Below are 55,467 nucleotides of genomic sequence, written 5' to 3' on the forward strand. Positions count from 1 at the left end.
TAGCTCGTCAGGCTCATAACCTGAAGGCCGCAGGTTCAAATCCTGCCCCCGCAACCATCTTTACTTGCGACCCCGTAGCACCCGCTGCGGGGTTTTTGCTTTGCGTGGAAATCGTAAGGATTCCAGCGAGATCGCCCTGAACGTCGATCTCCACCTTGCCGTCGACTGGGGTCAGCACGATCTGATCCACGAGCGAGCGCAGCGTGTCGGCGGCCTCGATCCGCTTCCCCTCATCTTCGTCCTGCAGAGCGTCGTAAAGCTGTTGGACCCGCTTGCGGTATTGCAGTGCCATGCTCGGGTGCAGCAGCGGTGGCGGCTCGTCGGCTTCGGCCAGGAACTGTTCCAGTTCGGTCTTTCGGGCCTCGAGCTTCTTGCTGCGTTCTTTCACCATGTCGACCGAAAGGGCGTCGCTCAGGTACAGGTCGAGGATCTTTTCCAGTTCTCGGTTGACCTTGGCCAGTTCCGCCTCGGCCGACGCGATACCCGCACGGCCTTCCATGCGCAGGCGGTTCATCTCCTGCGTGAAGACCTCGCAGAAATGGGCGAAGAGCTCCGGATCGACGAGCTTGGTGCGCAGCGCATTGAGTACACGCGATTCAAGCTCGTCGCGGCGGATGTTGACCCGGTTGTTGCAGGTCCCCTTGTTGCGCGCTGTCGCACATCCGATCAGCGTCGCCGAAATCGCGGAATAGCCGCCACCACAGCAGGAACATTTGGTCAGTCCCGAGAAGAGGTATTTGGGACGGCGGCGGGTATTGATCCGGGAGAGATCGGCCTCGCCGTTTTCCTTCCGTGCGATCTTGTTCTTTTCCTGTCGCGCCTTCACCGCGCTCCAGAGGTCGTCGTCGAGAATGCGCAGCTCCGGCGCCTCCTGGATGACCCATTCCTCTTCCGGGTTGGGGCGGGCCTGCCGCTTGCCGGTGCTCGGATCTTTGACGAAGCGCTGTCGGTTCCAGACGATCTTGCCGACATACATCTCATTGTTGAGGATGCCGTTGCCCCGTTTCGGGTTGCCGTTGATCGTGCTGAAGCCCCAGTCGCCGCCTGACGGAGCGGGAATGCCTTCCTTGTTCAGGGCGAAGGCGATGGTCTTGGCCGATTTGCCGGCGGCATAGTCGCGGAAGATGCGGCGCACGACTTCGGCCTGGAATTCGTTGATGGTGCGATCGCCGCGGATCGGCTCGCCGTTCGCATCGAACTTCTTGACCACATCGTAGCCATAGGCATTGCCGCCACCCGATTTGCCTGCCTCGACGCGGCCGCGCTGCCCGCGGCGGGTCTTGTCGGCCAGATCCTTCAGGAACAGCGCATTCATCGTGCCCTTGAGGCCGACATGCAGATGCGTCACCTCGCCTTCCGACAGGGTGAACATCTTCACGTCGGCATAGGACATGCGCTTGAAGATGCCCGCGATGTCTTCCTGGTCGCGGGAGAGGCGGTCCATCGCCTCGGCGAGGATCAGGTCAAAGCGGCCGCCCATTGCGTCGGCCATGAGCGCCTGAATGCCCGGCCGGATCAGCGAGGCGCCGGAGATCGCGTGGTCCGAATACTCCTCGACGATGTGCCAGCCCTGCTTCTCGGCATGGAGACGGCACATACGGAACTGGTCGGCGATGGAAGCGTCGCGTTGATTGTCGGAAGAATAGCGAGCGTAGATCGCGACTTTCAAAACTTGGCTCCCATCCATATCAGGAGGAGCGCTTCCTCCTTTGCCGTGACATCATCACTTCCTCTGCATAGCACTCCTGCGCCGCCTGCCTCGCCAGGATGCCGACCAGTCGCAGAAGGCGTGGGTCGGGATTGCCGCGTGGCGTAAACGTCAGCTCCGGCACGTCCAGCAGCAAGGATTCGAGCAGCGCTTCGCGCTCTCCTCCTGTCATCTTTGCCGGGTTTCCTGGGGCTCGCAAGGTCATAACTTGCAGCATTCGCCCCGAGGGAAGCATAAGCAACGGAAATTGAAGGCGAATATTCGGCGGCAATTGGCGCGGGTGAGCGTGCTATCGCGTAGCTCAGCGTGTCCTGGCGAGCCATGGCGTAGCAAAATAACCTATCGGAATCCCTCGCTGGCCCGGTCATCATTGGCCTCGTCGCCTCTCCTCATGAGGTCATTGACTGTAGGCGCAACCTTATCGTATTGTAATTCGCGATACAAGGCGCTATATGCCGACCAAGGAGATTCGCCATGGCCACGACCGCCGAACGCAAGGAATACCCGATCTCGATGCGCTTGCCCGAGGCGGATGTCGCAATGATCGATCGCGCCGCCAGCTTGCGCGGCCGCTCGCGCACCGATTTCGTGCGCGACGCCGCTGTGCGCGCGGCCGAGGAGGTCGTCATGGAGCAGGGCCTGATCCGGATGAGCCCGGAGGGCTTCGCCGAGTTCATGGATGTGCTGGCGCGTCCGGCCGCTCCCGTTCCGGAGATGGTAGACGTTCTGAAGCGGCCCGCGCCATGGGAGCCCGGCTACGTGGCGAAGCGGTAAGCTCTTGCACCTTTCGGGTCCTGAACCGCTCTCTGCCGAACACGATGTGTCCGAGTTCACCTGTGGCAAGCCCACGCTTGACCACTGGCTGAAATCACGCGCCCTCTCCAATCAGCAGAAGGGCTTCACCGCCGTCCTCGTCGTGCATGAGGCTGGGCGCGTGGTCGGCTTCTACGGCCTCGCGCCTACCGGTGTGGTGCCTTCGGTTCTGCCGCGTTCGATCAGGACGGGGCAGCCGCCCAACCCGGTCCCCTGTATGCTGCTCGGCCAACTCGCAACCGACACCGGATGGGCAGGGCTGGGCATCGGGACCGGTCTTGTGAAGCATGCTCTCCAGCGCTGCGTTCAGGCCGCATCGCTGATCGGCGGGCGGGCCTTGCTGGTCAACGCCGTCGACGGGGAGGCGGCCAAGTTCTGGAGGCGGCGTGGCTTCGAGCCTTCCAGGGATGATCCCCTGGTTCTGCTCCGCTCGATCAGCGACATCGCTGCCTCGCTCGGCGAGGGCGGTGGGTGAAAGCTTGGCTGGCCTCCAACCGTAGCGATCCGCCCCTTCAGTCAGATTGAAGTAGATCAGATCCGCCCATGCAAATTCGTCCTCCCCCATTGCCCACATTCCACTGGCAGATGTTCGTGCTTTCCTTCGCGCTATTCTGGGCGGTCGGCGGCATGCCCGAACCTGCCAAGGCTCAGCCTCGGCCGCAGATTGCGAAGTGCGTTCCCGGCCAGGCCCGTACCGCCGACGAATATTGCCTCGTTGATGGCGACACGATCTGGATCGACGGGGAAAAGCTGCGCATGGAAGGCTACGACACCCCGGAACCGCAAACCCACATCTGTGGTGGCGACGCCGAAATCGCGCTGGCACACCGAGCCAGTGATCGGGTGATCGAGCTGCTGAACTCGCACGACTGGACCGTCGAATATGGAGAGCCGGACAACACCGGCACGCGGACGCTCGTGACGATCAGAATCGGTGGTCGCGACATCGGTGACATCCTGATTGCCGAAAGGCTGGCCAGACCCTGGCCCGATGGCGAAGAATGGTGGTGCAACCCGTAGACGTTAGTTCCACGCCGTCGACCGCCTGGCGAGATCAAACTAACTCACTGTGCGCCCCTTCTCTGTCGTTTCGACGATGATCCGCTGATCCTGGAAGCAGCTTTTCAGCGCCCAGTGTGACCAAGGCTTTGCCGTGCGAGGTAGGCGCGACTTGATGGAGTAGCTGTTCATCGCACTTGCATTCCCGCCGCTCGGATTCGACAACTGGTGTACTCGGGGGAAAATGCCATGCAGCTTGAGCGTGCTCGCATCAGAAATTTCCGTTCACTTCGCGATGTCGAAGTCGTTTTTGGCGCACACACCGCATTGATCGGCGGCAATGGCGCAGGAAAGTCTTCAATCTTGAAGGCTATCGAGAAGTTCTACTCGACTACGAAAAACTGCGACGCTGACGATTTCTTTGGACGCGATCAAGGGCAGCCGATCGAGATTGAACTAACCTTTCACCAGCTTAGCGAGCAAGAAGCCGCAGCGTTCGAGGATCGGGTGCGGGATGGTAGGTTGGTCGTCACCCGCATTTTTGACGGAGGTCCATCAAGTGGACGCTATCATGGTGTCGTTCCACAGATTCCCGACTTCGTCGCTGTTCGGGCTCATTCCGCAGCCACACCCAAGCGCGCTGCTTATAATGCCCTGCGCGAGAATAACCCACTCTACGCCGACCTTCCCACTGCTGGCAGTGCGGCAGCGGTCGACCAGGCGATGCTAACCTGGGAGGCTGAGCATCCCGATCAGTTGGTGCTGCTGCCCGACGATGGTCAGTTTTTCGGATTCCAGAACAACAGCCGAGGCAAGCTCCAGCAGCACACGAGCTTCGTGTTCATTCCGGCGGTTCGCGACGCATCAGCGGACGCGGCGGACGGCAAGACGAGCGTCATCGGCAAACTACTCGAACTGCTAGTGCGCAGTCAGATCCTTCAGCGGCCGGACGTTCAAGCGTTCAAGGCGCAGTTGACCGAGGCCTACCAGGCCTTGGTATCCGCCGAAAATATGCCTGAACTCGGTGCGCTCGCTGGGACCCTCACCGCCGACCTGCGGGGTTTGTATCAAGATGCTGAAGTTTCGTTGGCCTGGCGCGAGGTCGGCGAGATGCCAGTCCCGTTGCCAATGGCGGATGTGTTTCTCAAGGACGAAGGCTTCGGTGGACCGGTGGACAGGCAAGGTCACGGCCTCCAGCGTGCCTTCATCTTTACACTTCTCCAGCATCTTGCGCGAACTGCCGTGCCGGAGGGCGACGAGGCACCCCCTGATAGTGACGTTGACGGCAGTGATGACGCGCCCGCTGCGGCTGCGGCTGCGGTCATGGCGCAGGCACCGACGCTTATCCTCGCAATTGAAGAACCCGAACTGTATCAGCATCCGACCAAACAGCGGCACTTCGCGGAAGTGCTGCGGGGCTTGAGTAGCGGTACGCTCCCTGGCGCGCAGGGCCACACACAGGTTATCTTCGGTTCGCACTCGCCAATGTTCATTTCGATGGGGAAGGCCGACGAGATCAGGCTTACCCGGCGCTCGCATTGTGACGACAGTGAATTCAAGCAATGCAGCCTGCAAGCGCTGGATCTCGGCACCGTTGCGCAGAAGCTCGAACGCGGCTGGAATAAGCCCGCTGGCACTTTCAGTGCACAGACTTTGATGCCGCGGTTGCACATTCTCGGTGCTGAATTGGCCGAAGGCTTTTTCGCCACCGGTGTGATTCTGGTTGAGGGCCGAAGCGATAAAGCGGCGCTCACCGCGACGGCGCGGATGCTCGGCGTGAATTTCGAGGCGGCCGGCATCGCCATCCTGTCAACCGAAGGCAAAGCCAATCTCGATCGTCCCTATGTGATTTTTCGCGAGCTGGGTATTCCAACCTTCATGCTATGGGATTGCGACCAGCAGTTACCCGAGGCTAAACGAACGCCGGCAACCGATCTTGCTTTGAGCAAGCTCGCTAAGCCGAACGATCAGATCGACGCCGCGCCCACTAGCGACCTCATCAGCGATTGTTACGCGCATTTCGAAAAGACATTGGAGCACAAGCTCAAGGAGGATCTCACGCCTGAAGTACACACGGCGTGCCTTGCTGCTGCCTGCGAACCCTTTGGTGTGCATCCGAGCAACGATGCGCAGAAGATACCGGAAATCGTCTATCAGACACTTCTCCGTGCTAAAGAACAGGGCCACGAGAGCGAGATGCTGAAGAGCCTCGTCCGTGCCATGTGGCGTTTCTTCCGCGATGAGGAAATCCCGGACCCGACGGAGGCGCAAGCTCCGGTAGCAGTGGGTGCGTGATCCATGTGTGGCACTGTAACGAGGAACTGATTCGTGGCGACGCTCAAGATCATCCATACGGCTGACTGGCAGCTCGGAAAGCCGTTCGGGCGCTTTCCGCAGGAGGTGCGTAGTGCGTTGGCTGAGGCTCGCCTCGATGCCATCGATCGCCTCGGTGCTGCGGCAATATCCAGCGGTGCCACGCACATCGTCGTCGCCGGTGATGTGTTCGACAACGTCGAACCCGGCGACCGCATCGTCACGCAGATGCTGTCACGTATGCAGCGGGCGTCGGTCACCTGGTGGCTGATGCCGGGCAACCACGATCATGCGCGAGCCGGTGGACTCTGGAGCAGGCTGCGCGGGCGTGCGCCTGCCTCAGTCCAGATCGTGGACACTCCCGAGCCTATTGAGATGGAGCAGGGTGCTTGGCTTCTGCCGGCGCCCCTGGAGCACCGGAAGACGGTGTCCGATCCTTCCGCGGCGATGGTCGATATGACGACGCCGCCGGGGGCACTCCGCATCGGTCTCGCACATGGCTCCATCACAGAGTTTGGCGCCACCGGAGAGAGCTCCAATCTGATCCCGCCGGATCGCGCCAAGTCCGCGGGCCTTGACTACCTCGCGCTCGGGGACTGGCATGGCTTTTTGACGGTTGGCGACCGGACCGCTTACAGCGGGACCCCTGAAATTGACCGGTTCGGGCGCGATGAGCCGGGCGGCTGCATCGGCGTGAGCCTGCGATCCAACGAAACGCCCGAGCTGCAGCGGATCGAGACCGGTCGATATCGCTGGATGTCGCGCCGCTGGAGTATGGAGAACATGGAAGACTTGGACCGTGAACTCGCCGCGCTCCGCAGCGAGGCGCGTTTGTCGGACGTGCTCCTTTCGCTCCATCTCGTCGGTGTGGTGAGTCTCGCCGACCGCGTCACGATGACGTCGGCCGTCCAGGACTGTCTGGCGCACGAACTGCGGCATTTGGAACTCGACGCGGATGGCCTGACCGCGCGTCCGACGGCAGAGGACGTCGCCCAAATCGATGTCCAAGGTGCGCTCGCCGGGGCGACTGCTACCCTACAGGCCAGGGCTACCGGATCGGGTTCCGATGCCCAGATCGCCGCCGCGGCGCTGGAGCGTCTCTATGTCGAGGCGATGCGATTCGATGCGGAGGTTGCGCGATGATCCTCAAATCCCTGGAGGTCGAGAACTTCCGCAAGTTCCGCGAACCGCTACGCATCGACGGCTTCACCGACGGTTTGAACATCGTAGTCGAGCCGAACGAGACGGGCAAATCTACCCTATTGGAGGCCCTGCGTGCGGCCTTCTTCATCCGCTACTCCGCCAAGACCGAACTCGTCCGTTCCTATGTCCCGACTGGTGATGACGTGGCGCCCCGTGTCACTGTCGGCTTCGGCCTCAACGGGCAGACTTGGAGGCTCGAGAAGCAGTTCATGAAGTCTCCCTCCGTGCGACTTACCGGCGCGAGCGGGCGACGAGAGAGCGATGCGGCCGAAGAAGCGCTGCAGGAGCTGCTCGGATTCGAGCGGGGCAACAACCGGGGCAGCGATCCCGAAACGCGCGGGCCCCTTGGCATGCTCTGGGTCGAGCAGGCGACGGCACTCTCCGTGGAGAGTCCAAACCGCATCGTGCGCGATACCGTTCGGGGAGTGCTCGAGGCGGAAGTCGGCGCGGTGACGGGTGGTCGACGCTTTGACGCGATCCGGGCCAGCATCGAAGCGGCATATTCAGCGCTGCGCACATCGGCGACGGGCAAGTCGCGCGGCGACTTAGCGGTGGCAGAGGCTCGCGTGTCCACGGCGACGGCTGCCCGCCAGGCGGCCGAGACCAACTTCCATGAATACGAGAACACTCTCACCGAGTTGGACGCGGCGAGGTCACGGCTTAGGATTATCGAGCGTGATCTCGTCGACCCAGAGGCGGCGGAGCAGCGAAAAAAGCTCGAGGCGGACCAGAAGGTCGCGGAGACCGCCTCTCTGCGGTCGACTGCGGCGGAGGCGCAATTCGGACGCGCCGACGAGGTCGCGAAGACGGCTTCGTCGAGGATCGAGCGATTGGACGCAGCCGAGGCTCGCGTCGGATCCGCCGGCACATACCTCGAAGAGAAGGCTCGTCTGCGGGACGAAGCCAAGGCTGAGGCTGCTCGTGCCGGTGAGGAGGAAAAATCACTCCGCGCCGCGCTCGACGAGGCTCGCGCGGAAAGGGAGAAACACGAGGAGGCACTGTCCTCCGCACGCGCGCGATTGCGCGGGTTCGCTAATGCCGCGGGCGCTCGTCGCGCGATCGATGCGCGAAAAGCTCTAGCCGAGCTAGAGGAGCGTGAGCGTGCGCTGGTTGATGACTCCGCCGGGGCCGTCGATAGTGACGACCTTGAGGAGATTACCGAACTCGAGCTTGCCGCCATCCAGGCACGCGCCCGGTTCGAAGCAGGCGCTGTGAAGGTAGAAGTCGAACTCGGGGCGGGCGCATCTTTGAGGATTGACGGGTTGACGACCGACGTCACCAGCGTTGACGTCCTCAAGACCACCAAGTTCGAGTTGGGTGATGCGGGCAGCCTAGTCGTGCGCCCGCCGCAGGGTTCGGGTCAGTCCATTGAGGCCGATCTTGCAGCGGCGACGGAAGAACTCGCTTCCGCCTTGCGGTCGCTCGGCATCAAGTCGCATGCGGAGGGCGTGGCCCGGAACGAACGGGCCTCCGCTGCCAAGCGCGAGTTGAAGGCGCTCCGGACACAGATCGCCTCGGCATGTCCTGGAGATCCGACAATCGGGTTGGCGCCCGGGGCAGATGCCCTGCGCGCCTTCGTGGCCGAGCTGGGCGACATCGCCGACGTTGTCGCCCCAACCGACAATGTCGACACGCTGGAGAAGGCGGTGGTCGACGCCAAGCTCGCCGAGGCTGCCGCATCCGGAAAGCGCGAAGACGGGAGGACGGCTCTGTCGAAGGCGGAGAGTACGCTCGCAACGGCCGAAGCCGATTATTCCGCAGCCATCCGCGAATCCGAGGCTGCGGCTGAAGATCTCCGGAACCTCCTAGAGATCGGGGATCGGGAAACGCTCGAAGCGGCGCGCGGTGAGGCTCAGCGGGAGCGTGCCGCGAAGTTCGAAGCTCTCGAGAAGGCGCGCGAAAGCGCCACGTCTTTCGACGCCGACGCTATCCGACGCCGCATTGTGAACCTCGATCGTGCCGCCAGCCGGGCCGGCGAGGAACGACTTGAACTGACCGCCCGGATCGCGTCGCTCGAATCCACGATCGTTAGGGAAGGGACAAACGGGCCTGCCGGTCGCCTTGCCGAAACGCGGGAGGAAGAGGAGGCCGCGATCGCCGCTTGCGATCGTTTGCGGCATGAGGCCGACATGCTTGAGGTGCTCCGCGAGGCGCTGTCGGATGCCGCGAATGAAGCGTCGAGGACATTCCTCGCACCCGTCACGGCTCGGGCTAGTCGATACATCCAGCAGCTTCTTCCCGGATGTGATCTGTCATTCAACGAGGAGCTCGGGCTGACCGGCCTCACGAGGGCGGGGATCGATGAATCCTGTGGTGATCTCAGTCGAGGCACGCAGGAGCAGTTGGCGATATTGACTCGGCTCGCTTTTGCGGACCTCCTGCTCGAGGATGGAGCGCCGATCTCTCTGATCCTCGACGACCCTCTCGTCTATTCCGATGATGCCCGCTTGGAGACGATGACCGACATCCTGCAGGACGCTTCGAAGCGGATGCAGGTGATACTTCTCACGTGCCGGTCGAAGGCTTTTCGTCACGTCGAAGCCAATAGGATCACGCTGAGATGAGCAAACGGATGGATGCGGCGAACCGCTACAGGCTCGCCTTCACTGAAGCGGAGGAGGCGCTGGTCGCACGGATCGATTTGCGTTGATCGCATGCCAACCATGCCGAGGCCCGTGCTGCCTACCTCGCGAACCAAGCCGATCTTGGATATGTTGAGATCGCTGAGAGAGCGGGACGCCGTGCCTGCTCAACGGATCAGCTATTGGACCCAGATTATCAGCCTGGACGCTTGAAGGGCTCATATGAGCAGCCGTTCGAGCGCAATGATTGCCGGAGCGAGGAAATCTATACTGGCCTTCCCGCGAGGCGCTCGTCGAGAACCGGCTCGTCCCAGGTGCGCGTCACCCCGAGCCACTTGTCGATCACCGCCTGAAACTGGGGCTCTGCGAAACAGGTCTGGAACGTGTAGAGGCGATTGACCACTTGCCGCATCAGGTCGCGCATCTCCTCATCGTCGAACCGCGACACGCTTCCCCAGGGGATGTGGTTGCCGTCGGCGTCGATGACGAAGACATCGGAATAGTCACCGGTCTTCGTGACCGGGACCGGCCCCGCATGCAGGTCCTCCAGCATGCTGTTGCGGACGCAGATCATCGCCATCGCCTTGGCGAGCGTCGCCGCTAACTGTTCTTCTTCCTTCCGGCCCATTTTCGTCCTCCGGATCATTGTCAGAGGCCCGGCAACATGCCATCGGCGGCTGCGCTCGCTGGCGTCTCCGCGATCACCAGCCGCTCGTCGGGCAGCGGCCGTTGCAGGTCCTTCGCTTCCTTCCAGTCGGCGGTTAGCCAGGTCTCGACTTCGTCACGGCCCGTCAGGATGACGGGCATGGCCTTCGGATGGATCGGTTTCACCACGCCATTGGCCTCGGTCGTCAGGAAGGCGAACAGCTGATGATCGCCCGGACGCGGGGTCCGGTTCGATCCGCGGGTTCCGCGCCATGGCGTCCAGATTCCCGCGAAGAAGAACAGGGGCTGGGTCTCATCGAGGGCGAACCAGTGCAGCGGTTTGCGCTTCGTGACCGGATCGGGCTTTTGCCCATATTCGGAAAAGGCGGTGGCCGGGACCACGCTGCGATGCTCAACTCCGAGCCATTTGCGCCAATGGGGGCTGGCCGTGTTGCGGATATTGGTGACGCCGGTGTCCGGTGCATCGCGGGACTTCAGATATTCGATGGGCGTCGGCATGCCCCAGGTCAGCGAAGCCAGTTCCCGTCCGCCATCGGTGTTGCGCACCACCGGAGCCGGCCGGTCGGGATAGACGTCGATCGAAGGTTCGAGATTGCCGATGCTGTCATGGGTGGCGGCCACGAAATCCCTGATCGCCTGCTGATTGGTCGTAATGCGATACAGGTTGCACATCGCCCCACTACTCTCCTTGCGAATACTTTACGCCACCATAGGGCATCGCGCGCCGTCGATCACTTCCGGGATGGCCGAGATTGACTCTCGACCCACAAGAGAACAAATAAAGAACATAGCAACAGAATCGACCAGTGCAAAGCCCCGGAGACGCCATCCTCATATGCCCAGCCGTGCCGACAGCCCAGCCATTGCCGAACTTCGGGCGCGCATCGCGCGGCTCGAAGGCGATGGCGTGCGTCCGCACGAGGTGCTGCCCTTCGGGATCGCGCCGCTGGATCGCAAGCTGCCCGGTGGCGGACTGGCGCTCGGATGCCTCCATGAAGTCGCCGGAGGCGGCAACGGGGCGGTGGATGGCGCGGCTGCCGCCTGTTTCACCGCCGGGATCGCCGCCCGCACCGCCGGCCAGGTGCTCTGGTGCGTGGCGCTCCAGGATCTCTTCGCACCGGGGCTGGAGCAGGCCGGATTGCCGCCCGGCCGGGTGATCTTCGTCGAAGCCGGGGACGACAAGGCGACTCTCGCCTGTATGGAGGAAGGGCTGCGGCATGGCGGGCTGGGGGCGGTCGTCGGTGACGTCGCGCGCCTGCCGATGCCCGCCTCGCGGCGGCTGCATCTGGCCGCGAAAGGTTCGGCGACGATCTGCATCGCGTTGCGCCGCTGGCGGCGGCAGGCGGAGGCGAGCGATTTCGGGCAGCCGACGGCGGCGATGACCCGCTGGCGGATCTCGGCGCTGCCGTCCGCGCCCCTTCCGGTTCCCGGTGTTGGACGGCCGCGCTGGCTCGTTGAGTTGATCCGGGCGCGGGCGGGCGAATGTCTCGATATCGAACTGGAGGCGTGCGATGGCTCGGGTCATCTCTGTCTTCCTGCCGAACTGGCCGACAGACCGGTTGCGGCGGAAGGCGGGCGACGCAGCGCCGCCCGGTGAGGCGCCGCTGGTCATCGCCGGAAAGGAGAAGAACCGCCGGGTGGTGACGGCGGCCGATCCGGCCGCGCAGGCGCTCGGCCTGCGCGCCGGAATGCCTGTCACCAAGGCCCAGGCGATGGTGCCCGGCCTCCACATCGAGCCCGCCGACCCGCGGGCCGACCTGGACAGCCTCGAACGCCTCGCGCTCTGGGTGCTGCAACGCTTCTCACCTATCGTCGCCGCCGACGCGCCGGACGGGATCGTCATCGACGCGACCGGCGCCGACCATCTGCATGGCGGTGAGGCGGCCATGCTGGAGGTGCTGACCGGTCGGCTTGTCATGTCCGGCGTCACCGCCCGCGCCGCCATTGCCGATAGCTGGGGCGCGGCCCATGCGCTGGCGCGCTACGCGGCCGATCCGCTGTTTGTCGCCCCTCCCGGCGAAACCGTCCCGGTCCTCGCGCCGCTGCCGCTGCAAGCACTGCGCCTGCCGCCCGCGATCGCGGTGGGGTTGAATGACCTGGGCTTTGTCCGCATCGGCGACCTGATCGGGCAGCCCCGTGCGCCCCTGACCCGGCGCTTCGGCCCGGAGCTCTGCCGGCGTCTCGATCAGGCCCTGGGTGCGGTCGCCGAACCCATCGAGCCGATCCGACTGGAGGAGCTGGTCTCCGTCCGCCGCGTCTTCGCCGAACCCATAGGCGCCGCCGAGACCATCGCGCGCTATATTCGCAAGCTGGTCATGGCGCTCTGCGAGGCGCTCGAAGGGCGGGGTCTTGGCGCGCGCCGTCTCGACCTGCTCTGCTACCGCGTCGACAACCGGGTCGAGACGGTGCGCATCGGTCTGGCCATGCCGGTGCGGAATCCCGCGCGCCTGACCCGGCTTCTCTGCGACAAGATCGAGACGATCGCGCCAGGCTTCGGCGTCGAGATCATGTCGCTGACCGCCACCCTGGCCGAACCGCTGGCCCTGAAACAGGCGGCCAGCAGCCTGATCGAAGAGGGGGCGCCGGATCTCTCCGGCCTGATCGACACGCTGGCGAACCGGGTCGGCGCGCGGGCGGTCTATCGCTTCGCCCCGGTGGCGAGCGATGTGCCCGAACGCTCGGTCCGCCGCCTGCCGGCGCTTGCCGAGGATACGGGCGCAGGCTGGCCGGACCATTGGCCGCGCCCCTCGCGGCTGCTCTCCCAGCCGGAGCCGATCGAGACCATGGCGCTGCTGCCGGACCATCCTCCGAACTGGTTCTCCTGGAAGGGCGTGCGCCGCCGTGTTCGCCGGGCCGACGGCCCCGAGCGCATCTTCGGGGAATGGTGGAAACGCGATGCCGAGCTCATCGCTGTGCGGGACTATTTCCGGGTCGAGGACGATGCCGGCGAACGCTTCTGGATCTTCCGCTCCGGCGATGGCGAGGATGCGGCCACCGGCTCGCATCGCTGGTTCCTGCACGGGATATTCGGATGAGCGCGCCCGCTTACGCCGAATTGCAGGTGACGTCGCATTTCTCCTTCCTGCGCGGCGCGTCCTCGGCCGAGGAGCTGTTCGCCGCGGCGGCCGCGATGGGGATCGAGGCGCTCGCCGTGACCGATCGCAACACGCTGGCCGGCATCGTGCGCGCCCATGAGGCGGCGAAGGAGGCGGGGGTGCGGCTGATCGTCGGCTGCCGCCTCGATCTTGCCTGCGGCATGTCGGTGCTGGTCTATCCGACCGACCGGGCGGCCTATTCACGGCTTTGCCGATTGCTGTCGCTGGGCAAGGGGAGGGCGGGCAAGGCGCGCTGTCATCTCGAATGGGACGATCTGGTCGCCTATGGCGAGGGGTTGATCGTGGTCCTGGCGCCGGACCTCGCCGACGAGACCTGCGGTCTGCGGCTGCGGCGCCTGCGCGCTGCCTTTGGCGATCGCGCCTATCTCGGCCTGACGCTGCGCCGGCGGCCCAATGACCAGATGCGCCTCTGGGAGCTGTCGACGCTCGCTGCGGGCCTAGGTGTGCCCACCGTCGTGACCAATGACGTGCTCTTCCATGAGCCCGGACGCCGCATCCTGCAGGATGTCGTCACCGCGATCCGGCACAATCTCACCGTCGATGCGCTCGGCACCCGGCGCGATCGCCATGCCGACCGCTATCTGAAGCCGCCTGCCGAAATGCACCGGCTCTTCGCGCGCTGGCCCGAGGCTTTGGCCCGGACGCGTGAGATCGCGGATCGCTGCCGCTTCTCGCTCGACGAGCTGCGCTATCAATATCCCGAAGAGCGCGACGATCCGGCGCTGACCCCGCAGGAGACCCTGGAACGGCTGACCTGGGAGGGCGCGGCGAGCCGCTATCCCGAGGGTGTCCCCGACGAGGTGACAGCGGCGCTGAAGCATGAGCTGGCCCTGATCGGCAAGCTCGACTACGCGCCCTACTTCCTGACGGTGAACAGCATTGTCCGCTTCGCCCGGTCGCGCGGCATCCTCTGCCAGGGGCGCGGATCGGCCGCGAACTCGGCCGTCTGCTATGTGCTCGGTATCACCGCGATCGATCCCGGCCGCAACGATCTCCTCTTCGAGCGTTTCGTCTCCGAGGAGCGCCGGGAGCCGCCGGACATCGACGTGGATTTCGAGCATGAGCGGCGCGAGGAGGTGATCCAGTGGGTCTATGAGCATTACGGCCGCGAGCGCGCCGCGCTAACCGCCACCGTCATCCGCTACCGCTCCAAGGGCGCGCTGCGGGACGTCGGCAAGGCCCTGGGGCTTCCCGAAGACCTGATCCAGACGCTGTCCGGCCAGCTCTGGGGCTGGTCCGAGGCCGGTGTGACCGAGCAGCAGCTCCGCGATCTCAATCTCAACCCGCAAGATCGCCGATTGCGCCTGACGCTCGAACTGGCCGCCCAGCTTCGCGGCGCGCCGCGGCATCTGTCGCAGCATCCGGGCGGTTTCGTGCTGACCCACGACCGGCTCGACGATCTCGTCCCCATCGAGCCCGCGGCGATGGAGGGGCGCCAGATCATCGAATGGGACAAGGACGATATCGACGCGCTGCGCTTCATGAAGGTCGATGTCCTGGCGCTCGGCATGCTGAGCTGCATGCGCCGGGGGCTGGACCTGCTGGCCGAGCACAAGGATATCCGCCTCGATCTGGCGTCGATCCCGGCCGAGGATCCGCGCACCTATGCGATGATCCGCAAGGCCGACACACTCGGCACCTTCCAGATCGAGAGCCGGGCGCAGATGTCCATGCTGCCGCGCCTGAAGCCCCGGACCTATTACGACCTGGTGGTGCAGGTCGCGATCGTGCGGCCGGGGCCGATCCAGGGCGATATGGTTCATCCCTATCTGCGCCGGCGCGAGGGTCTGGAAGAGGTCGACTATCCCCGGCCCGAGCTGGAGAAGGTGCTGGGCAAGACGCTCGGCGTGCCGCTGTTCCAGGAACAGGCGATGCGCGTTGCCATCGAATGCGCGGGCTTCACCGCTGGCGAGGCCGATCTCCTGCGCAAGAGCATGGCGACCTTCAAGCATACCGGCGGGGTCTCGAAGTTCCGCGACCGGCTGATCTCGGGGATGATCGAGCGTGGCTACGAGCAGGACTTCGCGGAGCGGACCTTCCAGCAGCTCGAAGGCTTCGGCTCCTATGGTTTTCCGGAAAGCCATGCGGCGAGCTTTGCGCTGATCGCCTATGCCTCGGCCTGGCTCAAATGCTGGCACCCGGATGTCTTCTGCGCTGCGCTCCTCAACGCCCAGCCCATGGGCTTTTATGCGCCGGCCCAGATTGTGCGCGACGCGCGCGAGCATGAAGTGGAGGTCCGCCCGGTCTGCATCAATGCCTCCCGCTGGGACTGCACGCTGGAGCCGACCGGAGACGAAAGCCGATTCGCCGTCCGCCTCGGGCTGCGGATGGTCAAGGGTCTCGCCAATGCCCATGCCGCCGCCATCGTCGCGGCCCAGGGCGATGAGATGTTCACCTCGGTCGACGATCTCTGGCGGCGGGCGGGTGTACCCGTGGCGGCGCTCGATCAGATCGCGGCGGCCGACGGATTCCGCCCGGCGTTCGGTCTGGCCCGGCGCGAGGCGCAATGGGCCATCAAGGGGCTGCGCGACGAGGAACTGCCGCTCTTCGCCGCCGCCTCGGAGCGCGAGGGACGGACCGTTCCGGAACTCGACGAGCCGGCGATCGCGCTCAGAGCGATGCCTGCTGGCCGCGAGGTGGTCGAGGATTATGGGCATATCGGCCTGTCGCTGCGTCGCCATCCGGTCTCCTTCCTGCGCGAGGACCTGGCGAGGCGCCGGATCGTCACCTGCGCCGAGGCGATGGCGGCCCGTGATCAGCGCTGGCTGGAGGCTGCCGGGATCGTGCTGGTGCGCCAACGCCCCGGTTCGGCCAATGGCGTCATGTTCATCACGCTCGAGGACGAGACCGGCATCGCCAATCTCGTCGTCTGGCAGAAGATTTTCGAGCGCTATCGCCGGGTCATTCTCTCATCGAGCATGATCGCCGTGCGGGGCCGCGTTCAGCGCGAGGGCGAGGTCGTGCATCTCGTCGCCCATCGGATCGTCGATCTGTCGCGGGATCTGGCGACTGTCGTGCAGCGCGAGGTGGCGACGGACGGGCAGCAGGGGCCGGGGGCCGGCGGTATCAGGGTGAAGGCGCGGGATTTTCGGTAAAGCCGGTGGCTTTGACAGAAGGCGGTATCGGTTCGAACCAACGAATCGGCCTGCCTCTCGGGGGTCACAAATCTTCTGGCCGGATCGACCATTCTGCGATTTCTCTATCGATCAATCGCCATTGCTCTAAAAGGTCGGCAAGGTCGGCGCTGTCTACGACCGCATGATCGAGGCCCTCGAATTGGTCACCGAGATATGTGGCGAGGCCCGCACCGCCTTCGTTGGCGAACCACACTCCGACCAGATCCGCGATTTCCTTCAACTGCCTGAGAGTCTTTTCGGCATCGCGAATGTCGAAATTACCAAGCTCCCTGTCCTGCCGACTTTGCTTGTTCCCGGCATGAGCAACATGCGAGTTAACGTGCTCGGCAATTCGATCAAGGCTGGCGAGCCGAGTTTCGATCTTCTCCAATACCGTGGCTGAGATCAGATCGCTCGGGTTACGCCCTGATGGAGACACGCCGCTCAAAACATCGAAATGCCGATGCGCGGCCTGACTTTTCATGAGCTCTGGATCACCCCACACCGGACGCCCATTCGCGGCGACGAGGTGGTCATGTTGTTCTTGATGCAGGCGATCGAGATCGTATTGCGCGTCAAGCACTTTCTCGACGTAGATTCTCCTGGTCAACCAGTTTTGGCTCGCTTTCACGTCGTTGACGACAGATCGGATCGAGTAAACTCCCTTGGGGCCATTGATCGGGGCCTTATCGAGAAGTCGGCGAGTGCCGAGAAGCAGGCTTGACCAGTATCCCTCGGAAACGAGATTGAACATCATCTGGTTAAGCGGGGGTCTCGAGCCTCTCTTCTCATTTGCAAGACGGACGATCCGAACCGTCGTGCGAAAGGCGGCGTAGTTCCAGAGCAGATCCTGAATGGTTCTGTGGATGCCCGTTGTCTCGTCGCGAAAAGCATCCCGCCACGTGGCGATGTGCTGGTCATGCTGCGTCATTAGTTTTCCAAGCCTGAGCGCCAAACTCACCTCATCATACCGGCAGACGCCAACACCGGCGACGGCTATTCGCTTCTGATTCTTCATTCGCGCGGGCTCTTTTTATTGTTCCCGCGAATAAACGCGCATCTTGCCGTGGGCCTGACGGGGGAAGGCCTTCCCCCTGGCCGGCACTATCGTTGCCGGCGCACCCCCTTCAGCGGGGAGACCCCGCAACGCCCCCTGAGAGGGAGAGTGCGGACGGGTTTTCCGTGACGGGTTGAGTGCTGGAGGAGTGGCCTCCGGCGCCCGTCGCGGAGATCATCCCGATGGCCAGACAGGACCGCGCTCGCCCAGGCGGCGCCCGCAGCAATCTCTATGACGACATCACCGACAAGATCATCGCCGAGCTGGAGGAAGGACGGCTTCCCTGGGTCCAGCCTTGGGGGACTGCGGCGAAAGCGCCGCTTGCCATGCCGCGAAACGCCGCGACCTCGCGGCAGTATTCCGGGATCAATGTGCTGATCCTCTGGGGTGCCGTGGTCCAGAACGGCTATCCGACCCAGCATTGGCTCACCTATCGCCAGGCGGCAGCCCTCGGCGGCAATGTCCGTAAGGGCGAGCACGGCACGACGGTCGTCTATGCCGACCGCTTCACCCCGGAAGACGAGAAGCGCCGAGCCCGCGAGACCGGTGAAGAACCGGGACGCGTCCCGTTCCTGAAGCGTTTCACCGTGTTCAACGCGGCGCAATGCGAAGGCTTGCCCGAGGACATCGCTGTCGAGGCACCACCACCACCGCCAGGCATGATCGAGCCGAGGGTCGAGGCGCTGATCTGTGCCACTGGTATCGATTTCCGCATCGGCGGGGATCGCGCCTTCTATGTTCCGGCGCTCGACTATGTCCAGGTGCCGCCACCGGCCGCCTATTTCGAACCGATCAACTGGCACAGGACGGCGCTCCACGAGATGGGTCACGCCACAGGCCATGCCTCGCGCCTGGGGCGGGATTTTTCGGGCAGTTTCGGCACGAAGAAATACGCCTTCGAGGAGCTGGTGGCTGAGATGAACGCGGCCTTCTGCTGCGCCTCGCTCGGCATCGTGCCGACCGTGCGCCATGCCGACTACATCGGCTCCTGGCTGGAGGTGCTGCGCGAGGATAACCGCGCCATTGTCCGCGCGGCCTCACAGGCCAGTAAGGCGGCCGACTGGCTGCTGGCGCATCTGCCGGCCGAAGATGCCGGGGAACCGGATCCGGCTGCAATCGACGGGAGGGTCGCGGCATGATCCTCCTGACCGGAACACAGCGTGACCGGCTTCTGGCCAATGGATGCCAGCGCGGCGGGGATCACATCCCCGTCGTGAAATTCTTCAACCCCTTCGGCGCGGGCGTCTGGCTCGCCACCGAGCTGGATCAGGGCGGCGACATCATGTTCGGCCTGGCCGATATCGGCTACCCCGAACTCGGCTCGTGGAGCCTAGAAGAGCTGCGTGGGGTCCGGTTGCCCTTCGGCATGGGGATCGAGCGGGATCTGCTCTTCACCGGGGATTTCCCGATCTCGGTCTGGGCGGAGGCTGCGTGGGAAACCGGCAGCATCCAGGCGGCGGAACGAGCCCTCTACCGCGCCGGTGCGGCATTCACCCGCACATCCACAGATACGGAAAGCCGGGAATCCTGATTTCCGGTTGCCGGCTTTGTGGCCTGGCGTCGCACTCTTCAGAGGAAGAGGGCGGCGCTTCGCTTCGTGACGGGTTGGAGGTCGAGAGAGTGGCTCCCGGCCGCCCGTCGCGGAGAAATCACCATGGCCAAAGCTGCCAGGAAGAAGCCCGTCGCCCCGATGATCGTCTTTTCACGGGCGCGCGACATTCCGTTCAACCGGATCAGGCTGTCGGACAGCAATGTTCGCGAGGCTGACGTCGAGGCGGGTCTGGACGAACTTACCCATGACATCGACCGGCGCGAGGATCTCGTGCAGGGCCTCAACGTTCGCGCCATCCTCGACGCGGACGGCGTTGAGACCGGCGATTTCGAGACCCCGGCCGGCGGCCGCCGCTACAGGTCCATCGCGCGCCTCGTCGAAGCCGGTCGCTTCCCGGCCGATGGCCTCGTCCCCTGCATCGTCAAGAAGGCCGATGCCAAGACCTCGGCAGTCGACGACTCGCTGGCCGAGAACCTGCTGCGCCTCGCCCTGCATCCGCTCGACCAGTTCAAGGCGTTCAAGCGGATGTTCGACATGGGCATGTCGAAGGAGGAGATCGCCGACGCCTGGCGGACCACGCCGCGCTACATCATGCAGCGCCTTCGTCTCGCGACGGTCGCGCCGGCGCTGCACGACGCCTATGCGCGGAATGAGATGACGCTGGCGATGCTGGAAGCCTTCACCGTCAATCCCGACCACGAGCGCCAGCAGCAGGTCTGGGAGCGGATCAGCACGTCGTGGCAGAAAGAGCCCTGGCACATCCGCAGCCTGCTGACCGAGACCACGGTTCCGGCTGCCGACAAGCGCGCCCGCTTCATCGGCATCGACGCCTATGAGGCGGCGGGCGGCCCGGTGCTGCGCGATCTCTTCTCCGACGAGAACGGCGGTTGGTTGCAGGACGTCACGCTGCTCGACCGCCTGGTTGACGATAAGCTGCGCACTGTCGCCGACGAGATCGCCGGACAGGGCTGGAAGTGGATCGACGCGGCAGTCGAACTTCCCTACGGCTACGCCAACGGCCTGCGCAGGCTGGTCGGTGTGACCCAGGAGCTGACCGACGAGGAGCGCACCGCCCGCGAGGCGCTGCGCGACGAGTATGACGAACTCGAAGCGCAGTATGCAGAAGCCGACGACCTGCCCGATGAGATCGACCAGCGGCTCGGGGAGATCGAAGCCGAGTTGGAAGGCTTCGAGAACCGGCCCGTCACCTTCGCGCCGGAAGACATCGCCCGTGCCGGTGTTTTCGTCAGCATCGACCGCGATGGCGAGTTGATCGTCAGTCCCGGTTATGTCCGCCCCGAGGACGAACAACCCGAGAGCGTCGATGGTGAGGATGCGGGCGAAGGTGCCGACCCGTCCGATCCCGATGCGGTGCAGCGCGCGGTTATCACCGTCGGCGGCGAGCCGGTCCCGGACGGCGATGAAGAGGAGGACGATGCCGTCAAGCCGCTGCCCGAGCGGCTGGTGACCGACCTGACCGCCTGGCGGACGCTGGCGTTGCGCAATGCGCTTGCCGAGAATCCGCGCGTCGCCATGACGGCGCTGCTGCACAAGCTGGTTCTCGATACTTTCGAGCGCACCGCCACCTCGGGAACCAGCCTCTATGCCGCCGTGCGTCACATCTATCTTCCCACGGATGCGACCGGGCTCGCTGACAGCGCCGCCGCGAAGATGATCGACGAGCGCGCGGACGCCTGGCGGGGCGACATCCCCGCTGGCGATGACGACCGGCTCTGGGACTGGATCGACGGTCTCGACGATGCCAGCCGCCTGGCGCTGCTCGCCCATTGCGTCAGTTTCGGGGTCAACGCGCTTTACGAGCGGCCCAACCCCTATTCGGGGAATGGCATCTCGCAGCACGGTCTCGACCGCCGCATGGCCGAGGCCGAACGGCTGGCACAGGCCACCGGCCTCGATCTCGTCGAAGCGGGCTGGAGGCCCACGGTCGAGAACTACCTGGGTCGCGTGACCAAGACCCGCATCATCGAGGCGGTGCGCGAGGGCGCCGGCGATCGCGCGGCCGATCTCATCGCGCATCTCAAGAAGGGCGATATGGCGAAGGAGGCCGAACGGCTCCTGGCCGATACCGGCTGGCTGCCGGAGCCGCTGCGCCCCGCCATCGAGGCGCAGGCCGTGGATGGCGCGACCGATCAGGACGAGGACAGCGTGGCGCTGCCCGACTTCCTCGCCGGTGGCCATGAGGACACGGCCGAGGCCGCCGACGATCCAGAGGCCCTCGTCGCCGCCGAGTGACGCGCAGCAGCGGGGCGGCCTCCGCCGCCCCGCATTCCATCCCTTCCATCTGAAGGCCCGGCATCTCGCCGGGCCGCTTTCGTTTCAGGAGCAAGATCATGTCCGCTTCCCTCATTTTCGACATTGCGCCTCTCGGCTCGCTCGTGGCCTATAGCGACGGCCAGCCGAAACCGCCCGCACGTTTCACCAAGAAGCTCGCCGCGTGGAAATCCCGCAACGGGGCCGGTCGCCTCGTGCGCAAGGAACCGGGCCGCGAGCGCCCGACCTACACGACGCCGCCGTCCTTCACCCTGCATGAGGGTGATTTCGGCGAAGGCGGCATCATCCTCATCACCATCATGCGCAGCTACGGCATCGACAGCGATCTGAGCTTCCGGGTTGTCGAACGCCCGAAGATCGGTCAGGTCCGTGTTGTGCAGGATGTCGGAGAGAACGTCGAATTGCTGCACCTCGCGGAGAACCACGAGGCGGCCGAACTCTGGCTAGCCAGGAACGGCTACAGCCGCGCGCGCCTCGAGGAGATCACCGCCGACGAGGCAGGCGCCGATGCCGTCGAGGGTCGAGCTGCCGCGTGACCATCGCCGATCCCGTTCATCCGGCCCGCTTGTCCCGTGACGGCGGGCCTTCTTCGTTTCAGGAGAACACAATGGCCATTCCCGATCCCGTTCGAACGAACTTCGACACTCTGCTTCGTGCTGCCGATGACGGCAATCTCGCCCTTATGGAATGCCTCGACGCCGCGACCCGTGAGACACGCTATGTCCTGTGCGCGGTCGGCCGCGACGGGGGTGATTACGTCTTCACGCCGTTCGGCCATCTCGCAAGCGGCAACCCCTATGACGCCTATCTGCCGCCGGATCCCGACGATCCTGCCGGCTTTGTCGAGAAGGCCGAAGATGGGGGCGCATCATGATGACGGTCGATGAAATCTTCGCCGATGACCGCCGCAATCCGCCATCGGAGCGCTCGCTTCCCTGGGAGGAAACCCGCAACGGCGTCACCGTCATCGTGGAACCGAAACCGCATTGGGCCGAGGACATGTGCGCCTTCCGGCTCGATGCCCGCGAATACTGCCGCTATGCCGACTGGACGGCCCATGGCGCCCGGACGCGCTTTTTCGGTCATATCGACACCTCCGGCGACGATGTGATGATGAAGGCCCGCGCCATGATCGCCCGCGAAATCGCCGATGGGTTCTGGGACTGACCGGCCCTGAAAGCCGAACCTTGCACACGGGGCTATCGGGTATCGCTGCACAAGCAGCGATGGATCGAGTTCGAGCTTCACCATTGCGCCAACTCCTTGGTGTTGTGGGGGCAACGGGTTCCGTCCCCGGCCTGAAACACACCCTGAATATCCGCCGGCAACGAGGCTGGCGCAGCAAAGCATCTGCGACGGGTTTCCGGCACCGGCTCGACGCAAAGCACCATCCCCCGCTTCCATTCGCTAACCTTGGTCCGACCGTCTCTTTGCATTCAACCCCGGTGGGGTCGGCTTACGCGCGCGTGCCGCCCTCGGGGATTCGGAAAGAATCCGAACGCCCGAGGGTGATTGCAGATCCGGTCAGACACTTCGGGCGCCTGTCGCGCGGGGGATGGTCCCCCGCCTCCAAAGACAGGAGCCGGAACCCATGTCCTACGCAGATGCCACCGCTTTCGCCGCCAGCCTCGCCACCACGCTGATGGTCGTGATCGTCGTGTTCCAGGCCGGGGACGGCACCCACGGCGTTTATCTGAACAGTCAAGCTGTCTCACTGGCATTTCGCTGAGCTCGCCGGCTCCCGGAACAGCGTCTCGATCAGCGGACATTCCCGCCGATTGCCTTCTGTGCATTGGGCCACCACGTCCTTCAGCACTCGCTCCATGCGTTTCAGGTCGGCGATCTTTTCACGCACGTCGTCGAGATGCGCGGCGGCAACGGCGCTTGCCTCGGCGCAGGGCTGGTCGCGCTCGTCGACGAGGCGCAGCAGTTCACGGACTTCATCGAGGGAGAAGCCGAGCTCGCGCGCCCGCAAGACGAAGCGAAGCCGTCGCTCGTGGGTGCTGTCGTAGCTGCGATAGCCGCTCGCCGTGCGCGGCGGCTCCGGCAGGAGGCCGACCTTCTCGTAATAGCGGACCGTCTCCAGATTGCACCCTGTGCGCTGTGCGAGTTCGGCGCGCTTGAGGCCTTTCACGCCAGCGTGATCGCGCATCCAAAAATACCCCTTGACCCTGTAGTTGCTACAGACCGCACATTAGCGCCTGGATAGGTTTTCGACAAGAAGAGCGAGGTCGAACATGAATGCATCCCGACACGGACCAGCAGACGTTGCACCGACTGCGGCAAACCTGACGACGCCAGAGCGAAGCGAGGCCGGGCGACAGCGCCTGGTCGCCGTCGGCGGCATACTCGGCGCCATCGCCGCCTCGTCCTGTTGCATCATTCCGCTCGTCCTGTTCAGCCTCGGCATCGGCGGCGCCTGGATCGGCAATCTGACGGCGCTTGCGCCCTACAAGCCACTGTTTGTCGCCGCAACGGCGGGCATGCTCGGCTACGGCTTCTACCTTGTCTACTGGAAGCCGCGACAGGCCTGTGCCGATGGGGCTGCCTGCACGCGCGCCGTCCCCAGCCGCCTCGTTCAGATCGCGCTCTGGTTCGCGACCGTACTCGTCGCCGCTGCTTTCGCCTTCGACTACGTCGCGCCGCTGCTGCTTTCCGCCTGACACCAAGAGGAGACTACCCCATGAGGAAGAGTTTGAGCGCTTTCACTTTGATCGCGTCGGTGATGACTGCGCCTGCCGCCTTCGCCGCCGAACGCACTGTGACGTTTGCCGTCGACAACATGACCTGCGCCTCGTGCCCCTACATCGTGAAGACCACGATGGCGGCAATCCCCGGTGTCGCGAAGGTGACCGTCTCCTTCGAGGCGAAGTCCGCGACCGTGACCTTCGACGACGCTAAGACGAGCACCGATGCCATCGCAGCCGCCAGCATGAATGCTGGTTATCCGGCCCACCCGACGCAGCAAGGCAGCTAGATGACTGATCGCGCCGTAATCCGCGCAGGTGCCGTTGGCGCCGTCCTCGCCGCGATCTGCTGCGCGGCGCCGCTCCTCGCCGTCGGCCTGTCTCTGGCGGGTCTTGGCACGTGGCTGACAGGTGTGGGTGCAGTGGTGCTTCCCCTGATCGTCGCGGGCTTCGGCTTCGGCGCGTGGGGGCCCCATCATCGCCGGGCAAGAGCCACGGCCTATGAGACGAAGATTCGCAAGGAAGGCGTGAAGCCATGAACGATTGCTGTGCAACCTCCTCCCGGGACAACCCGGCCGTTTCTCAGCCCGCGACACTGGCGAGCTTTGCCGTTCGACCGGGCGTAACGTTTCCGGATTGGTCGGCGGTCACGTCGCCTGTGGTCAAGAACGCTCTGCAGGCGATGGTCGGGTCCGACCACGTGCTCAATCGCTGGAGCGGTTACGATCCCGCCACCGACAGGGTGCGTGTTGCGTTGCTCCGACTCTACGCCGACCACGGGGGTGCCCCGACCATAAGCGCGCTTGCGGAGCGTACAAAACTCAGTGAGATGGTCATCCGGCCACTGCTCGACGAGCTCCGCCGGCGCGACCTCGTCGTTCTCGATGGCGAGCTGATCGTCGGCGCCTATCCGTTCAGCGATCATAACACCGGCCATCGGGTCACTCTGGACGGACGCACGCTGAATGCAATGTGCGCGGTCGACGCGCTGGGCATCGGTGCCATGACCGATCGCGACACCGCGATCGCCTCGCCCTGCGGCCATTGCGGCGCACTGATCCGGATCACCACGCAGGACCGAGGGCGGGCACTCGCCGACGTCGAGCCACAGTCGGCCGTCATGTGGCAGAGCGTCCGTTATGAAGGCGGCTGCGCCGCGAGCTCGCTCTGCGCGACGACCGCTTTTTTCTGCTCGGACGAGCATCTTTCCGCCTGGCGCGACGAACGTTCCACCGACGAGCCAGGTTTCCGGCTGTCGATCGAGGAAGGACTGGAAGCCGGCCGTGCTCTGTTCGGGCCGAGCCTCGCTGGTCTCGATGTGGCGTCGAAGAGCCTGGTGGTCGCCAACCGACCCTTGCGCACAAACGGTCGCAATGGAGGCGCTTACGATCTCGTCGTCATCGGCGCCGGCTCGGCCGGCTTCTCGGCCTCGATCACGGCCGCCGATCAGGGCGCACAGGTGGCGCTCATCGGCAGTGGCACCATCGGCGGCACCTGCGTCAATGTCGGCTGCGTGCCGTCGAAGACCCTGATCCGCGCGGCCGAGACGCTTCATAACGCTCGCGTGGCGGCACGTTTTGCCGGCATTACTGCTGAAGCCGAACTGACAGACTGGCGCGGAACCGTTCGTCAGAAGGACACGCTCGTGTCTGGGCTGCGCCAGGCCAAATACGCGGACCTGCTCCCCGCGTACAATGGTATCGCCTATCGCGACGGGCCGGCTCGCCTCCTCGACGGCGGTGTCGAAGTTGACGGCGCGCGTATTGCCGCTGGCAAGATCATTATCGCAACCGGCGCGCGGCCGGCAGTTCCTGCTATTCCTGGCCTCGAGACCGTACCGTATCTCACCAGTACGACGGCGCTCGACCTCGAGGAACTGCCGCGATCGCTGCTGGTGATCGGCGGCGGTTATATCGGCGCGGAGCTCGCCCAGATGTTCGCCCGTGCCGGCGTCAAGGTGACCCTCGTCTGCCGGTCCCGACTGCTCCCCGAGGCCGAGCCCGAGATCGGCGCGGCGCTCACGGGGTATTTCGAGGATGAAGGCATCACCGTTATCTCCGGCATCGCTTACCGCGCGATCCGCAAAACCGAGGGCCGAGCGTCACTGACCGTCACGCGTGACGGTCACGATGTCCAGATCGACGCCGATCAGGTGCTGATCACCACGGGCCGCACGCCCAACATCGAAGGCCTTGGGCTGGCCGAGCACGGGATCACCGTCTCGGCGAAGGGCGGCATCGTGGTCGACGACCGCATGCGCACGACCAAGGCTGGCGTCTATGCCGCCGGCGACGTCACCGGCCGCGACCAGTTCGTCTACATGGCCGCCTATGGCGCCAAGCTCGCCGCCAAGAACGCCCTCAATGGCGACAGCCTGCGCTACGATAACAGCGCCATGCCCGCTATCGTCTTCACCGATCCGCAGGTCGCAAGCGTAGGTCTCACCGAGGCGGCGGCGCGTGCGGCCGGGCATGAGATCCGCGTTTCGACGATCGGTCTCGATCAGGTGCCGCGCGCACTCGCCGCCCGCGACACTCGTGGGCTTATCAAGCTCGTGGCCGATGCTGCTGGCGGTCGTTTGCTCGGCGCCCACATCCTCGCGCCGGAAGGTGCCGACAGCATTCAGACCGCGGCTCTCGCGATCCGCCAGGGTCTCACCGTCGATGACCTCGCGGACACGATCTTTCCTTACCTCACCACGGTCGAGGGGCTGAAGCTCGCAGCACTTTCGTTCGGCAAGGACATCGCCAAACTCTCCTGCTGCGCCGGGTGAGCACAATCGGCGTCAAGGGCGTTTCCTGCCGATGATCGGTATGACGTCGGCGGTGCGGTTATCGCGCCGCCGTTCCATAAGCTGGCACAGCGCGCGGACTTGACGATGCTGGGCGAGCACGGTTTCGACGGCGCGCCGCTCCTGTTCGGCCCGGGCCGTCCCCGCCGGCCGATCCGTCGCGTTGCGCCGGGCTCTCGACTCGGCAACTGCATGGCGGAAGGCTTCCAGCACCTCGGAAGCGCGGTTCGCGGTCGCGCGACTGACACCTGCCTCGATGGCCAGATTCACAACCGTCAGCCTGCCATCAGCCACGCGGGGGCACCCATAAAGGAGGCGCGCCATCGCCTCACGAAGCGCCTGTTCCGTGGCTGCACTGACCGGCTTCATGATGTGCGTTCCTTCAACGGCGCGATGAGCCTGCGTTTTCTGTCGTTGTCCAGGCGCAGCGCTTCGCGTTGCAGCGGGGAGAGACGCTTGTCGGCGAGAAGATCCTCCGCCTGTGCAATGGAGGCTTCCCATGGCGGGAGATGTCGCTCGACGAGGCAGGCGTTGGGACATCGGTCGGGCGCGCATCGCGACAGGACCGGCACCGAGGCTGAAGGTTTCTCAGACTCCCGCAGGCAGAGCGCCGTCAATGGGTCGAAGAAGCAGTCGTTCAGATATCCGACATGCAGCGTGCGCGCCAGATGCGCCAGCATCGCCTTCAGGCGCTTGCGATCGGCCAGTTGCCCCGGAAGCGGGCCGAGTTCGCGGCCGACCCGCTCCAGTTCCACGCCGACGCGTTTACCGGCGGGTCCGCCTGGACCGTGACCGCGTCGATGGTTTTCGAAGTAGTCGATGATGTCGTCGAGTTGTCCGAGCGCCAGTTCCTGTTCGACCTCCTGCCTGAAGCCGGATGCGGACGAGCCGGCATAGCCGTTGAACATGGCCACGGAGGCGTGCTTGTACTGGATTTTGCCGGCGACAACCCCGAAGGGCCGGTTCGCGATGTACCAGGCCAGCGTTCGCCTGAACTGACGGGTGTTGAAGCGCCAGACGTCTTCTCCCACTCGGGGGATCACAGGACTATCGTCCGCGCCATATCGCTCATCGAGATGTTCTCGGAATTGGTTGATCTTCTTGGCGATGAGTATCGGCGTCTCGGCATTGTTCGTCTCGCGGTCGTCAAGGGCAAGCCATAGCCGCTCTGTCCCCGCATTCCGGCGGAATCGTTCCGAAAGACGCTCGGCAACCCGGATCGCCTGGACGGCGGCCTCGATGGTGATCCATTCGACCTGTTCGCCGCGAGCGCCGCGATCCTTCCAGGTCACGCCCTCGATCGCCAGCCTTTCTGTTCGCCCGTCCCGGTCGAGATTCCGTTTCAGGCAGCCGGATCGCAGCGACTGCACCTCACCGTCGCGCATGCCCGTCAGATAGCAACACACGATATAGGCGGCCGTCTGCAGGTGCCGTTCTTCCCGCGCCAGGCTGATGGCATCGAAGCGCTCCCGCCACGGTCGCCCCGTGTCGGGATCCGGGGAGATCGGCGTGTCCATCCCGCCCACCTCGAACCCAAGCTCGTCGACAGCATCATGAACCATCGACAACAGGGCCGGATCTTTGTGGACGGTGGTGAGATGCAGCCCGCATTGCATCGTCAGGAGCTTCAGATTGATGACCTCGCCATCAAACCTGCCGCCCCGCGACAATCTGCCGGTCAGCCCCCCGATCGAAAGAGGTCTTTCCCAGACAGGAATGCCTCTTCCTTCCTCGCGACGCTTGTCGATCCAGGAGGCCAGCATTACCGCGGGCCGCGTGTGGCGGGCGCGCGAGCGTGCTGCGAACCGGCTGTTCAGTGCATCGGCTTCAGCCCGGGCAGTGAAGATGTCGTCGCAGAGGTGCTCGACATATTTCAAGGCCCATCGCAGCATTGCGCCGATGACCGGCTCCGGGATGCGCGCGGTCCGGTTTTCCGAACAGCGCGTTCCCTGGCCGGTTGCCCGATAGACCGGTCGGCCGCGCCACGGGGTGAAGGTGATGCCACCGCACGTCAGATAGGGCGCCAGGCGATGAAGCTGGACGATGGGCCTGAGGCACACACCCACGCGCCCCGGCGTGATCGGCCGCGCCCGGTGATGGGTCGCGTATGCATCGATCAAATCCTGATCGACGTTTGCCAGATCGAGCTTGCCGATCCGCGAGCGCACGAAGTCCAGGAACCGGCGCAGCGTCGCAAGCGCAGTATGGCCGGAGACTGGCCGCAACCGCGGCTCACCGTCGGCGCGCCGTTCATTCATCCAGGCATAGATGTATTCCTTCGCAAGCAACCGCTCTGCCGCGCAGGGGATCACGCCGAAGTCGACCGTTCGAAAGGCCTTTCTGGCCATGTTGAACATCGCCGGCGCCATATCCCAGACATCATCGCCGAACCGCGAGAGCGCCGCTCGGTCGGTACCATCCCTGAGAGGCATCGAAGCCAAAACGATGTCGTCATCGACCCTGAGGCGTGAGACGGCACGCTCATCGTTCAAAGGAGAGGTAGTGGTCATGAGCCGTAAGCCTCCGGCGGAAGATAGAGCAACCGCGCCGAGGATTCTGCCGCCTCAACCCGTGCGCCTCCGACGACGGAGGACGGGAACATCGGCAGAATTTGCTCCGTGATCCTGCGGTATGGCCGATCGAATTTCTCGTTCCAGTCGCCAGAAGGCAACGCCTCCCGCAGCTCGTCCATGAACGCCTGGAACGCGATCAGCGCCGGTAGTTTCCGTGCGGTAATGACCGCGTTGGAGCATTCCAGGCACCCCCAGAACGGCGTCGGACAGGCTTCGCCTTCCCGACCGAAAGGGCTGACGCGGAAGTTGCTGCACGCCGCCAGCCAAAGATCCTGCTCTCCGTCCAGGAGCGGGCCGATCTTTTCCGACGGCACCGGCAGCCCGGTCGCGTCGGCTGAGGTTCGCAGCCGGGCTTCATCCGCGGGCACAACGATCCAAGGTCGCAGAGCCGGCGCCATCGCGTCGGTCAGTGCCTCGACTATCGTCTGCTCATGCAGATGCCGAAGGGCGGGGATGTCGGCATAATGGTTGGCCGCCACCGCTACCGTGTGGCCGACGGCAAAGTTCTCCAACTGCCCTCCGGTCCGCTTATACCAGTCAGCCTTCTGGGTCTTGCGCAGCCTGGAGAGATTGAGCGCCAGCGATTTTCCGGCGTCATCGACGATTCCGTACTTCTCGACAAACGCGGCCACGCAGGTCCCCAGCTTTTTCGGCGACGACAGGCGCCCCGGCTTCCAGGTGATCCAGAGCTTGCTCGATCCAGTGTGCTGCCGAGCCTTTTCCGTCAGCTTGATCGCCAGCCGCAGGACGGCTCCGGGCGTCTCCCGTCCGCCATCGCGGACACGCAAGCGCTTCCACTGGGCATGATGCGCGCGCCGCTTTCGATACTCGATCTCGACATAACCCCGGTTGGGATTGCGCAAGCAGTCAGCCTCAAGCCCACGCAGCGCTTCGATCTCCATGCCGGTCGTCAAGGACAGCCAGACGAGGAAGCCGACGACATCGTACCGGGTCAGATGGAAGCCGGCATGCAGTTCCTCGACCGGAGGCGGCTCGAGCCCGCATCTATGAGCGTGGTAGCGCAGATTGTCGAACAGCGCGCCTTCCCCGGCGACTACTCCCGCCGTCACAATCTGTTCGACCACTAGGTCATAGCGACGGCGCAATTCTGGATCACGGCCTACATCCAGAAGTGGGGGAGGCAGAGCCTCGCCCGTCGCTATCCGGTCGCGAGCCTCGATGATCTGGCGCATCGCTGCCTGCAGCAACGTCGAGGCAATCCTCCCACTGTAGGCATCGCGCGGCTTTGAGACGCCGTGCTCGCCGTGACCGATGTATTTCAGGCGCAACAGTGTTTCGGGCGGAAGCCTTTCAGGATTGAGCTCGGCGGCGACGCGCAGCACCCCGATCAGAGCACCGAGCACATTGCGCTGATTGGGTCGCTCGCCGCCGTTCTGCTCCAGCCAGTCCTCATAGGCATTGATTACCGCCGGAGTTAAGTCGTCGAGACGACGAGGTTTTACCGACGCCCCTTCCAGGAACAGCCAGAACCGCCGCAGACGGCGGATAAAGGTGCCTGCGGTTTTCCAGAGTGGTGCCGGCCCCATCCGGTGGAGATACTCCTGCAGGAATGGCGCAACCTCATGGGTCAGCGCCGTCAGCGGCCAGGAAGACAGATTGACGTCGATCCTCCCGGCATCTTCCGTCCGAAGGACGAAGACGAGCGGATTTTGCGGATTTTCCTCTTGAGTGTCGAACAATTCGATTCCAACTGGGAAGGTGGCACGACGACCGCGTTTCATCACAGGGGTCCACCAGCATTAACGCGCAGTTCCCAGGCCTCGACCGCAGCGTCGATCATTTCCTGGCTTTCTTCCATGCAATCCAGGTAGATGTGAGTGCTTTCGATGCGGCTATGGCCCAGCAAACGCTGCAACTTCAGAAGAGGATCGCCAATCAAGCGGCGGTACGCCGCGCCGATATGGGATCGGCGTTCGTCGAGTACCCATCCGATCTGTTCACGCACGAGCAGCGACAGCATATGAACCGCAAAGGTGTGGCGCATCATGTGCGGAGTGACGTCGAGGTCGATCCCGAACCGCCTGCACCGTACGCTTGCCCTCCGGAAGACCACCTCCCAAGCGGCCGGGGGCATGGGCCGCGCCCCTTCCGCCAGCCAAAGACACAATGGTTCGGATGTTTCCGCCCATACCAAGCGGCTGCGTTCGCGCGGCGCCAGCACGTCGACACTGGCTCGAACTGTGTCCTTTTCCAGAAGGAGCCTTCCCCGATCGTGGCTGACGACACGGATCGGATGTTCGATTGACCTATTGCGCGGTTGCGAAAGGCGCATGAGGACATTGGTCCGTTCCAACGCCGCGTATTCATGCAGACGCTTCAGCACGCGCTCGGGCAAGCGGATCTCGCGCCCCTTGCTACCCTTGGCAATGGCCGGCGCCAGTCGGAAAGATCGGCTCCTCAATGCACCGACCGGCTCCGTCCTCGGGAACTCGATCCAGAGCAGACTTGCCGCTTCCTGGAGCCGCAGGCCCGTCGTGACGAGCAATTCGGCGAACAACGCATTGCGCTCGCTGTTGCGGCCCTGCCAGGTGGGATCCTCGCTCCCGTCTGGAAGACGACCACGCAAGCCGATCTCGCGAAACAGGAGATACCGATCCAGGGAAAGGAACCGGATATCGCGTGTCCGTGCGCCGCGCTCGGTGGCAACATTGGCAGCGACCGCTATGGCCCCGCCGCCGTTCGTCCGTCGCCATGATTGCCGATAGGTGAAAGGCGATTTGGCGATCATTCCCTCTTCAAGAGCCCATCGGTAAAGCTTGTCGAGCGCTGCTACCGACCGGTTCCAGCTCGCGGCCGAGATGCGCGCCGGAGGAAGCGCCAGACGTCGCGCCGCATGGAAGGCTGCGACATCGTGCCGATCAGCCGCCCAGAGGGCTCTGTTGTCTCGGCGCTCGGCAAGAAAGCGCATCCAGATCAGGATATCCCAACCATAGGCGCGCAAGCTGTTGGGCGAACGAACCCCCAACGTGGGGCAAGCTCGAAAGAACCGGTTCAGGTCGTGATCGTAGCTGTCGTCATCGCCAAGAATGAACGGCATGCCGTCCACGAGGTTCAGCTTCTCGGCGGCTGCGACTTCATCCACCGACAGCCTGTGGACGACGCCATCAACCGTAACAGACTGCCGCAGCGTCGAAAGATCCGTGAAGAAGAGCTGGGGCATCCTGTTCTCCTCGGCCGCGATTTTCCCGCCGGGACGGGCTCGAGCCCGTCCCGGCGGGAAAATCGCATCGCCTCACCTCAAGCGAAGGGGAATGTCGTCAACGTTGATCGTGTGCTGCGAACGTCACAGCGGTAAGACAGAACACAGAGTCAGGATAACGGCGCCATGCCCGCCGACGAGTTCGACGGCGACGAAGAGATGGTGAAGCTCGAACTCGATCCCTTCGGCTGAGGCGCGAAAGCGCCTCCGCCCGACGGCCCGGCCCGCGTCAGGCGCAGCCGGGCCTTGTGCCATGCGCAGGCTGCGCATCGCCAGCGGCGGTGCCGAGGCCTCGCCTCGGCTCTGGAAAGGGAGAGTTGGGCCGGGATCGGGGCGAGCCTGGCGGAAGGAGAGGAGAGCGCCGCCGGGCCATATCATCCCGCTCTCCTGGAGGATCATCCAATGACCGATACCGACAAACCAGCCACGCCGGAATTCGACATGGCCGCCAGCGTCGCGCGCTTCTTCGCCGAGCGCGATGAGCGCAACCGTCGCGCTGAAGCGGTCCGTCCCGACAACAAGACGGCGCTGTTCGATGCGCTGGCCGCCGCAGGCATCACTCTCGTGACCGTCACCTTCGACGGTTCTGGCGACAGCGGCCAGATCGAGGACATCACCGCGCAATCGGACGACCGGACCGTGGACCTGCCGCAGGGCGAGATCACCATTGCCACGGTGGCATGGGGAACCGACAAGGTGACCGCAATCTCAATGGGCGTTGAGGCGGCCATCGAACAGCTCGCCTATGACTTCCTCTCGGAAACCCATGGCGGCTGGGAGAACAATGATGGCGCCTATGGCGAGTTCAGCTTCGATGTGGCGGCGCGCACCATCACGCTCGACTACAACGAGCGCTACACCGCCACCGAATTCTACAGTCACGAGTTCTGAGGGGGTGGAAATGGCACATCCCTATCATCATGCGCTCTCGTCGGTGAAGAAATGGGGCGGCACGGTCGAGGATTACTTGCCCATCCATAGCTGGTTCGATGCCAGCAAGGAGATCCTGGCCGATTTTCGTCATCGCGCGCTTCGCCACCATGCCGAGGGCATCTTCATGGCCGAGACCATTTTCGGGGCGACGATCACCCTGTCCACCGGCAGGGTGATCCCGGCCCGATGGGTCGGGGAGCAGCATGTCCGCGAGGATCTGGGCCGTATCCCGTCCTTCGCCGATTGGGCGCGGGCAATCCACCCGGCGCCTTGGATGGGGCGGACGCAGCGGATCGAGGCGGAGGTCGATCCGCATTGCGTCAATGGCCGACTTCAGGAAGAAGTCTGAGCAGTCGCGTCAGCCTCCCCCTTATGAAAGCCTCTTGCCATGCTCAGCCATATCGTCATCTCCGTCCTGCTCTGCACGGCTTCCTGCGAACCGGCGGAAATCCGCGTCTGGGACGGTGACTCGATCCGGCTGGGTATGGGACAGCAGTCCGAAGCTGTTCGGATATTCAACATCGACGCTCCCGAAATGGAGGGCCGCTGCATCCATGAAACCGACCTTGCCCGGCAAGCGAAGATCAGGCTGGCGGAAATCCTGCAAGGTCGGCGGGTCGAAATCCTGCGTCAGGGGACCGACCGCTATGGCCGGACCCTGGCGGCGATACGCGTCGAAGGCCGCGATGTCGGCGATATTCTCGTCGATGAAGGGCTGGCGAGAACCTGGGCCGGGCGGCGTGAGCCCTGGTGCTGATCGCCGGATCGTCCCGCCGAGGTGCGGGACGATCCACCGTCGGGACGGGAGAGTAAGAGTGCGGGCCGGTTGGCCGTGACGGATTGTGAGGCGGGAGAGGGGCTTCCGCCGTCCGTCGCGGAGCATTCCCCATGAGCCTTTCCCACCACACCACTTTCGCCTCGATCGGCGAAATTGTCGCGCGACAGATCCTGCCCCGGCTGCGTCATGCCCAGAAGCTGCCGCTGCGCATCTCCTGCATCGGTATCGCCAGCGATGACGAAAGCGATGACGTCGGCGGCTTCGAGCGCACGCTCGTCATCGGCCAGTGCCAATCCCCCGAAGAGGCGTTGATCATCGCCAGCCAGCGCGTTGCGCGCGGTGATTTCCGCGTTGGACAGGGCGATGCGCTGCGCTTTCGCCCCCGCGTCATGGTCATTCAGGACAACGAACTGGGCCTTGTCCTTGCCGGTGAGGTCCGGGCCGGGATCGTGCTCTGGCAGCATCCGGTCGCCTCCGACGCCGAGGCTCGCCGCACCGTCACGGAGGCCAGCCGTCTGCGGGGCATGGCCTTCACGGCATCCGGGCGCGGCGATGCGGTATCGGCTCGTGATCTCCGCCACCGCGCCAGCCTGCTCGAGGCGCGGCTGGTCGATCCCTTCTGGCGCGAGACGACTGCCGATCTGCTGCGGCTGCCACAAGCTGCCTGACCTGTCGCCCCTTTCCATCCACTAGGCCCGGCCCCGCGCCGGGCCTTCTCGTTTCAGGAGCCTGACATGGCCGACTACTTCACCCATTTCTCCTGCCTGCTCGACGTGGGCAGCCCCGAGAACGCCGCCCGCGCGCTTGATCTCTACAACGCGCTGGCGCGCGAAAACGCCGCCGAAGATCCGCCCTCGGACGGCTTCATGCTTTCGATCCAGCCCGAACATGGCGGCACCCAGCTCTGGATGCGCGATGACGGCACCGGCGATCCCGAGCATGTCATCCAGTTCGTCAAACGCTGTGCCGCCGCGTTCGGCCTGACCGGGCTATGGGGGATGCAATACGCCAATACCTGCTCACGTCCGAGAATCGACGGGTTCGGGGGCGGCGCGCATGTCCTCGACCTCGCCACCGGCGAGACGGTGGACTGGATCTACACCGACGGTTGGCTTTCCACCGTTCTGGACGGGGGCGACCCCAATGCCTGACGTCATCGAAACCACGGTCTATCGGCTCGACGAGCTTTCCGAAGCCGCGAAAGACAATGCCCGCGCCTGGTATCGCGAGGGCGGCTTCGACTACGATTGGTACGATGCCGTCTATGAGGATTTCCGGCGGATCGCGGACATCCTCGGCATCCGCATCAAGAGCCGCACCGTCCGCCTCATGGGCGGCGGCGTGCGACAAGAGCCTTGCATCTGGTTTACGGGCTTCTGGTCGCAGGGCGATGGCGCCGCGTTCGAAGGCCACTATTCCTATCGCAAAGGCACGGCGGCGGAAATCCGTACCTATGCGCCGAAGGATGTGGAGCTGCACCGCATCGCGGATGCCCTGCACCAGGCGCAACGCCGCAACTTCTACCAGTTGACCGCCGAGGCGACCCATCGGGGGCGATACTATCACGAATACTGCATGGCGATCTCGGTCACCCGCGACAGCCCGACCTGGCAGGACATGACCGCCGATGCCGAGGAGACCGTCATGGAGGCATTGCGCGATCTCGCCCGTTGGCTTTATCGCCAGCTTGAGCGCGAATACGACTACCTGACTTCGGATGAGGCGGTCGATGAGGCCATCGTTGCCAACGAATACAGCTTCACAGTTGATGGAAAGCGCTTCGGCTGAAACCCTTCTGCGCTGCCTCACAGAACCGACAGCAGGTCCGTCCGTGAGAAGTCGTCGCCGACGAAGAGCAACGGGCAGCCGCGTTCGCTGGCGACCTCATAGGCGAAGCAATCCCCGTAGTTGAGTCCGGCGGGATGAACGCCCTTGCCCCAGCGGGCATAGGCTTCGGCGATCCTGCGTGCCGAGGCTTCAGTGACGGAGACCACCTCGAACCCAAGGCCCTCGACCAGGGCGGCGATCTCTTCACCGACATTGCGCCGCCCGGCGACGATCAGCGCCTCGGCCACTGTTCCGGCCGAGATCAGCAGGCCGTCTGCCGCCTCGATCGCCACCATGCAGGTCTCGGCCTGCGGCTCGTCCAGCACGATGGCCATCAGCGCCGAGGTATCGACGGCGATCATGCCGGCATCCCGTCATCCCCGTAGAGGAAATCCTGGCTGCGCGCGGCAGCCGCGCCGGGCAATGCCTTGCCCCGCGCCGTGGCCCGGACCCGCTCCATCAGCGCGCGCCGGCCTTTCGGGGTCGCCACCACGGCAACCGGCACGAGGCGGGCGACCTCGTGGCCCCGCCGCGTCAGGATCACCTCGTCGCCGGCTTCGGCCCGCTTCACCAGTTCGGTGAGCTGCCCCTTCGCCTCGGTGACAGAAACCCTCATCGCATATCACTCCAGATGTTCTCCGCTATTCTGCACAAGATGGTCCAGATAATGGTCCACTTCAAGCCCCCAGAGCGAAAGGAGGGCCGGGAACAGGTGCCCCCGGACGGGTTGAGAGAGGGTCGTCCGGCAGGTGCCCCTTTCCCTCTCGGAGACCGATCATGGCTTTGCCCGAACTTGCTTCCCAATCCGCAATCCGCGTCCCCGACGAGCGCCGCATGGACTTCCTGCCGCGCCTTTTTGGCCGGCGCCTGCTCATCATCGGCGAGCATACCGTCTTTCGCTTCATGGAGATACTCAGCCCCGGCGATTACGGCGGCGGGCTCTGGGATTTCTACGAACGCGCCGGCCAGCCGCTCTATCTCGCGCCGACCTCAAAGCCCCGTTGCCGCCTGTTCTGCGAAGGCAACGGCTTCGAGGGCGAGGTCTCAAGCGATGCCGCCGGGATCATCGCCACGCTCTTCGCCTTCTCGCATCTTTCCTTCCGCTACGATGACGACGAACTCGCCGAGGGCTATGGTCGCCTCTACGAGCATGCCGCCGATCACGCGGAGGCGGCGGCGATTTTCCAGGCCATCGACTGAAACCCACAAGCGCCCAGCCTGACGGTCGGGCGCTTGTTTCATGCCTGCTTTCGCCACGGCTTCAGAGCGAGAGATGGGCCGGAAGGGGTTTGAGCCGGTGCGGTCGAGAGAGAGCGCTGCCCGGCTTGATCCTGACTTGCTCTCCCGAGGAATCCCCGATGAACATGATTTCCGCATCCGCGGCGGCATCCGCCACCGCGCCGCTTCCGTTCGACCATGACGCTGAGACCGCGGCCTGCGTTTTCACCGCTGCCGGTCTGCTGCTGCCGCATCTGGAACGCGGTCAGCGTGTCGACGCCGCCACGCTGCGCGGCGCCATGGAGGCCGCCTTCGGCACGTCCGATGCCGCCGGCGCTTGGGACTGGAAGACCGCCTATGATGCCTGCGAGGCGGCGACCGTCCTCTTCCTGCGCAAATACGGCAATGCACTTTTCCGCAAAGCCGGGTCTCCGTCGGCAATCCTGCCGCAGCTTACGAAAATTGCCGGGCTCCTGCCGACCCACACCCAGCGTTCCGAGGAAGCGCAGACCTTCCAGCAGTTCTCCACCCCGATCCCTCTCGGCTTCGCTGCGGTGACGGCGGCGGCGATCACGCACGCCGACCGCGTGCTGGAGCCCTCGGCCGGCACCGGGCTCCTCGCCATCCTGGCCGAGATCGCCGGCGGTGCGCTGCTCGTCAACGAACTGGCCGAGGTCCGCGCCGGCCTGCTTTCCTCCCTCTTTCCGGCCCTGTCCATCACCCGCTTCGACGCCGCCCAGATCGACGATCATCTCGATCCCGGCCTGATCCCGACAGTGGTGCTGATGAACCCGCCGTTCTCGGTCATGGCCCATGTCGAGGGCCGCGTGGCTGATGCCGCCTTCCGCCATGTCGCCTCGACGCTGGCGCGCCTTGCGCCCGGCGGGCGGCTCGTCACCATCACCGGCGCGAGCTTCGCCCCCGACAATCCGGCCTGGACGGCTAACTGGAAACGGCTGCAGGAGCGCGGCCGCGTGGTCTTCTCGGCCGTCATCGATGGATCGGTCTATGCCAAGCACGGCACCACCATCGACACGCGGCTGACCGTCATCGACAAGCTGCCCGCCGAAGACCCGGCGGTGTTCCCGGCAGCGCCCGGTGTGGCGTCGGATGTTGCCACCCTGATGGGCTGGCTGGCGGAGCAACTTCCGGCCAGGCTTCCCGTCGATCCCGGCCTGGCCGTGCCGGTGGCACGACCGACCGCGCCGCGCACCGTGCGCGGCTATGTCAACCGCGCCGCGCGATCCGCGCCCGACGCGCCCCTTGCGGAACCGGAGGCCGTGCCGGTCGCCTACGAGATCGTGGATTGGGAACCGGCCGAGGGCGGCCGCCTCTCCGACGCGATCTACGAGGAATACGGTCTTCAGACCATCCGCATCGCCGGGGCGCAGGCGCATCCGACCCAGCTCGTGCAGTCGGCCTCGATGGCGAGCATCGCGCCGCCGAAGCCGAGCTATCGTCCGGTGCTGCCCAAAGACATTCTCGGCAGGCTGTCCGAGGCGCAGTTGGAGACGGTGATCTATGCCGGCGAGGCCCATATGGGATTCCTCGCCGGGGCTTGGACGGTGGACGACACGCTCGACAATCTTGCTGCCACGCCGGAGGACGCCAAGGGCGCCGTCCGCTTCCGCCAAGGGTTCATGGTCGGCGATGGCACCGGCGTCGGCAAGGGCCGGGAATCCGCAGCGATCATCCTCGACAACTGGATGCAGGGGCGGCGCAAGGCGGTCTGGATCTCGAAGTCCGACAAGCTGCTGGAGGATGCGCAGCGCGACTGGTCGGCGCTTGGCATGGAGCGGCTGCTGGTCACGCCGCTGTCGCGATTCCCGCAAGGCGCAAAGATCACCCTGAACGAAGGCATCCTATTTCTAACCTATGCCACGCTGCGCTCCGACGACCGCGGAGAAAGGATTTCCAGGGTCAGGCAGATCGTCGAATGGTTGGGTTCCGACTTCGATGGAGTGGTGATTTTCGACGAGGCGCACGCAATGGCCAATGCCGCAGGAGGCAAGGGAGAACGCGGCGATGTCGCCGCCAGCCAGCAGGGCCGTGCCGGGCTGCGCCTCCAGCACGCCCTGCCGCAGGCCCGCGTGGTCTATGTCTCGGCCACCGGCGCCACCACCGTCCACAATCTCGCCTATGCGCAGCGGCTCGGTCTCTGGGGCGGCGAGGATTTCCCATTCTCGACCAGGGCGGAGTTCGTCGAGGCGATCGAGGCCGGCGGCGTCGCGGCGATGGAGGTGCTGGCGCGCGACCTGCGGGCGCTTGGCCTCTACACCGCCCGCTCGCTGTCCTTCAAAGGCGTGGAATACGAGTTGCTCGACCACGAACTGACCCCTGAACAGGTCCGCATCTACGACAGCTATGCCGATGCCTTCGCCATCATCCATAACAATCTCGATGCGGCGATGCAGGCCGCCAACATCACCGGCGGCGAGGGCGGGTCCGGCACGCTGAACCGGCAGGCCAAGTCCGCCGCCCGCTCGGCCTTTGAGAGCGCCAAGCAGAGGTTCTTCGGGCACCTGTTGACGTCGATGAAAACCCCGACGCTGATCCGGTCCATCACGGCCGATCTGGAAGCGGGACATTCTTCCGTCATCCAGATCGTCTCGACCGGCGAGGCGCTGATGGAACGGCGGCTGGCAGAGATCCCCACCGAGGAATGGGGCGATCTGAAAATGGACCTGTCGCCGCGCGAGTATGTCCTAGACTACCTCGCTCATTCCTTCCCGGTGCAGCTTTATGAGCCGTTCACGGATTCGGAGGGCAACCTGTCGTCGCGCCCGGTCTATCGTGATGGCCAGCCGGTCGAGAGCCGCGAGGCCGCGGCCCGGCGCGACGAGATGATCGCCAACCTCGCCAGCTTGCCGCCGGTTCCCGGCGCGCTCGACCAGATCATCCAGCATTTCGGCACCGACACGGTGGCGGAGGTCACGGGCCGCTCGCGTCGTATCGTCCGCAAGCGCGGCGGCGGCGTTACCATCGACCGGCTCGTCGTGGAAAGTCGCGCCGGTTCGGCCAACCTGGCCGAGACGCAAGCCTTCATGGACGATCAGAAGCGGGTGCTGGTGTTCTCCGATGCCGGCGGCACCGGGCGCAGCTATCACGCCGAACTGTCAGCGAAGAACACCCGGCTGCGCGTCCATTACCTGCTCGAAGCCGGCTGGAAGGCGGACGCCGCCATCCAGGGCCTTGGCCGGACGCATCGCACCAATCAGGCGCAGCCGCCGCTGTTCCGGCCGATCTCGACCAATGTGAAAGCCGAGAAGCGCTTCCTCAGCACGATTGCCCGCCGCCTCGACACTTTGGGCGCGATCACGCGCGGCCAGCGCCAGACCGGCGGCCAGGGCCTGTTCCGGCCCGAGGACAATCTGGAAAGTCCCTACGCCCGCGACGCGCTGCGCCAGCTCTATCTCCTGCTGGTGCGCGGCAAGGTCGAGGGATGTTCGCTCGAACGCTTCGAATCCGCCACCGGGTTGAAACTGATGGACGCGAACGGCATCAAGGACGAGCTGCCCGCCATCACGACTTTCTTGAACCGGCTGCTGGCGCTGACCGTCGAGCTTCAGGGCGTTCTCTTCAGCGCTTTCGAGCAGCTTCTGACCGCGCGGATCGAGGGCGCCATCGCGTCCGGCATCTATGACGCTGGGCTGGAGACGCTGCGCGCCGAGAGCTTCACCGTCACCGACCGTCAGGTGATCTACACCCATCCCCGCACCGGGGCCGAGACCAGCCTGCTGACGATCACCGAACGCAAGCGCAACCGGCCCGTCATGCTCGATGCCGCCCTAGCGGAACTCGACGATCCGCGCGCGAAGCTCCTGATCAACGGGCGCTCAGGCCGCGCGGCGGTGCAAATCCCCACCACCAGCGTCATGCTGGACGATGGCGAGATCGAGCGCCGCGTCAGGCTGATCCGGCCGATGGAAGCACACAATATCCCCATCAGGATGATGGGCGAGACCCATTGGGTCGAGGCCGACCGGGACGCATTCGCTGCGGCCTGGAATGCGGAACTTGCGGAGGTGCCGGAGTTCGCAGACAGCACCCTGCATATGGTGACGGGCTTGCTGCTGCCGATCTGGAAACGGCTGCCGAACGAGTCCACCCGCGTCTATCGCCTCCAGTCTGACGCGGGCGAGCGCATCATCGGCCGCAAGGTCTCCCCGGCCTGGGCCGCGAACGCGACCACGACCGGCATCGCGAAGGTCACGCCGAAGGATGCTTTCGCGGCGCTGATGGAAGGCCGGACGATCCTCGATCTCTCCGAGGGCCTCCAGCTTCGCCGGGTCCGCGTCATGGGGGTGAACCGCATCGAGCTTTCCGGCTTCACCGACACCATGCGCCAGCGTCTCACGGCATACGGCCTCTTCCACGAGATCATCTCCTGGAAGCTGCGCATGTTCGTGCCAGTCGATGCCAGCGGACCCGCCGTGCTGGCCAAGCTCTTCGACCGCTGGCCGGTCGAGCGCATCGGTGAACGGGAGGCAGCCTGATGCCGCGTCACGACGCCTTCGAACTGGCGACCCGTCTCGGCCGAGAGGCCGAGGCGGTCTGCCGCCACTATCTCTCGTCCGGCCACCGCGCCGGGCGATATTGGCTGGTCGGCGATGTGCAGAATACTCCTGGCCGCTCGATGTTCGTGCGCCTGACCGGCCCGGGTTCCGGCAAGGGCGCGGCGGGGAAATGGACCGACATGGCCACCGGGGAGCATGGCGATCTGCTCGACGTCATCCGCGAGGCGCTTGGCCTTGTCGACTTCAAGGACGTGGCCGAGGAAGCGCGCCGTTTCCTTGCCCTCCCGCATCCTGAACCGGAGAAGACGAGGACGCCGACCGGCAGCACATCCAGCAGCGTGCCCGGTTCGCCTGAAGCGTCGCGCCGCCTCTTCGCCATGGCGCAGCCGATCCACGGCACCCTTGCGGCGATCTACCTCAACGGGCGGGCGATCACCTCCCTCTCGGACACCACCGCGCTGCGCTACCATCCGAGGTGCTACTATAGACCCGACGAGTCTTCACCCACCGAGATCCGGCCGGCACTCGTTGCCGCCGTCACCGATCTTGCGGGCCAGCAGACCGGCGCGCATCGCACCTGGCTCGCCCCGGACGGTTCCGGCAAGGCGGCTGTCGAAACACCGCGGCGGGCGATGGGCGTCCTTCTCGGGCACGCTGTCCGCTTCGGAACCGCCGCTGAGGTTCTCGCCGCCGGCGAGGGCATCGAGACCGTGCTGTCGCCCCGTCAGGTTCTGCCCCGCATGCCGATGCTGGCGGCGCTTTCGGCCGCTCACCTCGCTGCCATCCTGTTCCCGCCGTCGCTGCGCCGGCTCTATGTCGTCAGGGATCGCGACCCGGCCGGGGACGGTGCAAGAGACGGCCTGGCCGCCAGAGCAGAGAGCCTCGGGATCGAGGCGATGTCGCTCACGCCGCTCAACGGCGATTTCAACGATGATCTGCGACGCCACGGCGCCGATGCCCTCCGGGCGCGTCTGAAGGATCAGCTTCATCCTGAAGACGTCCGCCGGTTCATGGAGAGGTGAGGTCGTGATCGGTCCCGGAGGCGCGGCCCAGCGTCATCCTCTGCCGGTTTCAGTCTTTCGCCATCGGCAGGTGCATCCATCGTCGGAGAGTCCCGCGCCCACGGCCTTCGGAGAGGGCGATCGGCGCACAAACGGGCCGGGCAGGCAATGGCCGGGTTTGGACTATTTTCCGCCGGCGGGGACGAACCCCGCCTTTGCATCGCGAAAGTCAAAATAGCCCACCCCCGGCCATCAAGGCCCTCGCGGAGCGGGCGAGGGCTGCCAACCCGTCCCGCCCGTGCGCTTCGACGCCTGCGAAGGCCGCGATGGGCGCGGTCTCCAGACGAAGGACGCTCCCGATGACGAACGAAACCTATTCCGCAGGCGACGAGCCGGTCCACACCTCCTCCCAGACCGATCACACCCTCACCGAACTCCAGCTCTACGGCTGGCGCCCGTTCCAGGACGAACCCGATCCGAGGCCGCTGCCCGAGGGCAACACCGTCGCCGCCGCCGTCACCGACATCTTCGACGCCCTCGTCGCGACGCTCGGCGACAGCCGCTTAGAGCCCGACCTCGAAGAGCTGCTCTGGGGGACCGTCAATCTCTTCCACCGCGCCACCGGCCGGGTGGAGCGCGATCTCGACGACAACGAGCAGGCGCAGCGCCGGCTTCAGCGGGAACAGGACGGCAGCGAGGTCAAGTCGGTCGAACTCGAACGCCTCACGGCCGAGGGGCAGACCCTGATCGAACGGCGCGCCAGCATGGAACTCTTCCGCGACCTCGCGGCCGAGGCTTTCGAGCACCACACCGGCAGTGCCTGGCGGCCGCGCAGCGGCTCGATGGTCAACCATCGCAACCTGACCGCCGCGATGATCGACAGCCGCGACTTCCTTGCCGCGAAGCGCCGGGCCGAGACCGAGGTGATGCTGCCCGCCGGCCCGAAGGTTGCCGTGACTGGCGGCGCGGACTTCAACGATCACCGCCTGATCTGGGCGAAGCTCGATCAGGTCCATGCCAAGCACCCCGAGATGGTGCTGCTGCACGGCGGGTCGCCGAAGGGAGCCGAACTGATCGCTTCCCGTTGGGCAGATCACCGCAAGGTGCCCCAGGTCGCCTTCCGGCCCGACTGGACCAAGCACGCCAAGGCGGCGCCGTTCAAGCGAAACGATGCCATGCTGGACGTGCTGCCGGTCGGCGTCCTCGTCTTCCCCGGCACCGGGATTCAGGAGAATCTCGCCGACAAGGCCCGCAAGCTCGGCATCCCGGTCATGAAGTTCGACGGCGGCGCGTAAGCGCCGCCGCCTGGCGGCTTTCGGCCGCCGATACTTGACAAGATGCAAGGCCGCGCCTTTGATGGAACATCCTTGCAGAACCGGCGAAGCAGCATAGTCGCAGGCGGAGCGCATCTCCCGGCAGCCTGTCGTGATCCCCAACCGTTCTCTGGAGGTTTCCATGACGCTGATCCTGCTCGCCATCTCGCTCACCATCGCGGCCTGCGTGATCGCCTGGAATCTCGCGATCTATGCCTTGCCCGTCATGGCAGCCATCACGGCCGCGCAATATGCCTGGGGCGCGGGCGCCGGGGTCGTGATGTCCGGCCTCATGGCCATCGGCGCCGCCGTGCTCTCGATCGCGCTTGTGATCGTGACTCTTGGCTTCGCGAAGAACCCGGCCCTGCGGCTCATTGCGCTCGCTCTCTTCGCCGTGCCCGCCGTCATCGCCGGCTATGCCCTTGTCTATGGCATCACCAAGAACGCCATCGACTCGGGGCTGGTTCTCAACCTGTTCGGCGGCATGGGCGGTCTCGTCCTCGGCATCTCGGCCATCGTCAATCTGAACGCCCTCGGCGAGTCGGTGTTCTCGCGCTGAAACGGCAGACGCGATCAGCCACTTCTGAGGAAGGCCGGCAGCTTGCGCCGCCGAGCCCCGGTCGTTTCGCCCAAGACGGAAAAGCAGTTCGTCGCAGCATGTCACCATCGCACCCGGTCTGCTTCTCGCGGCGCTTGAAATGGTCTGCGGTGCGAACCGTGGTCCCGTGCGGTCGATGCCCCGCTGCATCGGTCCACGTCGTTTCGTGGGGCCTTCGCGAACACCTTCCTTGTCCCTTCACGATGCTGAGGGACCGAGCCTTTGGCCGATGAAGCAGGGCGGCGCCATACCGGACCTGAGAACCCGATAGCCTGTCCGATCACATCGCGGATGACATGGCCTTCCGGCGGCGGACACGACGGTGACCGGCAAAGACGGTTGAAGGAGTGCCATGCCGGTGGTCTCGGTTCGCATGGGGGCCTGCCTGGTCGCTGTCGCCAGCAAGGACGATGGTTCTGCTGTGCGTCCCCGATCTGCTTTCGAAAGCACCATCCCTCCGCCTGACTGATCCCCTAAGTCCGTTCGGCTTCCACCAGCAACCCCCGCGGCTCCCAGCCGTGTTGCCGCGCAAACGCGGCTGCCCGCCCCACCTGGGGCCTTGGGGGCAAGCTGCAGCAAGGGCGGCAGTTGCAGGAGTCTTCCGACGGCCTTGGCCGGGTCTCGTCGGAGGGACGGTCCCTCCGAGGAGCAACGGAGACCTACAATGCAGAACATCGTCATCCTCGCCGGCAACATCGGCCAGGCCCCCGAAACCCGCACCACCCAGGGCGGCACCGGCATCACCCACTTCACCCTGGCCACCTCGCGCCCCCGCTATTCGGAAGGCCGCGTCCTGCGCGACGAGAACGGCTATCGGGTCCAGGACACCGAATGGCACCGCATCACCTGCTTCAACGGCCTCGGCAAGACGGTCCAGCAGCATTGCGACAAGGGCATGAAGGTTCTGGTTCGCGGCCGCATCCACTACACGAAATGGACCGATGCCGCCGGGGTCGATCGCTACGGCTGCGAGATCATCGCCGAGACGGTCGATTTCCTGAGCCGGGCGAAGCAGACCCAGAACGACGACGGCAAGTTCATCGACGACGATGACATTCCGTTCTGATCGGGAACCCGAGGCCCGGCGGCGCAAGCCGCCGGGTTTCCCTCCTGCTTCACCGGATCGCGCCCGCCGCTTCTGGCAAGGTCCGGCGACCGAATCAGACGGGCATGGACGGGAGCGTCGTCTCTCTATCCTTGATAATTGCACCTGAATTTCGGCTGGTGCTCACAGCGAGAACGACTATTATAGTCGTAGTTCTGGAGTGCGTGCGTATCCCGGTGGGAGGTGATCATGTATGATCACCGCTCGCCAATCTCGGGCTGCGCGCGCGTTACTGGGATGGACACAGGAGACGCTCGCCGACAAGGCCCAGGTCGCATTGACCGCACTCAAACGCCTCGAATCCCAAAGCGGGCTCGAGGTGTTCGAGTCCACCCGCGACCAGGTGCGCCGCGCTCTCGAAGCGGCCGGGATCGTTTTCTTGTCGACGGATAAGGGCGAGGGCGTGTTGCTGCAACACGATACGGTCAACACCGACAAACGGTGAAACAGCGGCCAGCGTGATGTCAGGTTCTCGTCAAAAGGAATGGCTATCTTCCGCCGAAGATGGTTAACAAATACGTTACCCGAACGTGAGCGAATGATGGGCCGCGCGACACAGACATATCTCGACACACCACCGTCCAGCCAGACGCTGACGTCTTATGATCGCGAGCATATGAAACTCTACATGCGCCTTCTCGATGCCGAGCGTGATGGCGCCGATTGGCGCGAAGCTGTGCAGGTTCTCTTTGGCCTCGATCCAGAGTGCGATCCCGACCGCTGCCGCTCCATCCATGATACTCATCTCGCTCGCGCGCATTGGATGACCGAACACGGCTACCGCGAACTGGTCCGCGAAAGCCAGCGCAATTCCTGACGCGTGATGCGTGCCGCGCATCACCTGTTGACCATCGCCTGACTTCCTCAATTCAACGCGTGCGGGAATCCTGACCCTTCTCAATTCGTTTGAGTAGACCCGGGAGGCCGCGATGACCCCTGACGCATCGACTTGGCGTTCGTCGGCGCAATACGACCATCTGGATGAACTGACGGCATCCGATCTGGCCTGGGAATGGCTGCGCCGCAATGACGATTATGACGCAGATTTTGAAGCCTCAATTGCCGACCATGGAGACCCCCAACCGCTGACCGAACGGATCCGGCAGCGCTGGGGGTTGCGATTTCCCTGTCGATCCGCTGGTCCCGCCACCCGATGCGCCGGTCTTCTGGCTCCCAGCGGAGGACACAAGTGTGGTGGTGCTGACCGAAGCCCCTTCGGAACTTGACGACAGCACTGACGGCGCTCCGCCGAACTGGCGCCTCGACTTCTCGGTCGAGAACGCTGGCGCGGAGTTCCATGTCCCGCTTGGCAATGGGCGGAAGCTCCAGATCTTCGACGGCGCCATTATGGGGGACGCGATCGCGGTCGCCGTCGTCCCTCTCAGCCTCGCCGGTTTCGACCGGATCGAGGCCATTCAACGCTTCCTTTCGGCCCTGCATGGTCGCGCGATCCCGCCGGATACGCGCCTGACACGCCAGCAACGCGCGCGCCTCCGACGGATGCTGCGGGCCTTCGATGGCCATCGGGCCGGCGCGACGCAGCAGGAGATCGCGCGGGTTCTTCTGAACACCGGCCGGCTTGAGCGGGACGAATGGCAGGCGTCCTCGGCCCGTCATGCCATCAAGGCACTCCTGCGCGACGCCCGTTCCATGGTCGCCGGCGGTTATCGGAAACTCCTGCGTCATCGCCGCCCACGATAACGCGATCCTTTGCCCTGATGGTGGGCGATTTCGATACCCCCCAACTTCGCCCTGCAACTCGCCGCTCTTCCTGCGCCACCGTGGTCATTGCCCGCCGCTGATCCGCAGCGGCCGCTTGCAACCCCACGGAGGCCCGATCATGCCACATGAACCCGTCGTCCTGCCGCCGCGTTTTCTACGGACCAAGGAGGCCGCGACCTTTCTCAGCCTCTCGGCCCGGACCCTCGAAAAGCACCGCACCTACGGAACCGGGCCAGCCTATCGCAAGCTTGGCGGCCGTGTGGTCTATGCCATCGACGATCTTGAGGCCTGGACCGAGCGCGGCGCGGTGACCTCCACCTCCGATCCGCGCGGCTCCGTGCTGCCCGCCAAGCGTCATGCGTTTCCGTCCGGCCCGCAGGCCGGTCGTTACGCCCGCTGATCGCAGCCGGTTCCCTTCATGACGGTGCGACGCCGATCCCTTTCTGAGCGCGGGCAGCTCGACCTGTTCCGGGCGCTCCCCGGCGATTTCGCGCCACGAGACGCGCAGGATCTCATGGCCTATCCCTTCTTCTCCCTCGCCAAGTCGAAGCGCATCGCGCCCATCGACTTCGCCGCCGGCAATGTCTCCATCCGGGTCGAGGCTGTTCCCGATCACGGCATGGCCACGATCTGGGACGCCGATATTCTGATCTGGGCGGCGAGCCAGATCGTCGAAGCCCGCGACAGCGGCCTTCGCACCTCCCGGCTGATGGCCGCCACGCCCTACGAGATTCTCACCTATGTCGGGCGCGGCACCGGCTTGCGCGACTATCAGCGCCTGAAGGCGGCGCTCGACCGGCTGCAATCGACCACGATTTCCACCTCGATCCGCCAGCCGGTCGAAGGGCGCCGGCATCGCTTCTCCTGGATCAACGAATGGCAGGAACGCACCGACCATAGCGGCAGACCCGATGGCATCGAGATGATCGTGCCGGACTGGTTCTACCAGGCCGTCCTCGACGATGCGCTCGTGCTGACCATCGACCGGACCTATTTCGATCTCACCGGCGGCCTCGACCGCTGGCTCTACCGCCTGGTGCGCAAGCACGGCGGCCGCCAGCGCGATGGCTGGCGGTTCGATTTCCGTCACCTTCACCAGAAATCCGGCAGCCTGTCGCCGTTCAAGCGCTTCGCCTTCGAGTTGCGCGACATCATCCGGCGCCAGCCGCTGCCGGGCTATTCGCTGTTTCTCGAGGCCGAGGTCGGCGGGCGAATGCTGCTGGCCTTCGAGCCGCTCGCGCCCTGTGGAAAACCTGTGGATGGCCTCGTGCTATCGGGAACCCGGACTATCGTGCTATCGGGAACCGGAGGCTCGTGCTATCAGGAACCGAAACCGGGCTTAACACCCGGAACCCATTCAGGAAATCGCGCCCTTAACTTAGAGTCTAACAAAGAGTCTAACTTTGAAGAGCGCGCGCGCGATGTGGAAAACCTCATCCGCGACACCGCCAGAAGCCTTGGTAGAGCCGCTAAGAAGAGGGCATCCGACGCCCCGGCATCGCCTCGACCGGCATCTGATCGAGGCGCAACCGAGGCTCCTGAATCTGCAGAAAGACCCCGCCTGCCTCTCGATCTGCCGGGGGGGTGCAAATGATCATCGCGCTCCTCAACCAGAAGGGCGGTGTCGGCAAGACGACGCTGGCGCTGCATCTTGCCGGTGAACTGGCTCAGGGTGGCAAGCGCGTCACCCTGATCGACGCCGATCCGCAAGGCTCCGCCCTCGACTGGTCGCAACAACGCGCGCGTGAGGGCCTGCCACGCGCCTTCGGCACCGTTGGCCTGGCCCGCGACACGCTGCATCGCGAAGCGCCCGAACTCGCCCGCGATGTCGATCGCATCGTCATCGACGGGCCACCGCGCGTCGCCGGCCTCATGCGCTCCGCGCTGCTCGCCGCCGATCTCGTGCTGATCCCGGTGCAGCCATCGCCGTTCGACGGCTGGGCTTCGGCGGAGATGCTCGCCCTCCTGGCGGAGGCGCGCATCTACCGGCCCCAGCTCGTTGCCCGCTTCGTGCTCAACCGCTGCGGTGCCCGCACCGTCATCGCCCGCGAGACCGCCGAGACGCTGGCGGACCACGATCCTCCCGTGCTCACCAGCGCCATCGGCCAGCGCGTCGTCTTCGCCGACGCCGCGCAGACCGGGCGGCTCGTCCGCGAGATCGGGCGCCGATCACCCGCCGCGCGCGAGATTGCCGCCCTGGCCGCCGAGATCGGCCTGCTGGGGATCGGGAGGGTATCGGCATGACGATCCTTACCGGCGACTGCCGCGAAGAAATGCCCTGGCACGCACCCTACGACATGATCATCGCCGATCCGCCCTATGGCGACACTTCGCTCGCCTGGGATCGGCGCGTCGAGGGCTGGGTCGTGCTGGCGCGCGCCGCCCTCAGGCCGACCGGCTCGCTCTGGGTCTTCGGCTCGCTGCGCAGCTTCATGGCGACCGCCGACCGCTTCACTGACGCCGGCTTGCGGATCGCGCAGGAGATCGTCTGGGAAAAGCAGAACGGCACCGGCTTTCATGCCGACCGCTTCAAGCGGGTGCATGAACTGGCCGTCCAGTTCTATCCCGCCGAGACCGCTTGGCGTGACATCTACAACGACGTCCAGACCACGCCCGACGCGACGGCCCGCACGGTGCGGCGCAAGCAGCGCCCGCCCCATACCGGCCAGATCGACGCCGGCCATTATGTCAGCCATGACGGCGGGCCGCGCCTCATGCGCTCGGTCATCTACCTGCGCAACTGCCACGGCCGCGCCATCCATCCGACCGAAAAGCCGTCGGCGCTCCTGGAGATCCTGATCCGCACGAGCTGCCCCGAAGGCGGCCTGGTCGGCGACTGGTTCGCCGGTTCCGGCGCGGCCGGGGAAGCCTGCCGGCTTTCCGGCCGGCGCTATCTCGGCTGCGAGATCGACCCCGACATGGCCGAGTGCGCGCGGGCGCGCATCGCCACCGTGCTGCCATTCCATGACGGAATTTCGTCATGACGGCGCGCACCGAGAAGCGCTGCTTCGCTACGCGCCCGGCCGATCCCGATAGCTGGATCAAGGCCGGCGACGCGCCGCCAAAGCGCACGGATACCGCCGACGCCTATTCGGCGCGGCTGACCGTGGACATCACGCCGGCGCTGCGCGGCCGCATCAAGATCGCGGCCTTCCAGCGCGGCATCACCGTCGCCGACATGCTGCGCGACCTGCTGGCGCGCGAGTTTCCCGACATAGGGGGAGACCGCCCATGATCGGCATCGACGCCCATGACGGCGATCTGACCCGCGCGGAACTGACCTGGGTGGAAGGCAAGACCGAATACTGGATCAGATTCGGCCATGCGACTGGTGAGCAGATCCTCGATCGCAACCGGCGTGTTGTATTCTTCCATCCCGGCACGGTGTTTGCGTTCGTCCGCTGGGCGGCGAACGACCACGGCACGATCATTTCGCGCCTCGACATCCTGCGCGCGGTTGCGCCGGGCCAGTCCTATCAGACGCTGCCCTTCGTCCGTCCAGGCGGCGAAATCCTGCTGAAGATCGAAGGCTGGCCGAAGGTCGAGGCTGTCCTTCGCCATGTCGACGGGATCGAGGCCATAGGTGTCGATCCGGCCCAAGTCGATCCCGATCATTGGCGGCACGTCTCCCACTGGATAAACGCAGGCGAAGCGCCGCGTCCCTACACCGCGGAGCGTCATCAGGCATGGCTCTGGCGGCGGGAGATCGCCCCATGACGCGCTTTCGCTATGTCATGGTGACGACGGTTGCCACGCTCGGGATCGCCTTTGCCGGATTCGTTCCGACTGCGCCAAGGCTGGTCTGGAACGCATCGGCCAGCGTGCCGATCGGGTTCTATACTGTCGCACCCGACGACCGGATCGCGGTGCCCGATCTGGTCGCCGTCATCCCACCCGAACCCTTCGCCTCGTTTATGGTCGAGCGCGGCTACGTCGCACGCGACGTGCCGCTTCTGAAGCACGTTCTCGGCCTGCCCGGACAGCGCCTGTGCCGCGATGGCCGCGCCATTATCGTCGACGGCGTTCCGCTCGGCGAGGCGCGCGACCACGACAGCTTCGGCCGAGACCTGCCGGTCTGGCAGGGCTGTCGCGTCATCGCCGAGGGCGAAGTGTTCCTGATGAACCCGGACGTCGGCGACAGCCTCGACGGCCGCTATTTCGGCCCGTTCCCCGCCTCGGCGGTGATCGGCCACGCGATCCCGCTTTTCACCGACGAAGACGGCGAGGGCCGCTTTGTCTGGCGCGCGCCGATGCGGTGACAGCGCGTCCAGAGCGGGGCCGTTGAGCCGTCCCGCGTCTTCTCCACCGCATAGGAAAGGAGCCTTCCATGGCACAGATCGGCCAGTTTACCCGCACCCCGTCCGGCTATTCCGGGCGACTCCGCACGCTCTCGCTGGACGTCGAGCTGACCTTTACGCCGTCGGAAAATGCGGACGCCGACAAGGCGCCTGCCTATCGCATCCATCTCGGCGATGAGTATGGGCCGGAAGTCGGCGCAGGCTGGAAACATTCCGGCGAGCGCGCGGGACCGTTCGTCTCCGTGCTTCTCGACGATCCAGTTTTCCAGCAGCCGATCCGCGCCCGCCTGTTCCAGTCGGACGAAGACGGCCGCGACTGGGGCTTGCACTGGACCCGCCAAAAGAAGCGCGACGAGCAGGAGTGATCATGGTCACGTCCTGCATCCGTCCCGCCTCGGGGAGATGTGGCGCCCGCCGCCGCATCCTCCTCCTTCTTCTTTCCGGCCTGTTCGTCACAGCCATTGCCCCGCTGCCCGGCCTGGCGCAGATCGCCGTGATGGGTCGTGCCGTCGCCGTGCATCCGCACGGCGCCCATATCGAAGAGGCTTCGCAGCGGTTCGGCATCCCGGCGGCATGGATCATCGCCGTGATGCAGGTCGAAAGCGCGGGCAATATGCACGCCATATCGTCTGCCGGCGCGATGGGGCTGATGCAGGTCATGCCCTCGACTTGGGCGGAGCTGCGCATCCGCCATGCTCTCGGCCGCGACCCCTTCGAGCCGCGCGACAACATCCTCGCGGGCACCGCCTACCTACGCGAGATGTGGGATCGCTACGGCAATGTTGCCGCGATGCTCGCGGCCTACAATGCCGGTCCCGGTCGCTACGATGAATACCGCGCGACGGCTCGTCCGCTGCCTGCCGAGACGCGCGCCTATGTCGCTGCTTTGACGCCGATCCTGCTCGGCGAGCGGCCTTCCGGCAGCGGCTCGACGGTCGCTCCGCCGCCCGACTGGCGCGAGGCGGCGCTCTTCGTCGCGCGTGAAATCGGCGCTTCCGCTGCCGATCCCGCGTCCCCCGACCGCACGCCGGACGATGCCCCTTCGCTCGTCCCGGCGGCACCGGACGCACTCACCGCCTTGCAGTGGAGGGGCTGTTCGTCGCCCGCGATGCCGGTGGGGACCGGCCATGAGCAGCGGCACCGCAATTCGCATCCCATCGGGCGCTGGCGTGTCATGGAGGGCGCAGAGGGTGGCGGCAGGCACCACGACCGAAAGATGGCGAGATAAAAGGCCGCACGGTGCGGCTGTGGCGGGCGGTTGTTTTTGTTCAGGTTTCCGGCGCGTCCCGCACCGTGCGGCGCTGGCGCGCACCGTGCGCTGCGCGCTCCTCTTCCTGATTTTCCTTGATGATTTGCACCGTGCGGGGGCGCCCCATGTCCGATGACAACGAGTTCCGCATCCGTCCGGGCCGTATCCGCTCGACCCGCGCGCAACAGGCGAGGCCCTTTGTCGCCCAGGCGCTCGCCGCCGCCCAGAAAGCCGGCGGACGCGTCTCGCGCTCCGGCAAGATCACCTCGGGCAACCGCTCACGCTTCGGGCGCGGTCAGCGCGCCAGCATCCAGGCCAACCGGCTTCTCACCGGACGCTCGCGCATCGCCGTCATCAAGACCCGCGTGGTTCGCCAAACGGCACGCTCGGCTCCGCTCGGCGCACACCTTAATTATCTGCGCCGCGATGGCGTGACCCGCGACGGGGAAAAGGCGCGGATGTTCGGCCCGGAAAGGGACGACATGGATGTCGGCGCTTTCGCGGAAAAGTGCCAGGACGACAGGCATCATTTCCGCTTCATCGTCTCGCCCGAAGACGCGGTGGACATGGCCAATCTGAAGGATCACGCCCGCGAGCTGATGGGGCAGATGGAGAAGGATCTCGGCACGCGCCTCGATTGGGTCGCCGTCGATCACTGGAACACCGACAATCCCCATATCCATATCATCCTGCGCGGCCGCACCGACGATGGCCAGGACCTGGTGATTTCCCGCGACTACCTCAAGGAGGGCATGCGCGCCCGTGCGCAGGATCTGGTCACGCAGGAACTCGGGCCCCGCACCGATCTGGAGATCCACCGCAATCTGGAGCGGCAGGTCGAGGCGGAACGCTGGACGCAGCTCGACCGGCAGCTTGTGCGCGACGCCGGCAAGTCCGGCATCATCGACCTTGCCCCGCTTCCCGACCGCCAGCCGGACGAGTTTCATACTCTGAAGGTGGGGCGGCTGCGAACCCTTGAAATCCGCGGGCTTGCCGAAGAGATCGGCCTCTCGCAATGGTTCATCAAGCCCGAAGCCGAAGCGGTCCTGCGTGAACTGGGCGAGCGCGGCGACATCATCAAGCGCATGCACCGTGCCCTGACCGAACGCGGCATCGAACGCGGCTCGGCCAGCTATGTCCTCGCCGGCGAAAGCCTTGACGTTCCCGTCATCGGCCGCCTGGTCGAGCGCGGCCTCGACGACGAGTTGAAGGGCACCGCTTATGCCGTGGTCGACGGCACCGACGGGCGGACCCATCACATCAAGCTGCCGCATCTCGACGCCGCCGGCGACAGTCCGCCCGGTTCCATCGTCGAGTTGCGATCCTGGGAGGACCCGCAGGGGCAGCGCCGCGTCGCGCTCGCCGTCCGCGCCGATCTCGATCTTGGTGCGCAAGTCGGCGCCTCGGGCGCGACCTGGCTCGACCGGCAGGCCATCGCCCGCGATCCGATCGCGCTGTCGGACAGCGGTTTCGGCGCTGAGGTCCGTCAGGCTCTGGACGAACGCGCTGAACATCTGATCGGCGAGGGCTTTGCCGAGCGGCAGGGCGGTCGCGTCGTCTTCGCGCGCCGGCTGCTCAGCACCTTGCGCCAACGCGAACTCGACAACCTCGGCGAGAAGCTCGCAACCGAGACCGGCATGTCCTTCGAGCGCGCAGCCAGCGGCGAATATGTCGCCGGCTCCTATCGCCAGCGTTTCGCGCTCGCCTCCGGCCGCTTCGCCATGATCGACGACGGCCTCGGCTTCCAGCTCGTGCCCTGGTCGCCCTCTCTCGAAAAACAGATCGGCCGTCACGTCTCCGGCGTAGCCCGCGATGATGGCGGCGTAGATTGGGACTTCGGGCGCAAGCGCTCCCTCGGCCTTTAGCCTCAACCAGAAAGGACCATCGCAATGTCCGCGACCAAGATCCTCTGGGGACAGATCACCATCGTCTTCCTCATCATCCTCGCCACCACCTGGGGCGCGACCCAGTATGTCGCCTCGAGCCTCGGTTATCAGGCGCAACTCGGGCCGCCCTGGTTCGTGATGTTCGGCGTGCCGATCTATTATCCGCCCGCGATCTTCTGGTGGTGGTATTTCTACGAAGCCTATGCGCCGCCGATCTTCGCCAAGGGCGGGATCATCGCGGCATCGGGCGGCTTCATCGCCATTGCCGTCGCCATCGGCATGTCGGTCTGGCGGGCGCGCGAGGCGAAAAACGTCGCCACCTATGGCTCGGCGC

At 65.1% G+C, this 55,467-nt stretch carries 59 protein-coding genes (1 of these 59 only partly in view); 47 read left to right on the forward strand and 12 right to left on the reverse strand.

The window, feature by feature from the left end; translation table 11 throughout:
• Window positions 1-13 precede the first annotated feature (13 nt).
• Window positions 14-1,669 carry a recombinase family protein gene (locus tag J9800_RS20950; RefSeq protein ID WP_012092578.1) on the reverse strand — a complete coding sequence of 552 codons (1,656 nt, stop codon included), beginning with the start codon at window positions 1,667-1,669 and terminating at the stop codon, window positions 14-16.
• Between the two features lie 19 nt (window positions 1,670-1,688).
• Window positions 1,689-1,880, reverse strand: a complete 192-nt coding sequence (locus tag J9800_RS20955; protein WP_012092579.1) for a hypothetical protein — start codon at window positions 1,878-1,880, stop codon at window positions 1,689-1,691.
• Window positions 1,881-2,182: 302 nt separating this feature from the next.
• Here J9800_RS20955 and J9800_RS20960 point away from each other — a divergent pair, with 302 nt between their 5' ends.
• The 6 genes from J9800_RS20960 to J9800_RS20985 all read left to right on the forward strand — a co-directional run bounded on the left by J9800_RS20960 (window position 2,183) and on the right by J9800_RS20985 (window position 9,600).
• Window positions 2,183-2,482, forward strand: a complete 300-nt coding sequence (locus tag J9800_RS20960) for a type II toxin-antitoxin system TacA family antitoxin (protein ID WP_012092580.1) — start codon at window positions 2,183-2,185, stop codon at window positions 2,480-2,482.
• 4 nt (window positions 2,483-2,486) lie between these two features.
• Window positions 2,487-2,996 (forward strand): GNAT family N-acetyltransferase, encoded by a 510-nt coding sequence (locus tag J9800_RS20965; RefSeq protein ID WP_012092581.1) that lies wholly within the window; start codon window positions 2,487-2,489, stop codon window positions 2,994-2,996.
• 89 nt (window positions 2,997-3,085) lie between these two features.
• Window positions 3,086-3,541 carry a thermonuclease family protein gene (locus tag J9800_RS20970; RefSeq protein ID WP_250132256.1) on the forward strand — a complete coding sequence of 152 codons (456 nt, stop codon included), beginning with the start codon at window positions 3,086-3,088 and terminating at the stop codon, window positions 3,539-3,541.
• Window positions 3,542-3,769: 228 nt separating this feature from the next.
• Window positions 3,770-5,815 (forward strand): ATP-dependent nuclease, encoded by a 2,046-nt coding sequence (locus J9800_RS20975; RefSeq protein ID WP_012092583.1) that lies wholly within the window; start codon window positions 3,770-3,772, stop codon window positions 5,813-5,815.
• 33 nt (window positions 5,816-5,848) lie between these two features.
• Complete coding sequence (locus J9800_RS20980) at window positions 5,849-6,976, forward strand: metallophosphoesterase family protein (RefSeq protein ID WP_210845923.1); 1,128 nt, start codon at window positions 5,849-5,851, stop codon at window positions 6,974-6,976.
• Window positions 6,973-9,600 carry an AAA family ATPase gene (locus J9800_RS20985; protein WP_012092585.1) on the forward strand — a complete coding sequence of 876 codons (2,628 nt, stop codon included), beginning with the start codon at window positions 6,973-6,975 and terminating at the stop codon, window positions 9,598-9,600. The genes J9800_RS20980 and J9800_RS20985 overlap by 4 nt, the downstream gene beginning before the upstream one ends.
• A 283-nt stretch (window positions 9,601-9,883) precedes the next feature.
• Here J9800_RS20985 and J9800_RS20990 read toward each other — a convergent pair whose 3' ends face one another.
• On the reverse strand, window positions 9,884-10,246 hold the full coding sequence (locus J9800_RS20990) for a hypothetical protein (protein ID WP_012092586.1): 363 nt from the start codon (window positions 10,244-10,246) through the stop codon (window positions 9,884-9,886).
• Window positions 10,247-10,266: 20 nt separating this feature from the next.
• The gene (locus J9800_RS20995) at window positions 10,267-10,956 is read right to left on the reverse strand and encodes an SOS response-associated peptidase (RefSeq protein ID WP_028034378.1); all 690 of its coding nucleotides are present in this window, start codon (window positions 10,954-10,956) and stop codon (window positions 10,267-10,269) included.
• Between the two features lie 163 nt (window positions 10,957-11,119).
• Between J9800_RS20995 and J9800_RS21000 the strand changes: the two genes are divergently transcribed.
• The 3 genes from J9800_RS21000 to J9800_RS21010 are packed head-to-tail and all read left to right on the forward strand — an operon-like array spanning window position 11,120 to window position 16,495.
• A complete protein-coding gene (locus J9800_RS21000) occupies window positions 11,120-11,881 on the forward strand; it encodes an ImuA family protein (RefSeq protein WP_012092588.1) in 762 nt (253 codons plus the stop codon).
• Window positions 11,796-13,319 (forward strand): Y-family DNA polymerase, encoded by a 1,524-nt coding sequence (locus J9800_RS21005; RefSeq protein WP_012092589.1) that lies wholly within the window; start codon window positions 11,796-11,798, stop codon window positions 13,317-13,319. The genes J9800_RS21000 and J9800_RS21005 overlap by 86 nt, the downstream gene beginning before the upstream one ends.
• On the forward strand, window positions 13,316-16,495 hold the full coding sequence (locus J9800_RS21010; RefSeq protein ID WP_210845924.1) for an error-prone DNA polymerase: 3,180 nt from the start codon (window positions 13,316-13,318) through the stop codon (window positions 16,493-16,495). Before J9800_RS21005 ends, J9800_RS21010 begins: the two co-directional genes overlap by 4 nt.
• A 64-nt stretch (window positions 16,496-16,559) precedes the next feature.
• Here the strand turns inward: J9800_RS21010 and J9800_RS21015 are convergent, their stop codons facing one another.
• Window positions 16,560-17,534, reverse strand: a complete 975-nt coding sequence (locus tag J9800_RS21015; protein ID WP_151665651.1) for an AbiU2 domain-containing protein — start codon at window positions 17,532-17,534, stop codon at window positions 16,560-16,562.
• 221 nt (window positions 17,535-17,755) lie between these two features.
• On the opposite strand from J9800_RS21015, the gene J9800_RS21020 reads away from it, so the two are divergent.
• The 7 genes from J9800_RS21020 to J9800_RS21050 all read left to right on the forward strand — a co-directional run bounded on the left by J9800_RS21020 (window position 17,756) and on the right by J9800_RS21050 (window position 23,146).
• Window positions 17,756-18,712 carry an ArdC family protein gene (locus J9800_RS21020; protein WP_036749324.1) on the forward strand — a complete coding sequence of 319 codons (957 nt, stop codon included), beginning with the start codon at window positions 17,756-17,758 and terminating at the stop codon, window positions 18,710-18,712.
• Window positions 18,709-19,104 carry a DUF2958 domain-containing protein gene (locus J9800_RS21025; RefSeq protein ID WP_012092593.1) on the forward strand — a complete coding sequence of 132 codons (396 nt, stop codon included), beginning with the start codon at window positions 18,709-18,711 and terminating at the stop codon, window positions 19,102-19,104. Before J9800_RS21020 ends, J9800_RS21025 begins: the two co-directional genes overlap by 4 nt.
• A gap of 123 nt (window positions 19,105-19,227) precedes the next feature.
• Window positions 19,228-21,378 carry a ParB/RepB/Spo0J family partition protein gene (locus J9800_RS21030; RefSeq protein ID WP_012092594.1) on the forward strand — a complete coding sequence of 717 codons (2,151 nt, stop codon included), beginning with the start codon at window positions 19,228-19,230 and terminating at the stop codon, window positions 21,376-21,378.
• A gap of 98 nt (window positions 21,379-21,476) precedes the next feature.
• Complete coding sequence (locus J9800_RS21035) at window positions 21,477-21,953, forward strand: UCP036055 family protein (protein WP_012092595.1); 477 nt, start codon at window positions 21,477-21,479, stop codon at window positions 21,951-21,953.
• Window positions 21,954-22,024: 71 nt separating this feature from the next.
• Window positions 22,025-22,291 (forward strand): DUF6117 family protein, encoded by a 267-nt coding sequence (locus J9800_RS21040; protein ID WP_012092596.1) that lies wholly within the window; start codon window positions 22,025-22,027, stop codon window positions 22,289-22,291.
• The gene (locus J9800_RS21045; protein ID WP_210845925.1) at window positions 22,288-22,584 is read left to right on the forward strand and encodes a hypothetical protein; all 297 of its coding nucleotides are present in this window, start codon (window positions 22,288-22,290) and stop codon (window positions 22,582-22,584) included. Before J9800_RS21040 ends, J9800_RS21045 begins: the two co-directional genes overlap by 4 nt.
• A gap of 424 nt (window positions 22,585-23,008) precedes the next feature.
• A complete protein-coding gene (locus J9800_RS21050) occupies window positions 23,009-23,146 on the forward strand; it encodes a hypothetical protein (protein ID WP_166436082.1) in 138 nt (45 codons plus the stop codon).
• Here J9800_RS21050 and J9800_RS21055 read toward each other — a convergent pair.
• Window positions 23,129-23,569 carry a MerR family transcriptional regulator gene (locus J9800_RS21055; protein WP_012092599.1) on the reverse strand — a complete coding sequence of 147 codons (441 nt, stop codon included), beginning with the start codon at window positions 23,567-23,569 and terminating at the stop codon, window positions 23,129-23,131. The genes J9800_RS21050 and J9800_RS21055 overlap by 18 nt on opposite strands.
• Window positions 23,570-23,654: 85 nt before the next feature.
• On the opposite strand from J9800_RS21055, the gene J9800_RS21060 reads away from it, so the two are divergent.
• The 4 genes from J9800_RS21060 to merBA are packed head-to-tail and all read left to right on the forward strand — an operon-like array spanning window position 23,655 to window position 26,877.
• Entirely contained in the window at window positions 23,655-24,080 is a 426-nt protein-coding gene (locus tag J9800_RS21060) for a mercuric transporter MerT family protein (protein WP_012092600.1), read from the forward strand.
• Between the two features lie 20 nt (window positions 24,081-24,100).
• A complete protein-coding gene (locus J9800_RS21065) occupies window positions 24,101-24,394 on the forward strand; it encodes a heavy-metal-associated domain-containing protein (protein ID WP_012092601.1) in 294 nt (97 codons plus the stop codon).
• The gene (locus J9800_RS21070) at window positions 24,395-24,643 is read left to right on the forward strand and encodes a hypothetical protein (protein WP_012092602.1); all 249 of its coding nucleotides are present in this window, start codon (window positions 24,395-24,397) and stop codon (window positions 24,641-24,643) included.
• Window positions 24,640-26,877 (forward strand): bifunctional organomercurial lyase/mercury(II) reductase MerBA, encoded by a 2,238-nt coding sequence (gene merBA, locus J9800_RS21075; protein ID WP_012092603.1) that lies wholly within the window; start codon window positions 24,640-24,642, stop codon window positions 26,875-26,877. The genes J9800_RS21070 and merBA overlap by 4 nt, the downstream gene beginning before the upstream one ends.
• A 12-nt stretch (window positions 26,878-26,889) precedes the next feature.
• Here merBA and J9800_RS21080 read toward each other — a convergent pair whose 3' ends face one another.
• From J9800_RS21080 to J9800_RS21095, 4 genes are read right to left on the reverse strand one after another with little or no spacing between them, the layout of a single operon-like run.
• The gene (locus J9800_RS21080; RefSeq protein ID WP_012092604.1) at window positions 26,890-27,264 is read right to left on the reverse strand and encodes a hypothetical protein; all 375 of its coding nucleotides are present in this window, start codon (window positions 27,262-27,264) and stop codon (window positions 26,890-26,892) included.
• Window positions 27,261-29,405, reverse strand: a complete 2,145-nt coding sequence (locus J9800_RS21085; RefSeq protein ID WP_015647726.1) for a hypothetical protein — start codon at window positions 29,403-29,405, stop codon at window positions 27,261-27,263. The genes J9800_RS21080 and J9800_RS21085 overlap by 4 nt, the downstream gene beginning before the upstream one ends.
• Entirely contained in the window at window positions 29,402-31,210 is a 1,809-nt protein-coding gene (locus tag J9800_RS21090; RefSeq protein WP_012092606.1) for a site-specific integrase, read from the reverse strand. The genes J9800_RS21085 and J9800_RS21090 overlap by 4 nt, the downstream gene beginning before the upstream one ends.
• Window positions 31,210-32,649 (reverse strand): tyrosine-type recombinase/integrase, encoded by a 1,440-nt coding sequence (locus tag J9800_RS21095; RefSeq protein WP_012092607.1) that lies wholly within the window; start codon window positions 32,647-32,649, stop codon window positions 31,210-31,212. The genes J9800_RS21090 and J9800_RS21095 overlap by 1 nt, the downstream gene beginning before the upstream one ends.
• 441 nt (window positions 32,650-33,090) lie before the next feature.
• Between J9800_RS21095 and J9800_RS21100 the strand changes: the two genes are divergently transcribed.
• The 6 genes from J9800_RS21100 (at window position 33,091) to J9800_RS21125 (ending at window position 36,187) form a co-directional block, all read left to right on the forward strand.
• Window positions 33,091-33,579 (forward strand): DUF6878 family protein, encoded by a 489-nt coding sequence (locus tag J9800_RS21100; RefSeq protein ID WP_012092608.1) that lies wholly within the window; start codon window positions 33,091-33,093, stop codon window positions 33,577-33,579.
• Window positions 33,580-33,589: 10 nt separating this feature from the next.
• Window positions 33,590-33,970 carry a DUF6915 family protein gene (locus J9800_RS21105; RefSeq protein ID WP_012092609.1) on the forward strand — a complete coding sequence of 127 codons (381 nt, stop codon included), beginning with the start codon at window positions 33,590-33,592 and terminating at the stop codon, window positions 33,968-33,970.
• 39 nt (window positions 33,971-34,009) lie between these two features.
• Window positions 34,010-34,378, forward strand: a complete 369-nt coding sequence (locus tag J9800_RS21110; protein WP_012092610.1) for a thermonuclease family protein — start codon at window positions 34,010-34,012, stop codon at window positions 34,376-34,378.
• A 131-nt stretch (window positions 34,379-34,509) separates the two neighbouring features.
• The gene (locus J9800_RS21115) at window positions 34,510-35,067 is read left to right on the forward strand and encodes a hypothetical protein (RefSeq protein ID WP_012092611.1); all 558 of its coding nucleotides are present in this window, start codon (window positions 34,510-34,512) and stop codon (window positions 35,065-35,067) included.
• Window positions 35,068-35,133: 66 nt separating this feature from the next.
• Window positions 35,134-35,550 (forward strand): hypothetical protein, encoded by a 417-nt coding sequence (locus J9800_RS21120; RefSeq protein WP_012092612.1) that lies wholly within the window; start codon window positions 35,134-35,136, stop codon window positions 35,548-35,550.
• The gene (locus J9800_RS21125; RefSeq protein ID WP_012092613.1) at window positions 35,543-36,187 is read left to right on the forward strand and encodes a DUF8835 domain-containing pootine; all 645 of its coding nucleotides are present in this window, start codon (window positions 35,543-35,545) and stop codon (window positions 36,185-36,187) included. The genes J9800_RS21120 and J9800_RS21125 overlap by 8 nt, the downstream gene beginning before the upstream one ends.
• 17 nt (window positions 36,188-36,204) lie before the next feature.
• Here J9800_RS21125 and J9800_RS21130 read toward each other — a convergent pair whose 3' ends face one another.
• Window positions 36,205-36,588 carry a type II toxin-antitoxin system VapC family toxin gene (locus J9800_RS21130; RefSeq protein WP_012092614.1) on the reverse strand — a complete coding sequence of 128 codons (384 nt, stop codon included), beginning with the start codon at window positions 36,586-36,588 and terminating at the stop codon, window positions 36,205-36,207.
• On the reverse strand, window positions 36,585-36,842 hold the full coding sequence (locus J9800_RS21135) for a type II toxin-antitoxin system Phd/YefM family antitoxin (RefSeq protein WP_028034381.1): 258 nt from the start codon (window positions 36,840-36,842) through the stop codon (window positions 36,585-36,587). Before J9800_RS21135 ends, J9800_RS21130 begins: the two co-directional genes overlap by 4 nt.
• 161 nt (window positions 36,843-37,003) lie before the next feature.
• Between J9800_RS21135 and J9800_RS21140 the strand changes: the two genes are divergently transcribed.
• From J9800_RS21140 to J9800_RS21240, 21 genes are all read left to right on the forward strand, one after another.
• A complete protein-coding gene (locus J9800_RS21140) occupies window positions 37,004-37,426 on the forward strand; it encodes an antirestriction protein (RefSeq protein WP_012092616.1) in 423 nt (140 codons plus the stop codon).
• A 158-nt stretch (window positions 37,427-37,584) separates the two neighbouring features.
• On the forward strand, window positions 37,585-41,940 hold the full coding sequence (locus J9800_RS21145; RefSeq protein ID WP_151665538.1) for a strawberry notch-like NTP hydrolase domain-containing protein: 4,356 nt from the start codon (window positions 37,585-37,587) through the stop codon (window positions 41,938-41,940).
• Window positions 41,940-42,983: a DUF7146 domain-containing protein gene (locus tag J9800_RS21150; protein ID WP_036749060.1), complete on the forward strand. Its 1,044-nt coding sequence runs from the start codon at window positions 41,940-41,942 to the stop codon at window positions 42,981-42,983. Before J9800_RS21145 ends, J9800_RS21150 begins: the two co-directional genes overlap by 1 nt.
• 338 nt (window positions 42,984-43,321) lie before the next feature.
• Window positions 43,322-44,257: a DUF2493 domain-containing protein gene (locus J9800_RS21155; protein ID WP_210845926.1), complete on the forward strand. Its 936-nt coding sequence runs from the start codon at window positions 43,322-43,324 to the stop codon at window positions 44,255-44,257.
• 160 nt (window positions 44,258-44,417) lie between these two features.
• Complete coding sequence (locus tag J9800_RS21160; protein WP_012092620.1) at window positions 44,418-44,834, forward strand: hypothetical protein; 417 nt, start codon at window positions 44,418-44,420, stop codon at window positions 44,832-44,834.
• A gap of 703 nt (window positions 44,835-45,537) precedes the next feature.
• Window positions 45,538-45,939 carry a single-stranded DNA-binding protein gene (locus J9800_RS21165; RefSeq protein ID WP_012092621.1) on the forward strand — a complete coding sequence of 134 codons (402 nt, stop codon included), beginning with the start codon at window positions 45,538-45,540 and terminating at the stop codon, window positions 45,937-45,939.
• Between the two features lie 232 nt (window positions 45,940-46,171).
• Window positions 46,172-46,423 (forward strand): helix-turn-helix domain-containing protein, encoded by a 252-nt coding sequence (locus J9800_RS21170; RefSeq protein WP_012092622.1) that lies wholly within the window; start codon window positions 46,172-46,174, stop codon window positions 46,421-46,423.
• 96 nt (window positions 46,424-46,519) lie between these two features.
• Window positions 46,520-46,795: a DNA -binding domain-containing protein gene (locus J9800_RS21175; RefSeq protein WP_028034393.1), complete on the forward strand. Its 276-nt coding sequence runs from the start codon at window positions 46,520-46,522 to the stop codon at window positions 46,793-46,795.
• A 112-nt stretch (window positions 46,796-46,907) separates the two neighbouring features.
• A complete protein-coding gene (locus J9800_RS21180) occupies window positions 46,908-47,204 on the forward strand; it encodes a transcriptional regulator domain-containing protein (protein WP_012092624.1) in 297 nt (98 codons plus the stop codon).
• Window positions 47,170-47,679 (forward strand): DUF2285 domain-containing protein, encoded by a 510-nt coding sequence (locus J9800_RS21185; protein ID WP_036749067.1) that lies wholly within the window; start codon window positions 47,170-47,172, stop codon window positions 47,677-47,679. The genes J9800_RS21180 and J9800_RS21185 overlap by 35 nt, the downstream gene beginning before the upstream one ends.
• Before the next feature lie 139 nt (window positions 47,680-47,818).
• On the forward strand, window positions 47,819-48,100 hold the full coding sequence (locus J9800_RS21190) for a helix-turn-helix transcriptional regulator (RefSeq protein WP_012092626.1): 282 nt from the start codon (window positions 47,819-47,821) through the stop codon (window positions 48,098-48,100).
• 18 nt (window positions 48,101-48,118) lie between these two features.
• The gene (locus tag J9800_RS21195) at window positions 48,119-49,294 is read left to right on the forward strand and encodes a replication initiator protein A (RefSeq protein ID WP_012092627.1); all 1,176 of its coding nucleotides are present in this window, start codon (window positions 48,119-48,121) and stop codon (window positions 49,292-49,294) included.
• Window positions 49,291-49,944: a ParA family partition ATPase gene (parA, locus tag J9800_RS21200; protein ID WP_012092628.1), complete on the forward strand. Its 654-nt coding sequence runs from the start codon at window positions 49,291-49,293 to the stop codon at window positions 49,942-49,944. The genes J9800_RS21195 and parA overlap by 4 nt, the downstream gene beginning before the upstream one ends.
• Window positions 49,941-50,684: a DNA-methyltransferase gene (locus tag J9800_RS21205; RefSeq protein ID WP_012092629.1), complete on the forward strand. Its 744-nt coding sequence runs from the start codon at window positions 49,941-49,943 to the stop codon at window positions 50,682-50,684. Before parA ends, J9800_RS21205 begins: the two co-directional genes overlap by 4 nt.
• Complete coding sequence (locus J9800_RS21210; RefSeq protein ID WP_012092630.1) at window positions 50,681-50,935, forward strand: hypothetical protein; 255 nt, start codon at window positions 50,681-50,683, stop codon at window positions 50,933-50,935. Before J9800_RS21205 ends, J9800_RS21210 begins: the two co-directional genes overlap by 4 nt.
• Window positions 50,932-51,417 (forward strand): DUF2840 domain-containing protein, encoded by a 486-nt coding sequence (locus tag J9800_RS21215; protein WP_012092631.1) that lies wholly within the window; start codon window positions 50,932-50,934, stop codon window positions 51,415-51,417. Before J9800_RS21210 ends, J9800_RS21215 begins: the two co-directional genes overlap by 4 nt.
• Window positions 51,414-51,959 carry a S26 family signal peptidase gene (locus tag J9800_RS21220; protein ID WP_012092632.1) on the forward strand — a complete coding sequence of 182 codons (546 nt, stop codon included), beginning with the start codon at window positions 51,414-51,416 and terminating at the stop codon, window positions 51,957-51,959. Before J9800_RS21215 ends, J9800_RS21220 begins: the two co-directional genes overlap by 4 nt.
• Window positions 51,960-52,027: 68 nt before the next feature.
• Window positions 52,028-52,363 carry a DUF736 domain-containing protein gene (locus J9800_RS21225; RefSeq protein WP_012092633.1) on the forward strand — a complete coding sequence of 112 codons (336 nt, stop codon included), beginning with the start codon at window positions 52,028-52,030 and terminating at the stop codon, window positions 52,361-52,363.
• 2 nt (window positions 52,364-52,365) lie between these two features.
• The gene (locus tag J9800_RS21230) at window positions 52,366-53,226 is read left to right on the forward strand and encodes a lytic transglycosylase domain-containing protein (protein WP_286191836.1); all 861 of its coding nucleotides are present in this window, start codon (window positions 52,366-52,368) and stop codon (window positions 53,224-53,226) included.
• A 146-nt stretch (window positions 53,227-53,372) separates the two neighbouring features.
• Window positions 53,373-55,112, forward strand: coding sequence for a relaxase/mobilization nuclease domain-containing protein (locus tag J9800_RS21235; RefSeq protein WP_012092635.1), 1,740 nt, complete (start codon window positions 53,373-53,375; stop codon window positions 55,110-55,112).
• Window positions 55,113-55,136: 24 nt separating this feature from the next.
• Window positions 55,137-55,467 carry the start of a conjugal transfer protein TraG gene (locus J9800_RS21240; RefSeq protein WP_012092636.1) on the forward strand. Its footprint extends 1,655 nt past the window's final position, so 331 of the gene's 1,986 nt are visible here — the first part of the coding sequence; it begins with the start codon at window positions 55,137-55,139; the stop codon falls past the right edge of the window.

The sequence above is a fragment of the Ochrobactrum sp. AP1BH01-1 genome (genome assembly GCF_018066705.1).
Taxonomy (GTDB): Bacteria; Pseudomonadota; Alphaproteobacteria; order Rhizobiales; family Rhizobiaceae; genus Brucella.

Coding starts and splice junctions, on each gene's coding strand:
- J9800_RS21210 (WP_012092630.1), top strand. CDS start 50,681: ATGACGGCGCGCACCGAGAAGCGCTGCTTCGCTACGCGCCCGGCCGAT.
- J9800_RS21080 (WP_012092604.1), bottom strand. CDS start 27,264: ATGAAGCCGGTCAGTGCAGCCACGGAACAGGCGCTTCGTGAGGCGATG.
- J9800_RS21145 (WP_151665538.1), top strand. CDS start 37,585: ATGAACATGATTTCCGCATCCGCGGCGGCATCCGCCACCGCGCCGCTT.
- J9800_RS21230 (WP_286191836.1), top strand. CDS start 52,366: ATGGTCACGTCCTGCATCCGTCCCGCCTCGGGGAGATGTGGCGCCCGC.
- J9800_RS21085 (WP_015647726.1), bottom strand. CDS start 29,405: ATGACCACTACCTCTCCTTTGAACGATGAGCGTGCCGTCTCACGCCTC.
- J9800_RS21155 (WP_210845926.1), top strand. CDS start 43,322: ATGACGAACGAAACCTATTCCGCAGGCGACGAGCCGGTCCACACCTCC.
- J9800_RS21035 (WP_012092595.1), top strand. CDS start 21,477: ATGTCCGCTTCCCTCATTTTCGACATTGCGCCTCTCGGCTCGCTCGTG.
- J9800_RS21125 (WP_012092613.1), top strand. CDS start 35,543: ATGCCTGACGTCATCGAAACCACGGTCTATCGGCTCGACGAGCTTTCC.
- parA (WP_012092628.1), top strand. CDS start 49,291: ATGATCATCGCGCTCCTCAACCAGAAGGGCGGTGTCGGCAAGACGACG.
- J9800_RS21020 (WP_036749324.1), top strand. CDS start 17,756: ATGGCCAGACAGGACCGCGCTCGCCCAGGCGGCGCCCGCAGCAATCTC.
- J9800_RS21235 (WP_012092635.1), top strand. CDS start 53,373: ATGTCCGATGACAACGAGTTCCGCATCCGTCCGGGCCGTATCCGCTCG.
- J9800_RS20975 (WP_012092583.1), top strand. CDS start 3,770: ATGCAGCTTGAGCGTGCTCGCATCAGAAATTTCCGTTCACTTCGCGAT.
- J9800_RS21025 (WP_012092593.1), top strand. CDS start 18,709: ATGATCCTCCTGACCGGAACACAGCGTGACCGGCTTCTGGCCAATGGA.
- J9800_RS21130 (WP_012092614.1), bottom strand. CDS start 36,588: ATGATCGCCGTCGATACCTCGGCGCTGATGGCCATCGTGCTGGACGAG.
- J9800_RS21135 (WP_028034381.1), bottom strand. CDS start 36,842: ATGAGGGTTTCTGTCACCGAGGCGAAGGGGCAGCTCACCGAACTGGTG.
- J9800_RS20985 (WP_012092585.1), top strand. CDS start 6,973: ATGATCCTCAAATCCCTGGAGGTCGAGAACTTCCGCAAGTTCCGCGAA.
- J9800_RS21100 (WP_012092608.1), top strand. CDS start 33,091: ATGACCGATACCGACAAACCAGCCACGCCGGAATTCGACATGGCCGCC.
- J9800_RS20990 (WP_012092586.1), bottom strand. CDS start 10,246: ATGGGCCGGAAGGAAGAAGAACAGTTAGCGGCGACGCTCGCCAAGGCG.
- J9800_RS21170 (WP_012092622.1), top strand. CDS start 46,172: ATGATCACCGCTCGCCAATCTCGGGCTGCGCGCGCGTTACTGGGATGG.
- J9800_RS21060 (WP_012092600.1), top strand. CDS start 23,655: ATGAATGCATCCCGACACGGACCAGCAGACGTTGCACCGACTGCGGCA.
- J9800_RS21030 (WP_012092594.1), top strand. CDS start 19,228: ATGGCCAAAGCTGCCAGGAAGAAGCCCGTCGCCCCGATGATCGTCTTT.
- J9800_RS21140 (WP_012092616.1), top strand. CDS start 37,004: ATGGCTTTGCCCGAACTTGCTTCCCAATCCGCAATCCGCGTCCCCGAC.
- J9800_RS21150 (WP_036749060.1), top strand. CDS start 41,940: ATGCCGCGTCACGACGCCTTCGAACTGGCGACCCGTCTCGGCCGAGAG.
- J9800_RS21180 (WP_012092624.1), top strand. CDS start 46,908: ATGACCCCTGACGCATCGACTTGGCGTTCGTCGGCGCAATACGACCAT.
- J9800_RS21065 (WP_012092601.1), top strand. CDS start 24,101: ATGAGGAAGAGTTTGAGCGCTTTCACTTTGATCGCGTCGGTGATGACT.
- J9800_RS21225 (WP_012092633.1), top strand. CDS start 52,028: ATGGCACAGATCGGCCAGTTTACCCGCACCCCGTCCGGCTATTCCGGG.
- J9800_RS21115 (WP_012092611.1), top strand. CDS start 34,510: ATGAGCCTTTCCCACCACACCACTTTCGCCTCGATCGGCGAAATTGTC.
- J9800_RS20955 (WP_012092579.1), bottom strand. CDS start 1,880: ATGACAGGAGGAGAGCGCGAAGCGCTGCTCGAATCCTTGCTGCTGGAC.
- J9800_RS21220 (WP_012092632.1), top strand. CDS start 51,414: ATGACGCGCTTTCGCTATGTCATGGTGACGACGGTTGCCACGCTCGGG.
- J9800_RS21205 (WP_012092629.1), top strand. CDS start 49,941: ATGACGATCCTTACCGGCGACTGCCGCGAAGAAATGCCCTGGCACGCA.
- J9800_RS21190 (WP_012092626.1), top strand. CDS start 47,819: ATGCCACATGAACCCGTCGTCCTGCCGCCGCGTTTTCTACGGACCAAG.
- J9800_RS21000 (WP_012092588.1), top strand. CDS start 11,120: ATGCCCAGCCGTGCCGACAGCCCAGCCATTGCCGAACTTCGGGCGCGC.
- J9800_RS21175 (WP_028034393.1), top strand. CDS start 46,520: ATGGGCCGCGCGACACAGACATATCTCGACACACCACCGTCCAGCCAG.
- J9800_RS21120 (WP_012092612.1), top strand. CDS start 35,134: ATGGCCGACTACTTCACCCATTTCTCCTGCCTGCTCGACGTGGGCAGC.
- J9800_RS21090 (WP_012092606.1), bottom strand. CDS start 31,210: ATGAAACGCGGTCGTCGTGCCACCTTCCCAGTTGGAATCGAATTGTTC.
- J9800_RS21010 (WP_210845924.1), top strand. CDS start 13,316: ATGAGCGCGCCCGCTTACGCCGAATTGCAGGTGACGTCGCATTTCTCC.
- J9800_RS21070 (WP_012092602.1), top strand. CDS start 24,395: ATGACTGATCGCGCCGTAATCCGCGCAGGTGCCGTTGGCGCCGTCCTC.
- J9800_RS21050 (WP_166436082.1), top strand. CDS start 23,009: ATGTCCTACGCAGATGCCACCGCTTTCGCCGCCAGCCTCGCCACCACG.
- J9800_RS20995 (WP_028034378.1), bottom strand. CDS start 10,956: ATGTGCAACCTGTATCGCATTACGACCAATCAGCAGGCGATCAGGGAT.
- merBA (WP_012092603.1), top strand. CDS start 24,640: ATGAACGATTGCTGTGCAACCTCCTCCCGGGACAACCCGGCCGTTTCT.
- J9800_RS21005 (WP_012092589.1), top strand. CDS start 11,796: ATGGCTCGGGTCATCTCTGTCTTCCTGCCGAACTGGCCGACAGACCGG.
- J9800_RS21215 (WP_012092631.1), top strand. CDS start 50,932: ATGATCGGCATCGACGCCCATGACGGCGATCTGACCCGCGCGGAACTG.
- J9800_RS21055 (WP_012092599.1), bottom strand. CDS start 23,569: ATGCGCGATCACGCTGGCGTGAAAGGCCTCAAGCGCGCCGAACTCGCA.
- J9800_RS21160 (WP_012092620.1), top strand. CDS start 44,418: ATGACGCTGATCCTGCTCGCCATCTCGCTCACCATCGCGGCCTGCGTG.
- J9800_RS21045 (WP_210845925.1), top strand. CDS start 22,288: ATGATGACGGTCGATGAAATCTTCGCCGATGACCGCCGCAATCCGCCA.
- J9800_RS21110 (WP_012092610.1), top strand. CDS start 34,010: ATGCTCAGCCATATCGTCATCTCCGTCCTGCTCTGCACGGCTTCCTGC.
- J9800_RS20960 (WP_012092580.1), top strand. CDS start 2,183: ATGGCCACGACCGCCGAACGCAAGGAATACCCGATCTCGATGCGCTTG.
- J9800_RS21015 (WP_151665651.1), bottom strand. CDS start 17,534: ATGAAGAATCAGAAGCGAATAGCCGTCGCCGGTGTTGGCGTCTGCCGG.
- J9800_RS21095 (WP_012092607.1), bottom strand. CDS start 32,649: ATGCCCCAGCTCTTCTTCACGGATCTTTCGACGCTGCGGCAGTCTGTT.
- J9800_RS21040 (WP_012092596.1), top strand. CDS start 22,025: ATGGCCATTCCCGATCCCGTTCGAACGAACTTCGACACTCTGCTTCGT.
- J9800_RS21195 (WP_012092627.1), top strand. CDS start 48,119: ATGACGGTGCGACGCCGATCCCTTTCTGAGCGCGGGCAGCTCGACCTG.
- J9800_RS21165 (WP_012092621.1), top strand. CDS start 45,538: ATGCAGAACATCGTCATCCTCGCCGGCAACATCGGCCAGGCCCCCGAA.
- J9800_RS21105 (WP_012092609.1), top strand. CDS start 33,590: ATGGCACATCCCTATCATCATGCGCTCTCGTCGGTGAAGAAATGGGGC.